The 57,243-nt window shown below is 60.9% G+C and carries 52 protein-coding genes, 1 tRNA gene and 2 pseudogenes (2 of these 55 running past the window's edge); 33 read left to right on the forward strand and 22 right to left on the reverse strand.

The features are described from left to right. The 12 genes from J5M72_RS00255 to J5M72_RS00310 form a co-directional block, all read left to right on the forward strand. Positions 1-537: the 3' portion of an EAL domain-containing protein gene (locus J5M72_RS00255; RefSeq protein WP_207863708.1), read on the forward strand. Its footprint begins 3,210 nt before the window's first position; 537 of the gene's 3,747 nt are visible here — the last part of the coding sequence; its start codon lies off the left edge, out of view; it ends in the stop codon at positions 535-537. A 15-nt stretch (positions 538-552) separates the two neighbouring features. Further along, positions 553-629: transfer RNA gene (locus J5M72_RS00260), tRNA-Ile, on the forward strand. A gap of 56 nt (positions 630-685) precedes the next feature. Beyond that, positions 686-1,147: an Lrp/AsnC family transcriptional regulator gene (locus J5M72_RS00265; RefSeq protein ID WP_169432172.1), complete on the forward strand. Its 462-nt coding sequence runs from the start codon at positions 686-688 to the stop codon at positions 1,145-1,147. A 146-nt stretch (positions 1,148-1,293) separates the two neighbouring features. Next, entirely contained in the window at positions 1,294-2,976 is a 1,683-nt protein-coding gene (locus tag J5M72_RS00270; protein ID WP_207863709.1) for an NAD(P)/FAD-dependent oxidoreductase, read from the forward strand. A 12-nt stretch (positions 2,977-2,988) separates the two neighbouring features. Next, positions 2,989-3,783, forward strand: coding sequence for a carbon-nitrogen hydrolase family protein (locus tag J5M72_RS00275; protein WP_085746600.1), 795 nt, complete (start codon positions 2,989-2,991; stop codon positions 3,781-3,783). Positions 3,784-3,821: 38 nt separating this feature from the next. After that, entirely contained in the window at positions 3,822-6,248 is a 2,427-nt protein-coding gene (gene pqqF, locus J5M72_RS00280; RefSeq protein ID WP_207863710.1) for a pyrroloquinoline quinone biosynthesis protein PqqF, read from the forward strand. Between the two features lie 159 nt (positions 6,249-6,407). Beyond that, positions 6,408-6,482, forward strand: coding sequence for a pyrroloquinoline quinone precursor peptide PqqA (pqqA, locus tag J5M72_RS00285; RefSeq protein ID WP_003444522.1), 75 nt, complete (start codon positions 6,408-6,410; stop codon positions 6,480-6,482). Between the two features lie 84 nt (positions 6,483-6,566). Next, positions 6,567-7,478 (forward strand): pyrroloquinoline quinone biosynthesis protein PqqB, encoded by a 912-nt coding sequence (pqqB, locus tag J5M72_RS00290; RefSeq protein WP_207863711.1) that lies wholly within the window; start codon positions 6,567-6,569, stop codon positions 7,476-7,478. Between the two features lie 21 nt (positions 7,479-7,499). Further along, a complete protein-coding gene (gene pqqC, locus J5M72_RS00295; protein ID WP_166223334.1) occupies positions 7,500-8,252 on the forward strand; it encodes a pyrroloquinoline-quinone synthase PqqC in 753 nt (250 codons plus the stop codon). After that, entirely contained in the window at positions 8,249-8,524 is a 276-nt protein-coding gene (gene pqqD, locus J5M72_RS00300; RefSeq protein ID WP_007959876.1) for a pyrroloquinoline quinone biosynthesis peptide chaperone PqqD, read from the forward strand. Before pqqC ends, pqqD begins: the two co-directional genes overlap by 4 nt. Beyond that, on the forward strand, positions 8,496-9,668 hold the full coding sequence (gene pqqE / locus J5M72_RS00305) for a pyrroloquinoline quinone biosynthesis protein PqqE (RefSeq protein ID WP_207863712.1): 1,173 nt from the start codon (positions 8,496-8,498) through the stop codon (positions 9,666-9,668). The genes pqqD and pqqE overlap by 29 nt, the downstream gene beginning before the upstream one ends. After that, positions 9,634-11,442 (forward strand): S9 family peptidase, encoded by a 1,809-nt coding sequence (locus J5M72_RS00310; protein ID WP_207863713.1) that lies wholly within the window; start codon positions 9,634-9,636, stop codon positions 11,440-11,442. The genes pqqE and J5M72_RS00310 overlap by 35 nt, the downstream gene beginning before the upstream one ends. Positions 11,443-11,445: 3 nt before the next feature. Here J5M72_RS00310 and J5M72_RS00315 read toward each other — a convergent pair whose 3' ends face one another. From J5M72_RS00315 to J5M72_RS00330, 4 genes are all read right to left on the reverse strand, one after another. Then, positions 11,446-11,604, reverse strand: a complete 159-nt coding sequence (locus tag J5M72_RS00315; RefSeq protein ID WP_065259115.1) for a YqaE/Pmp3 family membrane protein — start codon at positions 11,602-11,604, stop codon at positions 11,446-11,448. A gap of 107 nt (positions 11,605-11,711) precedes the next feature. Beyond that, positions 11,712-12,032 (reverse strand): DNA-binding transcriptional regulator, encoded by a 321-nt coding sequence (locus J5M72_RS00320; RefSeq protein WP_169432178.1) that lies wholly within the window; start codon positions 12,030-12,032, stop codon positions 11,712-11,714. Continuing rightward, entirely contained in the window at positions 12,025-12,381 is a 357-nt protein-coding gene (locus tag J5M72_RS00325) for a type II toxin-antitoxin system RelE/ParE family toxin (RefSeq protein WP_169432712.1), read from the reverse strand. Before J5M72_RS00325 ends, J5M72_RS00320 begins: the two co-directional genes overlap by 8 nt. 251 nt (positions 12,382-12,632) lie before the next feature. Then, positions 12,633-13,916, reverse strand: coding sequence for an aminotransferase class III-fold pyridoxal phosphate-dependent enzyme (locus J5M72_RS00330; protein ID WP_207863714.1), 1,284 nt, complete (start codon positions 13,914-13,916; stop codon positions 12,633-12,635). 169 nt (positions 13,917-14,085) lie between these two features. On the opposite strand from J5M72_RS00330, the gene J5M72_RS00335 reads away from it, so the two are divergent. After that, positions 14,086-15,015, forward strand: a complete 930-nt coding sequence (locus J5M72_RS00335) for a LysR family transcriptional regulator (RefSeq protein WP_169432180.1) — start codon at positions 14,086-14,088, stop codon at positions 15,013-15,015. A gap of 228 nt (positions 15,016-15,243) precedes the next feature. On the opposite strand, the gene J5M72_RS00340 is transcribed toward J5M72_RS00335, so the two are convergent. The 11 genes from J5M72_RS00340 to bioB form a co-directional block, all read right to left on the reverse strand. After that, entirely contained in the window at positions 15,244-17,022 is a 1,779-nt protein-coding gene (locus tag J5M72_RS00340) for an acyl-CoA dehydrogenase C-terminal domain-containing protein (RefSeq protein ID WP_207863715.1), read from the reverse strand. A gap of 184 nt (positions 17,023-17,206) precedes the next feature. After that, entirely contained in the window at positions 17,207-19,003 is a 1,797-nt protein-coding gene (locus J5M72_RS00345) for an acyl-CoA dehydrogenase C-terminal domain-containing protein (RefSeq protein WP_207863716.1), read from the reverse strand. A 90-nt stretch (positions 19,004-19,093) separates the two neighbouring features. Further along, positions 19,094-20,383, reverse strand: a complete 1,290-nt coding sequence (locus tag J5M72_RS00350; RefSeq protein WP_169432183.1) for a GGDEF domain-containing protein — start codon at positions 20,381-20,383, stop codon at positions 19,094-19,096. Positions 20,384-20,590: 207 nt separating this feature from the next. Then, complete coding sequence (locus J5M72_RS00355) at positions 20,591-22,705, reverse strand: cytochrome c peroxidase (RefSeq protein ID WP_207863717.1); 2,115 nt, start codon at positions 22,703-22,705, stop codon at positions 20,591-20,593. Positions 22,706-22,965: 260 nt separating this feature from the next. Next, a complete protein-coding gene (locus J5M72_RS00360; RefSeq protein WP_169432185.1) occupies positions 22,966-24,771 on the reverse strand; it encodes a phenylacyl-CoA dehydrogenase in 1,806 nt (601 codons plus the stop codon). 274 nt (positions 24,772-25,045) lie between these two features. Further along, positions 25,046-25,342: a pyrroloquinoline quinone biosynthesis protein PqqE gene (locus J5M72_RS00365; protein WP_169432186.1), complete on the reverse strand. Its 297-nt coding sequence runs from the start codon at positions 25,340-25,342 to the stop codon at positions 25,046-25,048. 106 nt (positions 25,343-25,448) lie between these two features. After that, positions 25,449-26,129: a dethiobiotin synthase gene (gene bioD / locus J5M72_RS00370; RefSeq protein WP_169432187.1), complete on the reverse strand. Its 681-nt coding sequence runs from the start codon at positions 26,127-26,129 to the stop codon at positions 25,449-25,451. Continuing rightward, a complete protein-coding gene (gene bioC / locus J5M72_RS00375; protein ID WP_207863718.1) occupies positions 26,126-26,938 on the reverse strand; it encodes a malonyl-ACP O-methyltransferase BioC in 813 nt (270 codons plus the stop codon). Before bioC ends, bioD begins: the two co-directional genes overlap by 4 nt. Next, positions 26,931-27,662, reverse strand: coding sequence for an alpha/beta fold hydrolase (locus J5M72_RS00380; RefSeq protein ID WP_207863719.1), 732 nt, complete (start codon positions 27,660-27,662; stop codon positions 26,931-26,933). The genes bioC and J5M72_RS00380 overlap by 8 nt, the downstream gene beginning before the upstream one ends. Next, positions 27,655-28,833 carry an 8-amino-7-oxononanoate synthase gene (gene bioF / locus J5M72_RS00385; protein ID WP_207863720.1) on the reverse strand — a complete coding sequence of 393 codons (1,179 nt, stop codon included), beginning with the start codon at positions 28,831-28,833 and terminating at the stop codon, positions 27,655-27,657. The genes J5M72_RS00380 and bioF overlap by 8 nt, the downstream gene beginning before the upstream one ends. Before the next feature lie 171 nt (positions 28,834-29,004). Next, positions 29,005-30,060: a biotin synthase BioB gene (gene bioB, locus J5M72_RS00390; RefSeq protein ID WP_011336244.1), complete on the reverse strand. Its 1,056-nt coding sequence runs from the start codon at positions 30,058-30,060 to the stop codon at positions 29,005-29,007. 91 nt (positions 30,061-30,151) lie between these two features. Between bioB and J5M72_RS00395 the strand changes: the two genes are divergently transcribed. The 5 genes from J5M72_RS00395 (at position 30,152) to rarD (ending at position 35,733) form a co-directional block, all read left to right on the forward strand. Beyond that, positions 30,152-30,892 (forward strand): ComF family protein, encoded by a 741-nt coding sequence (locus J5M72_RS00395; RefSeq protein WP_207863721.1) that lies wholly within the window; start codon positions 30,152-30,154, stop codon positions 30,890-30,892. Between the two features lie 58 nt (positions 30,893-30,950). Then, complete coding sequence (locus J5M72_RS00400) at positions 30,951-31,715, forward strand: TOBE domain-containing protein (RefSeq protein WP_207863722.1); 765 nt, start codon at positions 30,951-30,953, stop codon at positions 31,713-31,715. Between the two features lie 72 nt (positions 31,716-31,787). Next, complete coding sequence (locus J5M72_RS00405; RefSeq protein WP_207863723.1) at positions 31,788-33,689, forward strand: PhoX family phosphatase; 1,902 nt, start codon at positions 31,788-31,790, stop codon at positions 33,687-33,689. Between the two features lie 115 nt (positions 33,690-33,804). Next, positions 33,805-34,779 (forward strand): serine/threonine protein kinase, encoded by a 975-nt coding sequence (locus J5M72_RS00410; RefSeq protein WP_207863724.1) that lies wholly within the window; start codon positions 33,805-33,807, stop codon positions 34,777-34,779. Between the two features lie 66 nt (positions 34,780-34,845). Then, a complete protein-coding gene (gene rarD / locus J5M72_RS00415) occupies positions 34,846-35,733 on the forward strand; it encodes an EamA family transporter RarD (RefSeq protein WP_207863725.1) in 888 nt (295 codons plus the stop codon). Between the two features lie 223 nt (positions 35,734-35,956). Here the strand turns inward: rarD and J5M72_RS00420 are convergent, their stop codons facing one another. Then, positions 35,957-36,475, reverse strand: coding sequence for a glycine cleavage system protein R (locus tag J5M72_RS00420; protein WP_011336250.1), 519 nt, complete (start codon positions 36,473-36,475; stop codon positions 35,957-35,959). A 454-nt stretch (positions 36,476-36,929) separates the two neighbouring features. Here J5M72_RS00420 and J5M72_RS00425 point away from each other — a divergent pair, with 454 nt between their 5' ends. Then, entirely contained in the window at positions 36,930-39,107 is a 2,178-nt protein-coding gene (locus tag J5M72_RS00425) for a malate synthase G (RefSeq protein ID WP_207863726.1), read from the forward strand. Positions 39,108-39,177: 70 nt separating this feature from the next. On the opposite strand, the gene J5M72_RS00430 is transcribed toward J5M72_RS00425, so the two are convergent. Beyond that, positions 39,178-39,624 (reverse strand): response regulator, encoded by a 447-nt coding sequence (locus J5M72_RS00430; RefSeq protein WP_169432198.1) that lies wholly within the window; start codon positions 39,622-39,624, stop codon positions 39,178-39,180. Positions 39,625-39,877: 253 nt separating this feature from the next. Between J5M72_RS00430 and J5M72_RS00435 the strand changes: the two genes are divergently transcribed. From J5M72_RS00435 to J5M72_RS00470, 8 genes are all read left to right on the forward strand, one after another. Continuing rightward, the gene (locus J5M72_RS00435; protein ID WP_207863727.1) at positions 39,878-41,818 is read left to right on the forward strand and encodes a putative nucleotidyltransferase substrate binding domain-containing protein; all 1,941 of its coding nucleotides are present in this window, start codon (positions 39,878-39,880) and stop codon (positions 41,816-41,818) included. Continuing rightward, positions 41,815-42,522, forward strand: coding sequence for a 3'-5' exonuclease (locus J5M72_RS00440; protein WP_207863728.1), 708 nt, complete (start codon positions 41,815-41,817; stop codon positions 42,520-42,522). Before J5M72_RS00435 ends, J5M72_RS00440 begins: the two co-directional genes overlap by 4 nt. Positions 42,523-42,633: 111 nt before the next feature. Continuing rightward, positions 42,634-43,152, forward strand: coding sequence for an RNA polymerase sigma factor (locus J5M72_RS00445; protein WP_169432201.1), 519 nt, complete (start codon positions 42,634-42,636; stop codon positions 43,150-43,152). Beyond that, on the forward strand, positions 43,149-44,120 hold the full coding sequence (locus J5M72_RS00450) for a FecR family protein (RefSeq protein WP_207863729.1): 972 nt from the start codon (positions 43,149-43,151) through the stop codon (positions 44,118-44,120). Before J5M72_RS00445 ends, J5M72_RS00450 begins: the two co-directional genes overlap by 4 nt. A gap of 122 nt (positions 44,121-44,242) precedes the next feature. Next, on the forward strand, positions 44,243-46,669 hold the full coding sequence (locus J5M72_RS00455) for a TonB-dependent siderophore receptor (RefSeq protein WP_207863730.1): 2,427 nt from the start codon (positions 44,243-44,245) through the stop codon (positions 46,667-46,669). Positions 46,670-46,743: 74 nt separating this feature from the next. Next, positions 46,744-47,874 (forward strand): PepSY domain-containing protein, encoded by a 1,131-nt coding sequence (locus J5M72_RS00460; protein WP_207863731.1) that lies wholly within the window; start codon positions 46,744-46,746, stop codon positions 47,872-47,874. Further along, positions 47,871-48,050 carry a hypothetical protein gene (locus J5M72_RS00465; protein WP_169432205.1) on the forward strand — a complete coding sequence of 60 codons (180 nt, stop codon included), beginning with the start codon at positions 47,871-47,873 and terminating at the stop codon, positions 48,048-48,050. The genes J5M72_RS00460 and J5M72_RS00465 overlap by 4 nt, the downstream gene beginning before the upstream one ends. A gap of 161 nt (positions 48,051-48,211) precedes the next feature. Continuing rightward, the gene (locus tag J5M72_RS00470) at positions 48,212-48,841 is read left to right on the forward strand and encodes a glutathione S-transferase (RefSeq protein ID WP_207863732.1); all 630 of its coding nucleotides are present in this window, start codon (positions 48,212-48,214) and stop codon (positions 48,839-48,841) included. Between the two features lie 87 nt (positions 48,842-48,928). On the opposite strand, the gene creD is transcribed toward J5M72_RS00470, so the two are convergent. Further along, positions 48,929-50,299, reverse strand: coding sequence for a cell envelope integrity protein CreD (gene creD, locus J5M72_RS00475; protein WP_207863733.1), 1,371 nt, complete (start codon positions 50,297-50,299; stop codon positions 48,929-48,931). A gap of 167 nt (positions 50,300-50,466) precedes the next feature. Between creD and J5M72_RS00480 the strand changes: the two genes are divergently transcribed. Then, the gene (locus J5M72_RS00480) at positions 50,467-51,477 is read left to right on the forward strand and encodes an acyltransferase (RefSeq protein WP_207863734.1); all 1,011 of its coding nucleotides are present in this window, start codon (positions 50,467-50,469) and stop codon (positions 51,475-51,477) included. 11 nt (positions 51,478-51,488) lie between these two features. Here J5M72_RS00480 and creC read toward each other — a convergent pair whose 3' ends face one another. The 3 genes from creC to J5M72_RS00495 all read right to left on the reverse strand — a co-directional run bounded on the left by creC (position 51,489) and on the right by J5M72_RS00495 (position 54,164). Continuing rightward, positions 51,489-52,907, reverse strand: coding sequence for a two-component system sensor histidine kinase CreC (creC, locus tag J5M72_RS00485; RefSeq protein WP_207863735.1), 1,419 nt, complete (start codon positions 52,905-52,907; stop codon positions 51,489-51,491). After that, positions 52,907-53,587, reverse strand: a complete 681-nt coding sequence (creB, locus tag J5M72_RS00490; RefSeq protein WP_207863736.1) for a two-component system response regulator CreB — start codon at positions 53,585-53,587, stop codon at positions 52,907-52,909. The genes creC and creB overlap by 1 nt, the downstream gene beginning before the upstream one ends. A 73-nt stretch (positions 53,588-53,660) precedes the next feature. Further along, positions 53,661-54,164 (reverse strand): ATP-dependent zinc protease, encoded by a 504-nt coding sequence (locus J5M72_RS00495; RefSeq protein ID WP_169432211.1) that lies wholly within the window; start codon positions 54,162-54,164, stop codon positions 53,661-53,663. Positions 54,165-54,338: 174 nt separating this feature from the next. Here J5M72_RS00495 and J5M72_RS00500 point away from each other — a divergent pair, with 174 nt between their 5' ends. Further along, positions 54,339-55,226: an acyltransferase gene (locus tag J5M72_RS00500; protein ID WP_169432212.1), complete on the forward strand. Its 888-nt coding sequence runs from the start codon at positions 54,339-54,341 to the stop codon at positions 55,224-55,226. Between the two features lies 1 nt (position 55,227). Here the strand turns inward: J5M72_RS00500 and J5M72_RS00505 are convergent, their stop codons facing one another. After that, positions 55,228-55,785, reverse strand: a complete 558-nt coding sequence (locus tag J5M72_RS00505; RefSeq protein WP_207863737.1) for a DUF2780 domain-containing protein — start codon at positions 55,783-55,785, stop codon at positions 55,228-55,230. A gap of 220 nt (positions 55,786-56,005) precedes the next feature. Between J5M72_RS00505 and J5M72_RS00510 the strand changes: the two genes are divergently transcribed. From J5M72_RS00510 to J5M72_RS00520, 4 genes and pseudogenes are all read left to right on the forward strand, one after another. After that, positions 56,006-56,260, forward strand: a complete 255-nt coding sequence (locus J5M72_RS00510) for a hypothetical protein (protein ID WP_243433153.1) — start codon at positions 56,006-56,008, stop codon at positions 56,258-56,260. A 42-nt stretch (positions 56,261-56,302) separates the two neighbouring features. Then, on the forward strand, positions 56,303-56,515 hold the full coding sequence (locus J5M72_RS00515; protein WP_207863738.1) for a cold-shock protein: 213 nt from the start codon (positions 56,303-56,305) through the stop codon (positions 56,513-56,515). Positions 56,516-56,678: 163 nt separating this feature from the next. Next, a pseudogene (locus J5M72_RS28850) lies at positions 56,679-56,819 on the forward strand (sigma factor-like helix-turn-helix DNA-binding protein); the annotation flags it as partial. Positions 56,820-56,843: 24 nt separating this feature from the next. After that, positions 56,844-57,243 (forward strand): annotated as a pseudogene (locus J5M72_RS00520) (anti-sigma factor); its annotated part runs 200 nt beyond the window's last position; the annotation flags it as partial.

The raw sequence follows: 57,243 nt of genomic DNA on the forward strand, positions 1-57,243 counted from the left end.
TTGTCGGTCAACCTCGCCGGCGCGCAACTGCGCCAGCCGAACCTGTTGGGGCGCATCGAACAGCTGCTCAAGGACAACCGCCTGAGGCCGGATTTACTGCAACTGGAAATTACCGAAAACTTCATCATGAGCCAGGCCGAAGAGGCGCTGGCAGTGTTGCACCAACTCAAACACCTCGGCGTGCAACTGGCCATCGACGATTTCGGCACCGGTTATTCCTCGCTGAGTTACCTCAAGCGCCTGCCGCTGGATATCCTCAAGATCGACCAGTCTTTCGTCCGCGGCCTGCCCGACGATCCGCACGACGCGGCAATTGTCCGCGCCATCATCGCCCTGGGCCGCAGCATGCAATTCACCGTGATCGCCGAAGGCGTGGAAACCCAGGCCCAACAACAATTCCTCACCGCCGAGGGCTGCGAACAGATCCAGGGCTACATCGTCAGCCTGCCGCTGCCACCCGAAGAGTTCGCCGCGACGTTTCTTCGTATAGCCGTATCAGATTTTTCGGATAGCACAGCCGAGAAACCGTCGCTATAATCCGCGGCCTACTGAGGGCCTATAGCTCAGTTGGTTAGAGCAGAGGACTCATAATCCTTTGGTCCACGGTTCAAGTCCGTGTGGGCCCACCAAACATCAAAAAGCCGCACATATGTGCGGCTTTTTCGTATCTGCGTGGAGAAGTCCCTTGTCCGACATCCGCCCACCCGTGCTAGATGAAATCGACCGCCAGTTGATTGCCGCCCTGCAGATCAATGCCCGCGAAAGCGTGGCGATGCTGGCCAGGCAACTGGGGATCGCCCGCACGACCGTGACTTCGCGACTGGCACGACTAGAAAAGGCCAAAGTCATCACTGGCTACGGCGTGCGTCTGGGCCAGCGTGTCGTGGATGGCGGGTTGCAGGCCTATGTCGGGATCAAGGTGCAGCCGCGCTCCGGCAAAGAGGTGCTGCGACGGTTGAGTGCGATGGCCCAGGTGCAACAGCTGTGTGCGGTGAGTGGCGAATTTGATTACGTGGCGTGGCTGCGTACCGACTCGCCAGAACAGCTGGATCAACTGCTGGATCAGATCGGCAGCGTAGACGGCGTGGACAAGACCACGACCTCGATCATCCTCAGCAGCAAAATCGATCGCGGGCATCCAGTCTGACCACCATTGTCGTCATATTGCAGCAGCAACACTCAAATCGACGACACTTTGCGTCTTATTAACGTGTTCTACGCTCCCTAGAATGGCTGGCATCTTTTCCTATACTCAGACGCGCATCCGGCGTCGGGTCGCCAGCAAGGTCAGCCATGAACAAGAACAATCGCCATCCTGCAGACGGTAAGAAACCGATCACCATTTTCGGCCCGGACTTTCCGTTCGCCTTCGACGACTGGATCGAACACCCGGCCGGTCTGGGTAGCATTCCCGAGCACAACCACGGTGCCGAAGTGGCAATCGTCGGTGCCGGCATCGCAGGTCTGGTGGCGGCTTACGAACTGATGAAACTCGGTTTGAAACCGGTCGTTTATGAGGCCTCGAAGCTCGGCGGCCGTCTGCGCTCCCAGGCATTCAACGGCACTGACGGCATCGTCGCCGAGCTCGGCGGCATGCGCTTCCCGGTATCCTCCACCGCGTTCTATCACTACGTCGACAAACTCGGTCTGGAAACCAAGCCCTTCCCCAACCCGCTGACCCCGGCCTCCGGCAGTACCGTGATCGACCTGGAAGGCAAAACCCATTACGCACAGAGCCTGAAGGATCTTCCTGCACTGTTCCAGGAAGTGGCTGACGCCTGGGCCGACGCTCTGGAGGCCGGCTCGCAGTTTGCCGATATCCAGCAGGCGATCCGCGACCGCGACGTGCCACGCCTCAAAGAGCTGTGGAACACTCTGGTACCGCTGTGGGACGACCGCACGTTCTACGACTTCGTCGCCACCTCGAAAGCCTTCGCCAAACTGTCGTTCCATCACCGCGAAGTGTTCGGTCAGGTCGGTTTCGGCACCGGTGGCTGGGACTCGGACTTCCCCAACTCGATGCTGGAAATCTTCCGCGTGGTGATGACCAACTGCGACGATCACCAACACCTGGTGGTCGGCGGTGTGGAACAAGTGCCACAAGGCATCTGGCGTCATGCGCCGGAACGCTGCGTACACTGGCCGCAAGGCACCAGCCTCAAGTCGCTGCACCACGGCGCGCCACGTTCCGGGGTGAAGAAAATTGCCCACGCGCCTGACGGGCGTTTCGCGGTCACCGACAACAACGGCGACACCCGCGAATACGCCGCCGTACTCACCACCTGTCAGAGCTGGCTGCTGACCACCCAGATCGAGTGCGACGAAACCCTGTTCTCGCAAAAAATGTGGATGGCCCTCGACCGCACGCGCTACATGCAATCGTCGAAGACCTTCGTGATGGTTGACCGTCCGTTCTGGAAGGACAAGGACCCGGAAACCGGCCGCGACCTGATGAGCATGACCCTCACCGATCGCCTGACCCGTGGCACCTATCTGTTCGACAACGGTGACGACAAGCCAGGCGTGATCTGCCTGTCGTACTCGTGGATGAGCGATGCGCTGAAAATGCTCCCGCATCCGGTGGAAAAACGCGTGAAACTGGCGCTCGATGCGTTGAAGAAGATCTACCCGAAAGTCGACATCGCCGCGCGGATCATCGGCGATCCGATCACCGTATCCTGGGAAGCCGACCCGCATTTCCTCGGTGCATTCAAAGGCGCCCTGCCTGGCCACTATCGCTACAACCAGCGCATGTACGCGCATTTCATGCAGGAAGATATGCCACCGGAGCAGCGTGGGATTTTCATCGCCGGCGACGACGTATCGTGGACGCCTGCCTGGGTTGAAGGCGCGGTACAAACGTCGCTCAATGCGGTGTGGGGAATCATGAAGCACTTCGGCGGGTCCACACATAAAGAGAACCCCGGCCCGGGTGATGTGTTCAACGACATCGGCCCGATCGCCCTGCCCGAGTAAGAGGAATCCCCGATGCGTGTAGCCCTTTACCAATGTCCACCTTTGCCCCTGGAACCGGCCGCCAACCTCCAGCGCCTGCATCAACTGGCGATGGAGGCCAAAGGCGCCGATCTGCTGGTGGTGCCGGAGATGTTCCTGACCGGCTACAACATCGGCAAGGAGGCGGTCGCGACATTGGCCGAGGTCTATAACGGTGAGTGGGCGCAGCAGGTTGGACGGATCGCCAAGGCTGCCGGCCTGGCGATTCTCTATGGATACCCGGAGCGCACCGCCGAAGGACAGATTTACAACGCCGTGCAACTGATCGATTCGAACGGCGAGCGCCTGTGCAATTACCGTAAAACGCACCTGTTCGGCGATCTGGACCGCTCGATGTTCAGCCCCGGCGATGGCGAGTTTCCCATCGTCGAGCTCAACGGCTGGAAGCTCGGTTTCCTGATCTGCTACGACCTGGAGTTCCCGGAAAACGCCCGGCGCCTGGCCCTTGAAGGCGCCGAGCTGATTCTGGTGCCGACGGCGAACATGATTCCCTTCGATTTCATTGCCGATGTTTCCGTGCGCTCCCGCGCCTTTGAAAACCAGTGCTACGTGGCTTACGCCAACTACTGCGGCCACGAAGGCGATATCCATTACTGCGGTCAAAGCAGCATTGCCGCACCGGATGGCAGCCGCATCGCCCAGGCCGGGCTGGACGAAGCCTTGATCGTTGGTGAGCTGGATCGCCAGTTGATGGTCGATTCGCGTAACGCCAACCGCTACTTCAACGACCGCCGCCCCGAACTTTACGACGCGCTCAACAAGCGCTAATCCGCTAGCATTGGCACTTCACTGTTCTGGAAGTGCTCATGCCTGCGCCGACTCACCCCCGCCCTCACACCGAAACCCTGGCCAACGGCTTGCGCGTGACCCTGCGTCACATGCCCGGCCTCAAGCGCAGCGCCGCTGCGTTGCGGGTGGCTATCGGTAGTCATGACGTGCCGTTGGCGTGGCCGGGGCTGGCGCATTTCCTTGAGCATTTGCTGTTCCTCGGCACCGAGCGTTTTCCTGTGCAGCAAGGGCTGATGGCCTATGTGCAAGGTCACGGCGGCCAAGTGAATGCGAGCACCCGTGAGCGCACCACCGATTTCTTCTTTGAGTTGCCGCCAGCGTCCTTCAGTGGCGGGCTGGAGCGTCTGTCAGACATGCTCGCCCGGCCGCGTATGAACCCGGACGATCAGTTGCGGGAACGGGAAGTGTTGCAGGCGGAGTTTGTCGCGTGGTCCCAGGATGCTGCGGCTCAGCAGAAAGAGGCACTGTTCGAGGGATTGTCGGCAGCGCATCCTTTGCGCGGCTTTCATGCCGGAAACCGCGACACGCTGCCGGTAGAAGAGGCGGAGTTTCAGCAGGCACTGAAAGATTTCCATCGGCAGTTTTACCGCACCGGGCAGATGACCCTGAGTCTGGTCGGGCCGCAGAGCATTGAAGAGCTGCGAGTGCTGGCCGAACAGTTTGCCGCCGCGCTGACGGCTGGGGATAAAACTGCACAGGCTGCCCCCGTTCGCTTGATGGGTAACGCGCAGGAAAGTTATCAACAGGCCGGCGATTGTCGCGGCAATCTGCTGTTTGCGTTGGAGGAGTTACCGGAGTCGTCGGCCGAAGCGCTGGCGTTTCTCTGCCACTGGTTGAACAGCACCAAACCCGGTGGGTTGCTCGCGCATTTGCAGCAGCTGGGTCTCGCTGACAGCCTGCAAGCCTGCGTGCAGTACCAGTTCGCAGGGCAAGCCTTGCTGCATCTTCAGTTCACTGCACCCAGCGGGTCACTCGATGCCATTCGCGAGCAATGGCTGGATTGGCTGAGTTTCTTCGCCGAACAGCAGGACTGGCCGGCATTGCGTGAGGAATATTCGGCGCAGCTTCAGCGTCAGCAGCAGGTCAGTGGCGCGCTGCAACTGGCACGACTCGACAGCGAACAACTCGAGAGCGGCCTGCCCGATTCAGCCGTGATGGCACTCAAAGTGATTCTCGGCAAAATCGGCATTGTGGATAACTTCAGCAGTCACTGGCATCTGCCCGCTGCCAATCCGTTCCTGCGCGCAGCAGAACCGCTGGCCAACGCCGGCCTGATTCGCGGCCAGACCAGCGCCCACCGAGGCCTGCGCACGTTTGCTCAGGATCGCTCGCGCAGCCGCCGCGAACGCTCGCCGATGCAATTCAGCCAGGCGCTGCCGGATAACGGCGACGAAGGTGCGGTGTATGTGCGCTGGCAGACGGAAGCAGCGGCCACGGCCGAGCTGCAAGCGAAACTGCAACGCAGTCTGCGGGAGGTGTCTGACGACGCGCGTCAGGCCGGAGTCGAATTGTCGTTCAGCACCACGGGGAATCAGTGGATATTGAAGGTGACCGGTCTGCAGGACGTACTACCCGGCGTCCTGGAGCATGCGCTGAAACATCTGACGCAAGTTGACGCTGATTCCGCGACAAACGAGCCGGACGTGCCGTCGATGCCGATCCGCCAATTGCTCAAGGCATGGCCCGAGCACTGTCTTCCAGCGGTTGTGCAATCCGACGACGCCAATCAGCTGTGGACAACTTCCCGTTGGGATGGCCTGGCCCTGTGTCTCGATGCCCAGACCCAATCGGCCATGGGTCTGGCCCTGAGTCGCATTCCAGGCAAGCCAGACAACGAAATACCAACCCTGTCGGCAGTCCACGCCCACTGCCGATGGAGTCAGATCGACACCGCCTCCAGCGAACACGCATTGCTGCTGTTCTGCCCGACCGCCAGCCCGAACATAGCCGACGAAGCCGCATGGCGTTTTCTCGCGCACCTGTGCCACACGCCGTTCTATCAGCGGCTACGGGGCGAGTTGCAGCTGGGATATGCGGTGTTCAGCGCCTTCAGACAGGCGCACGGCCAGAGTGGATGGCAGTTCGGCGTGCAATCGCCGACAGTCACTCCTGAGCAACTGCTGGGCCACGTTCAAGCGTTTATCGAAGGCATTCCCGCGCTGATCGAGAAAATCGATGACGCGCTGTTCATCGAGCAGCGCCAGATCCTCGCCGCGCATCTGGATGCCGATGTCCTGCCCGCCAAAGACGCTGCCGAACTTCTGTGGCAGGCAAAACTGGCTGGCCACTCGTCGGATTACCTGGATCAACTGAGCAAGGCCATCGCTCAACTGGATCGCCCGGCATTGCAAGCCGCCGCACAGCGCCTGATCCGCGCCGAAGGCGGCTGGCACGGCATGGCCAACAGCCCTGCGCCAGGCGCGCCATGGCAAGCGACAAAATGATCATTACCGGGGCTGCAAGGAGCTTTCTCAAAGATTCACGGGCAAACCCCCTGAAATTTTGAGTAACATAGCCACCTAACTATTTGGAACATCCCTGCGCTGCCGTGGACTATACCTATGGATAGCGCTATCTCACCCACCTGAAAAAGGAGTCACCCGATGGCCTGGACCAAACCTGCTTACACCGACCTGCGCATCGGCTTCGAAGTCACCATGTACTTCGCCAGCCGCTGAGTCCTGCCTCAAGCAGAACACTGCAGTGCAACGCCTCGGCTCGCCGGGGCGTTTTATTTTCAGCGTTGAAATGATGGAGCGTTCATGTTCGTCCAGATTCTGGGTTCGGCCGCCGGTGGCGGTTTTCCGCAGTGGAACTGCAACTGCGTCAATTGCGCCGGTTTTCGCGACGGCAGCCTGAATGCCCAGGCCCGTACCCAATCGTCCATCGCGATTTCCGATGACGGCGTGAACTGGGTGCTGTGCAATGCCTCGCCGGACATCCGCGCGCAGCTTCAGAGCTTCGCCCCGATGCAACCGGGCCGTGCCCTGCGTGACACCGGCATCAGCGCGATCATCCTGATGGACAGCCAGATCGACCACACCACCGGCCTGCTCAGCCTGCGCGAAGGCTGCCCGCATCAGGTCTGGTGCACGGACATGGTCCACGAGGACCTGAGCACCGGTTTCCCGCTGTTCACCATGCTCAAGCACTGGAACGGCGGGCTGGACTGGAACCGCATCGAACTCGACCAGAGCTTCACCGTCGCCGCCTGCCCGAATTTGCGCTTCACCCCGTTGCCGCTGCGCAGCGCGGCACCGCCCTACTCGCCGCACCGCTTCGATCCGCACCCGGGCGACAACATCGGCCTGATCGTCGAAGACCTCAGCACCGGCGGCAAGCTGTTCTATGCGCCAGGTCTGGGCAAGGTCGATGCGCCGTTGCTGGAAATCATGGCCGACAGCGACTGCGTGCTGGTGGACGGAACGATGTGGGACGACGATGAAATGCAGCGCCGTGGCGTTGGCACCCGCACCGGCCGCGAAATGGGTCACCTCGCCCAGAACGGTCCCGGCGGCATGCTCGAAGTGCTGGAACAGCTTCCCGAGCAGCGCAAGGTGCTTATCCACATCAACAACACCAACCCGATTCTCGACGAAGACTCCCCGGAGCGCGCGGAACTGGTGCGACGCAATGTTGAAGTGGCGTATGACGGCATGAGCATTGTCCTGTAACGAATGGCCCGGAGAACCGCAATGACCGACACCCCGCTGTCCCCCGCCGAATTCGAAGCGGCCCTGCGCGCCAAGGGCGCCTACTACCACATCTACCACCCGTATCACGTGGCGATGTATGAAGGCCGGGCCACCCGCGAGCAGATTCAGGGCTGGGTCGCCAACCGCTTCTACTATCAGGTGAACATCCCCCTGAAAGACGCGGCAATCCTCGCCAACTGCCCGGATCGCGAGATCCGCCGCGAGTGGATCCAGCGCCTGCTCGACCACGATGGCGCTCCCGGCGAAGACGGCGGCATCGAAGCCTGGCTGCGCCTCGGCCAGGCCGTCGGTCTCGACCCGGATCAATTGCGTTCCCAGGAACTGGTGCTGCCCGGCGTGCGTTTCGCCGTCGATGCCTACGTCAACTTCGCCCGCCGCGCCAGTTGGCAGGAAGCTGCCAGCAGCTCGCTGACCGAGCTTTTCGCGCCGCAGATCCACCAGTCGCGCCTCGACAGCTGGCCGCAGCATTACCCGTGGATCGACCCGGCGGGTTACGAATATTTCCGCACCCGTCTCGGTCAGGCCCGCCGCGATGTCGAGCATGGCCTGGCGATCACGCTGGAGCACTACAAGACCCGCGAAGGTCAGGAGCGCATGCTGGAAATTCTCCAGTTCAAACTGGACATCCTTTGGAGCATGCTCGATGCCATGAGCATGGCCTACGAACTGAACCGCCCGCCGTATCACAGCGTCACCGATCAACGGGTCTGGCATAAAGGAATCGCCTTATGAGTTTCGACCGCAGCAAGACCCCGACCTGGCGTCCCGGCTACCGTTTCCAGTACGAACCGGCGCAGAAAGGCCACGTGCTGCTGTACCCGGAAGGCATGATCAAGCTCAACGAAAGTGCCGCACTGATCGGCGGCCTGATCGACGGTGAGCGGGATGTCGCGGCGATCATCGCCGAACTCGACAGACAGTTCCCCGGCGTACCCGAGCTCGGTGACGACATCGAGCAATTCATGGAGGTTGCCCGTGCGCAGCACTGGATCGAACTTGCCTGAGACATCGGCGCAAGTCCCGGCCAAACCGGAAGTCGGCCTGCCGCTGTGGCTGCTCGCCGAACTGACCTACCGCTGTCCGCTGCAATGCCCGTACTGCTCCAATCCACTGGATTTCGCCGAGCAGGGCAAAGAGCTGAGCACCGAACAGTGGATCAAGGTATTTCGCGAAGCGCGGGAGATGGGTGCGGCGCAACTGGGTTTTTCCGGGGGCGAACCGCTGGTGCGCCAGGACCTCGCCGAGCTGATTCGTGAAGCGCGTCAGTTGGGTTTTTACACCAACCTGATTACCTCAGGCATCGGCCTGACCGAACAGAAGATCAGCGACTTCAAGAAGGCCGGGCTCGATCACATCCAGATCAGCTTCCAGGCCAGCGACGAGCAAGTGAACAACCTGCTCGCGGGCTCGAAAAAAGCCTTCGCGCAGAAACTGGAAATGGCCCGCGCCGTGAAGGCCCACGGCTACCCGATGGTGCTGAACTTCGTCACCCATCGGCACAACATCGACAAGATCGACCGCATCATCGAGCTGTGCATCGCTCTGGAAGCGGATTTCGTCGAGCTCGCCACCTGCCAGTTCTACGGTTGGGCACAGCTCAATCGTGTCGGCCTGTTGCCGACCAAAGAGCAACTGGTCCGCGCCGAACGCATCACCAACGAATACCGCGCCAGACTGGAAGCCGAAGGGCATCCGTGCAAGCTGATTTTCGTCACCCCGGACTATTACGAAGAACGTCCGAAAGCCTGCATGAATGGCTGGGGCAGTCTGTTTCTGACGGTCACGCCGGACGGTACCGCCCTGCCCTGTCATGGCGCCCGACAGCTGCCGGTACAATTTCCCAATGTGCGCGACCACAGCATGCAGCACATCTGGTACGACTCGTTCGGCTTCAACCGCTTTCGCGGCTATGACTGGATGCCCGAGCCGTGCCGCTCCTGTGACGAGAAAGAACAGGACTTCGGCGGCTGCCGCTGCCAGGCGTTCATGCTTACGGGCGATGCCAGCAACGCCGACCCGGTGTGCAGCAAGTCCGAACATCACGGCGTGATCCTCAAGGCCCGCGAAGAAGCCGAGCAGGCCACCCAGACCATCGAACAACTGGCCTTTCGCAATGAACGAAACTCGCGCCTCATCGCCAAAGGCTGAGCCTTTCAGCGCCACCGCCGCGGTTGCCGCCGGCGTGGATTTCGCCGAATTGCAGCTCGGCGCCCAGGGTTTGTTCTGGAATGAATATCGCCCGACAGACGCTGCCTGCCGGATCTGGCACTGGCACGATGGCGTAGCGAAATGTCTGACGCCTGCGGGCTTCAGCGTGCGCAGCCGGGTGTACGAATATGGTGGGGGGGCGTTTTGTCTGACGCCTGACGGGATTGTTTTCGTCAACGAGGCAGATCAACAGCTGTACCGGCAGACACTGGATGGCGTGCCCGAAGCTCTGACGACGGGTGAGTGCCGATATGGCGATCTGCATTTTGCCAATGGGCAGGTCCTGGCCGTAGAAGAGAACGGTGATCGCCATCGGTTGGTGGCCATTGATCTGGTTAACGGCACCGAGAGTTTGCTGGCAGAAGGTGCGGATTTCTATGCGGCACCGATCATCAGCCCGGACTGCCAGCGCCTGGCGTGGATCGAATGGAGCCGCCCGCATCAGCCGTGGACCGCCACCCGTTTGATGATCGCCAAGCGAACCGATAACGGTTTTTCCGCCCCTCGTTGCGTGGCCGGAGAAACGCTGGAAGAGTCGATCCAGCAACCCCGTTTCGATGCCAGCGGACGACTGGGCTGCCTGACCGATCGTGGCGGATATTGGCAACCGTGGGTCGAGACTGCGGACGGTTTGCAAATGTTGCCCTGTGCCGCAGCCGATCACGCGCCTGCGCCATGGCAACTCGGCGGTTGCACTTGGCTGCCCACCGACGAAGGATTCCTGGCCAGTTGGAGTGAAGGCGGTTTCGGGCGTCTGGCGCTTAACGGCGAAGACTTCACCGGCGACTACAGCCGCTTCCGTCATCTGGCGGTCGATGATCAATTCATTTACTGCATCGCCGCTTCACCAATCAGCCCTTCAGCCGTGATCGCCATTGATCGCGAGTCGCGTGAAGTGAAAATCCTCGCCGGCGGCGTTGCACCGCTTCCCGCCGAGCGCATCAGCCAACCGCAAACCCTGTGTTATCCCAGCGGTTCGGGCCAGGCTCACGGCTTCTTTTATCCGGCCACCCATGGCGATGAAAAACCGCCCCTGGTGGTGTTCATCCACGGCGGTCCGACGTCGGCCTGCTATCCGCTGCTGGATCCGCGCATCCAGTACTGGACGCAACGCGGCTTCGCCGTGGCCGACCTCAACTACCGAGGCAGCAGCGGCTATGGCCGGGAGTATCGAAAGGCGCTGCATCTGAGTTGGGGAGCAGTGGATGTCGAGGATGCCTGCGCAGTGGTGGCCTATCTGGCCGAACGCGGCATGATCGACGGCGAGCGTGCATTCATCCGTGGCGGCAGCGCCGGTGGCTACACCACGCTTTGTGCATTGGCGTTCCACCAGGTGTTCCGCGCCGGCGCCAGCCTGTACGGCGTCAGCGACCCGGTAGCTCTGGGCCGTGCAACACACAAGTTCGAAGGCGATTACCTGGACTGGCTGATCGGCGATCCCGAGCGAGATGTGGAACGCTACGCCACCCGCACGCCGTTGCTGCACGCCGGCAACATTCGCGTGCCGGTGATTTTCTTTCAGGGTGAACTGGACGCCGTGGTCGTGCCGCAACAGACCCGCGACATGGTCGCAGCCCTGGAGCAAAACGGCATTGAGGTCGAAGCGCACTACTACGCCGACGAACGCCACGGCTTCCGCCGGGCCGCGAACCAGGCCCACGCGCTGGAGCAGGAATGGCGCTTCTACCGGCGAGTGATGGGCCTGGCCGATTGAAACTCAGCGTTTGGCGATGATGTACACCGCGTGCACGATCCCCGGGATGTAACCGCACAGCGTCAGCAGAATGTTCAGCCAGAACGCGCCGCCGAACCCGACCTGAAGAAACACACCCAGTGGCGGCAAGATAATGGCGATGATGATGCGGATAAAGTCCATGGGGCAGCTCCTGATTGGGGGTTGGCTCGACTGAGCCATACAAGCTAATCGACCTGCGCCGTTTGTCAGGGTTCAGTGCTGTCGCCAGACAGAGTGCGCAAGACCACTCAAGCCAGTATTTGCAGACCGTGTTTCTGCACAATGCTGAGCAGCTTCAAAGCCATTCCGCTTGGATGCTTATCCCCTGACTCCCATTGTTTAACAGTCGAAGCACTGGTGTTCAAATAACGCGCGAACACTGGCTGGCTGACGTTGTTAAGCTCACGCAATGCCTTGATCTGCTCCGCCGGGATCGCATCCGGGACCGCAGCAAGGCACGACTCATCAAACTCACGCATCGTTGCCTTGCTGATCGCACCGACTGCATGCAGGGCGCTGGCCGACCCGTGCACTGATTCAAATACGTCACTCTTGAATTTTTTACTCATGAGTTATCTCCACAAACGCCTTCATGACCAACAAGCCTTGAATCTGCTCTTCGGTAAGTTGTGCATAGGCTTTCGCCAGTTTGCGCAGCTCCTTCAACTCTGCAGAATTGATATTGCTCCGATCCTTTTTGGCGAACAGCACCTGATAAATCCAGTAACGCCCGCCCTTGGCCAGAACAATTGAACGGTGGCGGTTTTCGTTCAGGCGCTTCTTCCAGACTCCGCCTCCCAGATTGTCCGCTTGCCCATCGAGCATCTCGGCAAAAGCCTCGCGAAGCTCGTCGTCGGTGATCCATGCTTTGTTGGCCTGTATCGCAAAACCTTTTGTCTTGAACAACCTGAACGACATCGGTATCCCTTCCAAAAAACATACCACTCAGTGGTATAGATTACAAAGCCTGCCTTGCGACAAGGGTGTTCCGCCAGCTTCGGCAATCCTTGCCGAAGCCCATTAAATAAACACTGCAGCGGCGGTCCCTCAAGCAATAAACCGCGATGGAAAAACCCGGCCACAAAAAAACGCCCCACGCCAAAAGAATCAGGCGTGGGGCGTGCGTTATACCGCGAGACGGTTCTTGAATTCGGGTGGGAAACTTCAGCTCAGACGGCAATCCCTTTGCGGCATTGCAGTTGCGCGGTGCGTACGCGGGAGAAAGCTCGGGCCAGACGCAGGAGCATTTCGTCGATGTTGGCCTTGCTGACGGTCAGTGCCGGGGTGAAGCGCAGACAGTTGGCTTGTGGAGCGTTGAGCAGCAAGCCTTCATGGAGCGCGGCTTTGACGACAGCCTCGGCGGAGTCTTCCGACAGCGTCAGCCCCCAGAACAGACCCTGCCCGCGCAACTCGCCATGTTCATAACGACGGGCCAGACGAGCGAGCCCTTCGCGCAAATGCTGGCCGTTGTCCCGGATCTGTTCGAGGAATGCGCGATCCTGCACGCTGTCGAGCACCACCAGCCCTGCGGCGGTCATCAGCGCGTTGCCGTGATGAGTGCCGCCCAATTCGCCGGGTTCGAAACAGCACGCCTTGCCTCGCGCCAGCAATGCAGCCAGTGGAACGCCACCGCCGAGGCCCTTGCCGAGCACGACGATATCGGCGCGCACGCCGTAGGACTGTTCGGCGAGCAAGGTGCCGCAGCGGCCGATGCCGGTCTGCACTTCGTCAAGGATCAGCAGAATCCCCAGTTCACGGCACAGGCGTTCGACACCCTTGAGGTAATGCTCGGTCGCAGGAACCACACCGGCATCGCTCTGGATTGGCTCAAGCATGATCGCCACGGTCTGCGCATCGACTGCGGCATGCAGCGCTGGCAGATCATTGAACGGCACCAGATCGAAACCTGGCAGCAGCGGCGCGAAACGATTGTGCAGATTGCAACTGTCCGACGCCGAAATCGTCGCCAGACTACGTCCGTGACAGCCTTGTCTGGCGACAATGATCCGCGAGGCGCCACCACGATGCAGTTGACCCCATTTGCGCGCCAGTTTGATCGCGGCTTCACAAGCTTCGCTGCCACTGTTGAGCAAATACGCCTGATCGCTGGAAGTGCTGGCACACAAACGCTCGGTGAGGCTGAGCATGCCGCGGTTGTGCAGATTGAATCCGGGGTTGATCAGGGCCTGCGCCTGGCTGGCAATGGCTTTGACCAGCGCCGACGGGCTGTGGCCGAGGCTGTTGGCGCCACCGGCCTGGGAAAAATCCAGGTAGGCGCGGTCATTGCTGTCCCACAGCCAGGAGCCCTGGCCGCGAACGAAAACCTGCTGCGGGCGTTCGACGCCAGGCATCAGGCGCCCGGCATTCAGGCCATCAGCGGCGTCCGATTCATGGGTTTCAAAAGCCAGGTCATCAAGACTCGGCGTCTGGCGCCGCAAACTGAACAGATTCATTGAAAAAGACCTCGATCGAGGTTTTTTGAACTGCCTATGCAAACACTTTCAAAACAAACGCTGGTCATTGCGCTTTCCGGCCCTGTAAGCCTTGTGAATGCGGTTAGACTAGGCCTGTTCTCGGCGTCGAGCCATTTCGATTTACCAGCATTTTCGATAAGTGTTACTTATGGATTTCAAACAACTGCGTTATTTCGTCGCGGTCTACGAAGAAGGTCACGTCGGACGGGCCGCGGAGCGGCTTTCGATCTCCCAACCCGCGCTGTCCCAGCAGATCCGCCACCTGGAACAGAACCTCGATGTCACGCTATTCGAACGCAGCAGCAAACGCCTGCTGCCGACCCTGGCCGCTCATACGCTGTACAACCACGCGCTGCCACTGCTTGATGGCATGCAGCGGGCGCGTGAAGCGCTGGGCAACTTCAAGGGGCAGGCGCTGCGTACGCTGGCGATCGGCGTGCTGCAAACCGTGCACACCAGTCTGGTGCCGCAAATGCTTGAACGGGTACGCAAGGCTCAGCCGCATCTGGTGGTGCAGATTTATGAATTGACGGGGCTGGAGATCGAGCGGCGACTGCTCAACGGTTCGCTGGACATTGGCATCAGCTATCTCCCACCGCGCCAGCCGGGGCTGCACGGCGTGATGCTGTACGAAGATGAACTGACGCTGGTCATCCCGGCGGATCATCCGCTGCGGGAATTCAAGAAAGTCTCGATGAGCCAAGCCGCCGAACTGCCCATGTTGCTGCTGGGCGAGGAATTCCAGATCCGCCAGATCTGGCAGGCGCAACTGGCCAGTCTTGGACGTCGCCCGCAAGTGCAGGCAGAACTGAACAACATGGTGGGGATTCTCGACAGCCTGCCGCACACCCGTCTGGCGACAGTGCTGCCCGGTCGTTCGCAGAAGGAGTACGACGATCAGGATCTGCTGTGGAAACCGTTGAGTGAGCCACGTGTACCGTTGACGGTCGGGCTGGTGTGTCGTGATGTGCAGCGCCAGCAGGCGCCATTGGCCTTGCTGCGAACGTTGCTGGAAGAGGTGATGCAGCGCGAAGACAAACCGCTGAAGGGGGCGCCGCCACTGGACGCGCTGAGCTGAAAACTTTTCTGCGGGCATAAGAAAACCCCGCCGAAGCGGGGCTTTGCAGACTGTTTCCCTGACATCCATTTCACTCCGCCACCCTGGCAGAATCCTTACGTGTCCGTGTTGTTACTTTGCGCTTCCTGCGCTACGTCCATGGAAAGTAGATTAGCTCTGGATCCAATCTACGCCTATGGGAGAAAAGCAGCACGTCATGTAAGAGATCGCTTACATGACGTTACATCATCAGAACTGCGCAGCGTCCAGCAGGAACAGCGACTCGCTGCCGGCCTTGACCGACGCGCTCAACGAGTGAATCCGCGGCAGCAGACGGGCGAAATAGAAGCGCGCCGTGCCGAGTTTGCTCGCGTAGAAATCGTCCTGCGCTTCTTTGCCCAGCGCTGCCTTGGCCATCAGTGCCCACATGTACGCGTAGGCGGTGTAACCGAAGGCTTGCAGGTACTCGACCGACGCTGCGCCGATTTCGTTCGGGTTGGTTTTCGCCCGGTCCAGCAGCCATGAAGTCAGCTCGTCGAGGGTGTCGACGGCGTCATTCAGCGGCTTGGTGAACTCGCCCAGATCGGCACTGGCGGTTGCGATGAAATGGCGGATCTCGTCGGCGAACAGTTTGTAGAACGCGCCGCCGCTGCCGACGATCTTGCGGCCCACCAGGTCCAGCGCCTGAATACCGTTGGTGCCTTCGTAGATCTGGGTGATGCGCACGTCACGCACCAGTTGCTCCTGACCCCACTCGCGGATGTAGCCGTGGCCGCCGAAAATCTGCTGGCCGTGAACAGTGGTTTCCAGACCCAGATCGGTCAGGAACGCCTTGGCCACTGGCGTCAGCAAGGCCACCAGATCTTCTGCACGCTTGCGGGTGGCAGCGTCTTCGCTGAACTTGGCGGTGTCGAGTTGCATTGCCACGTAGGTGGAGAACGCACGACCGCCTTCGTTCGAGGCTTTCATGGTCAGCAGCATGCGACGCACGTCCGGGTGGACGATGATCGGGTCAGCGACCTTGTCCTTGTTCTGCGCGCCGGTCGGCGAACGGCTTTGCAGGCGATCACGGGCGTATTCGATGGCGTTCTGGTACGAGCGCTCGCCGGTGGCCAGGCCCTGGATACCGACGCCCAGCCGCTCGTAGTTCATCATGGTGAACATGGCGGCCAGGCCTTTGTTCGGCTCGCCGACCAGGTAACCCACGGCTTCATCGAAGTTCATCACGCAGGTAGCGGACGCCTGGATGCCCATCTTGTGTTCGATCGAACCGCAGTTGGCCGGGTTGCGTGCGCCCAGGCTGCCATCGGCATTGACCATGAACTTCGGCACCAGAAACAGCGAAATGCCTTTCGGCCCCGCCGGTGCGTCCGGCAGTTTGGCCAGCACCAGGTGGATGATGTTTTCGGTCAGGTCGTGCTCACCGCCGGTGATGAAGATCTTGGTGCCGCTGACCTTGTAGGAGCCGTCGGCCTGAGGTTCGGCCTTGGTGCGGATAATGCCCAGGTCTGTGCCGGCGTGCGGCTCGGTCAGGCACATGGAACCGGCCCAGACGCCGGCGTACATGTTCGGCAGGTAAGCGGCTTTCAGCTCTTCGCTGGCGTGGGCGTTGATCGACAGGCACGCGCCGGCAGTCAGCATCGGGTACAGACCGAAGGACAGGCTGGCGGAGTTGACCATCTCTTCAACCTGAGCCGACACGGCTTTGGGCATACCCATGCCGCCGTAGGCCGGATCACCGCCAACACCGACCCAGCCACCTTCGGCATAAGTCTGATAGGCCTGTGGGAAACCGGCCGGCGTGGTGACGGCACCGTCGGCCCAGTGGCAGCCTTCTTCGTCGGCGGCACGGCTCAGGGGCGCGATGCTTTTGCTGGTGACCTTGCCGGCCTCTTCGAGAATGGCTTCAACGGTTTCCGCGTCGACGGTCTCGGCCAGGGCCGGCAGCTCGGCCCAGAGTTTGGCGACTTCGAACACTTCATTGAGGACGAAGCGCATATCGCGCAGCGGCGCTTTGTAGTCAGCCATGGCAAACCTCGCAAAGATCTAAACAGGTGATTCGTGGAAGGGTGATGTCATTGAGCTGGAGTGTACCCCAACAACTTTTGCGACACATAGGGTCAGGCGGTGACTGTTTTGTTATTTTTAGTCACCAGCAGTCAACTATAAAGAAGCCCGCAATCAGCGGGCTCTTTTGTTTAACAGTGACGTGTTACAGCGAGAACAACTGGGCCGGCAGTTTCATCAGGCAATCGCTGCCCGCCTCGATCGCCGAACGATGGGCTGCGGTACGCGGCAACAGACGCTTGAAGTAAAACTCGCACGTCGCCAGTTTGCCCTGGCAGAAATCGCCGTCACCCTCGCCCGACTCCAGCTGTGCCTGGGCGACCAGCGCCATGCGAAGCCACAAATAGCCAAGAACGATGTATCCGCTGTACATCAGGTAATCCACCGATGCGGCGCCGACTTCATCCGGATTCTTCATCGCGGCCATGCCGACCTGCATGGTCAACTCACCCCACTGCTGATTGAGGCTGTCGAGCTGCGCCACAAATCCGCCCAGTTGCGCATGCCCGGCGTTGGCGGCGCAGAACTTGTGGACGATTTTGGTGAAGTTGCGCAGCAGCTTGCCTTGGCTGCCAAGGACTTTGCGCCCCAGCAGATCCAGCGCCTGAATGCCGTTGGTGCCTTCGTAGATCGGTGCAATGCGGCAGTCGCGAACCAGTTGCTCCATGCCCCACTCACGGATAAAACCGTGGCCGCCAAACACCTGCATGCCGTGGTTGGTCACCTCCAGGCCGGTGTCGGTCATGAACGCCTTGCAGATCGGGGTCAGGAATGCCAGCAGGTCTTCGGCCTCCTGACGCGCGCCGGCATCCGGGCTCAGGTGCGCGACATCGAGCATCTGCGCAGTGAAATAGGTCAGTGCGCGGTTGCCTTCATTGAAGGCTTTCATGGTCAGCAGCATGCGCCGCACGTCCGGATGGACGATGATCGGATCGGCCGGTTTGTCCGGGGCTTTGGCGCCGGTCAGGGCGCGCATTTGCAAGCGGTCGTTGGCGTATTTGATCGCGCCCTGGAAACTCGCTTCGCCCAGACAAAGACCCTGCATCCCGGTGCCAAGCCGCGCATGGTTCATCATGGTAAACATGCAGTTCAGGCCTTTGTTCGGCTCGCCGATCAGGAAACCTTTGGCGTCATCGAAGTTCAGCACGCAAGTGGCCGAGGCTTTTATGCCCATCTTGTGTTCGATCGAACCGCAGGAAACGCCATTGCGCTCCCCCGCCTCGCCGGCTGCATCCGGCAGGAATTTCGGCACGATGAACAGCGAAATCCCCTTGGTCCCCGCCGGTGCGTCCGGCAGTTTGGCCAATACCAGATGAATGATGTTGTCGCTCATGTCGTGCTCGCCGGCGGAGATGAAAATCTTGCTGCCGGTGACCGCGTAACTACCGTCGGCCTGAGGCACGGCGCGGGTCTTGATGATGCCCAGGTCGGTGCCGCAATGGGCTTCGGTCAGGCACATGGTGCCGGTCCATTGGCCCGCAGTGAGTTTGCGCAGATAGGTGTTTTTCTGTTCCTCGGTGCCGTGGGCGTGGATCGCCGACATGGCGCCGTGGGTCAAGCCCGGGTACATGCCCCAGGAAGTGTTGCTGGAGGCGACCATCTCGCTGATCACCAGCCCCAGCGAACTCGGCAGGCCCTGGCCGCCGTAGGCCGGGTCGGCCGCCAGACCATGCCAGCCGCCTTCCACGTATTGTGCGAAGGCTTGCTTGAAGCCTGCAGGCGTTGTCACCACGCCATTGTCGAAATGGCAGCCCTCTTCGTCACCGCTGCGATTGAGCGGCGCCAGAACGTTCTCACAGAACTTCGCGCCCTCCTCGAGGATCGCGTTGATCATGTCCGGGCTGGCATCGTGAGCGCCCAGGGCCGCGTACTGGGTGTGGAAGTCGAAGACGTGGTCGATCAGAAAGCGCATGTCGCGCAGGGGAGCTTTGTACTCGGGCATGGTGGCTTCTCCGTCAGCAGATCGTTTCAACCTACTGCCGACCACCCTGCCCCACAATCACTGTCCAGACGCTGAATGCGCCGTCATCACTCAACCCGCAGCGTTGTCCATGCGCACCGCGCCACGGCGGTTCTGACCGAACGCCATCACACAGTTGCGGCCCGCGCCCTTGGCGGCGTAGAGCGCCTGGTCGGCGGATTTGAGCACTTCTTCCGGGGTACGCTGCTCGACTCGTTCGGCGACGCCGATACTGACCGTGACCGATACGCTGGACGCACCGGAGCCGCCCCGCCGCTGGCGCCCCTGTTGATCGTCCTGAGGGCGGTTTTCCTGATTGCGCAGCTGAATGTTGTAGGACGCAATCGACTCGCGGATGACTTCCAGGTGCGGCATGCACTCTTCAAGGGTCTTGCCTGCAAACACCAGGGCGAATTCCTCGCCACCGTAGCGATAAGCCCTGCCGCCACCGCTGATTTTGGACAGCTTGCTGGCGACCAGTCGCAGAACCTGGTCACCCACGTCGTGACCGTGGGTGTCGTTGAATTTCTTGAAGTGATCGACGTCGCTCATCGCCAGCACATAGTTGCGACCCAGACGCTGCATGCGTTCGTTGAGTGCGCGACGGCCCGGCAGACCGGTGAGTTCGTCACGGAAGGCCATTTGATAAGCCTCGTGCGCCACCGCCGCTGCAATCATCAACATGACCTGGCTGCACATGATGTTCAGGGTGAACGGCAGGATGAAGGTTTTCGGCAGCATCCAGAACACCCCGAGCAATCCCACCAGTTGCGCCGCGTGCAGCGGACGCGGGTGGCGCCAGTACTGCCAGGCCAGCAACAGGAACGCCGAGAGGAACACCGGATAAGACATCTGGATCAGGCTCATCCAAGCGCCGTGCAGGGCCGGCCAACGGATCTCCGAAAGCCACATCAGCAGAGCCTGGGGATAGCTTTGTTCAAGTCCCAGCGCCACGCTGCCGAAAGCCAGCAACACGGCGAAACGCGCCACCATGTCCTGAAACAGATGCGTGCGCTCCTGCCACGCGGCGAACAGACCGAACAACAAGGGCAGCAGCAGACACACCAGATGGAACACCACGGCCGCGTCCTCGCGCACCTTGCCGTTGTCGCGGTAATAGTCGGTCTGGGTGTCGAGCAGGAAGTAGGCGATGTACACCGTGACCATCAGAAACAGTTCGCGCTGGCGTCGGTAAACCGCGCAATACGACCCGCCCAGCAACAGCACCAGAGTTGGCAGCACGTTGAACAGCGAGGTGAAGAACACGTTGAGGTCTTTGACGTACGCAGCCGCCAACCCCGCAAGCAACAACAGCAGTGAAGGTATGAAATGACTGAAACGTACAGCGGAAGAACGCGGCAAGGGTAAAGCTCCGACCGTCTTGGCAAAGAGATGGCATTGTGCCTGCAATGTGGCCAGTTAGGCACACACAATGTGATCCAGATCACAGGTTGTCTCTTTAACGGCCGCCCCCCTCGGTTTCTGAGCCTTCAATCAAGGTTTTTTCCCTGACAAACACGAAACTTCCGTCATGGCCATCATGCTTGATGGCCAGACGGTCATTTCCCCTCAAAGATCGTTGTAGAACGGCAGCAATGGCCCCTCCGCCGTCGGCCGACCTTCAGCGCCGTAAGGCTTGAGATTGAGCAATGCATCCGTTGCCTGGCGGGTCGTGACTTTCGGACTGGCCGGGCGCTGGGTCACGGCGTTTTCATCCCCGATGTGACCTTGCGGGATGACCAGCGACGGGTGATCGAATGGCGCCCGCTCCCAGGCGACGCGTGGATCGGTCAGGCCGACTTCCATGAATTTCACCAGGGCGTCGATTTCATCAGGCGTCAGGTTCAGCGCCGTCATGTCCGGGTCGAGGTTGGAGGTGTTGTGCTGATTCACCGCCGGGTGCTCGAAGCCGCTGGTGTTGTTGGCATCCTCGCCGCGCCGGTCGCCGCCACGGTTGTAGAACTCCATGACCTGCTTGAGCGTGGCGCGGCTGCCGTTGTGGAAGTACGGGCCGGTCAGAGCGATATTGCGCAGGGTCGGGGTCTTGAACGCGCCGTCGACCGAGTCGCGGAAACCGACATTGGGCTTGAGCGTGGCGTCGCACGGAATCGCTGCACTCAGCGGTGCTTCGAAGGTACAGACGTCGACATCCAGCGGATCGACCGATTTGCCGCCCTGCAGTACGGAGTTGTACTGACGGGTGAACGACCACGGATTGCCCCAGGCATCCGCACCGCCGAGGGCTAGATCTTCCGAGGTCGGGCGGACACCGGTGTTGTAGAAGCCGTTGTCGTAGAGGGTCGTCAGGTTATCGGCCATCACCATCCGTTCGATGCGTTCGCGCGGATGCATCAGCAAGCGACTGGCCGCGTTGGTCAGCTCCGGCCCGCCGTGGCAATTGACGCATTTGCCCTTGCCGAGGAACAGGTTCATGCCCTCGACCTGCTGCGCGTTCATCGCGGTGTGGTCGCCTTGCAGGTAGGCATCGATCGGCGCCTGATCGGAAACCAGCGTGGCTTCATACATCTGGATCGCCAGGCCGAAGAACAGCGGAAAGTTGGCTTCCATCTGAGTGTATGGCGCACCGCCCACCAACACGTTTTGCGTGGCATTCCACAGCCGGGGCTGGAAGGCATTCTTGATCAGTTCGCGATAGGTCGGACGCCGCGCACCAGACACAGGGCCCAGCACCGAATCAGTGGACGAGATCCGTTGCTGCTTGAGCATCAGCGTGTCGAGCATCCGCCGGCCGATGTCGGCAAAGGTGCGACCGCCGCAGGACATTTCTACCGGACTTCCGGGCGGGCCGACGGCTTGCGAGGCGGCTGACGCATCGTTGAGCGCCAGCCTGACTTTGGTGGCGACCGTGCTGCGTTCGCTGGTCACGTAGATCCCGGCATCGGGGTCGCGATTGCCGAACGGCGAGAAGCCGTTGAACACGCTGTTGGCCCGACCGTCCCAGAAGTTGCGCACGTTGAACGCGGCGTTGATCACCGACGGCGCATTGCGCCCGGTGCTGCGACGCACGTTGATGCCGCCGACCTGGAAAATACCGTCCGGCTGCTGGGTGCATTTGTCGAAACGCGCCTGATTGGGTTTGACGAAGTTGGCATCGAACACACCTTGTGAGCCGACCACGTCGTCCGTCGAGTACACGATGGGCGAGTTGCGCTCCAGCGGGTTGCTCAGTACGTGGGTCGGGAAGTCGGTTTTCTTCAGCGTGTAGTTCGGGCCGCCCTTGCCGCCGGACAACGTCGCGTAGGTGGCCACGTCGCCCGGAATATCGGAGGCCATGAACGGCTTGTTGAAAATCGACGCAACGTTGGCGTTGGTGTTGGCCTGGCCGGGGTTGATCTGGTTGGTGATGCGGTGATCGACGCCTGCATGGTAGTGGCAGGATGCGCAGGCCGTCGCGCCGTCGCTGCCGATCTCCATGTCCCAGAACAACGCCTTGCCCAGCAGGATCGCAGCAGAGCGGTTGAGCACGTAGTCGGTCATCAGGTCGACCTTGCGTCCGCCTTCGGTCCCGGAGGGATCGGGAGGCACCATCCCGCGCAACGATTGCAGCGACGGGACCTCCGGCACCGGGGGATCGACTTCGGCGGGAGCGGCGGCCCAGGCGCTGTGGACTGACAGCGCGATGGATAACCAGAAGGTCAAACGAGCGAGTCGACTGATGTTCATAGGCTTCACCCTGACTGTTGTTGTTAAGTGCCGGGCGTCATGCTTCTTTGAGCAGGCAGTTCTGGTTAGCACCGGTAATTCGGGCAGTGCAATTAATTGGCCACTCTTCTGGAAACATCTTGAATCAATAAGCGCCGGGGTTTGGCTGAGCGACTACATCATCAATGCTGGGGAATCAGCCCCGGGATTGGGGAAATCCGGGCACAAAAAAACCGCTGCCCCCGAAGGAGCAGCGGTTTTTCGAAAGACCGCGTTAAGGCTTAGTAGCCCAGTGCGAAGTCTTCTTCTTTCATGTCCATCAGGTTGTTTGCACCCGACAGCATGGTTGCCACGTGCGTACGGGTACGCGGCAGGATGCGCTGGAAGTAGAAGCGCGCGGTTTGCAGCTTGGCGGTGTAGAAAGCCTCGTCGGTGGTGCCGGCAGCCAGTTTTTCAGCCGCCAGACGCGCCATGTCGGCCCAGAAGTAAGCCAGGCAGGCGTAACCGGAGTACATCAGGTAATCCACGGAGGCCGCGCCGACTTCTTCGCGATCTTTCATGGCGGCCATACCGACCTTCATGGTCAGCTCGCCCCACTCTTTGTTCAGTGCAGCCAACGGTGCGACGAATTCCTTGACGGCTTCGTTGCCTTCGTTGTTCTGGCAGAACTTGTGGACGATCTTGGTGAAGCCTTTCAGAGCCTCACCTTGAGTCATCAGCACTTTACGGCCCAGCAGGTCGAGTGCCTGGATGCCGGTGGTGCCTTCGTACAGCATCGAAATGCGGCTGTCGCGAACGTTCTGCTCCATGCCCCACTCGGCGATGAAGCCGTGGCCACCGTAGATCTGTACGCCGTGGTTGGCGGATTCGAAACCGACTTCGGTCATGAACGCTTTGGCGATCGGAGTCATGAAGGCCAGCAGTGCGTCGGCTTTCTTCTTCTCTTCTTCGTCCACGCCGTATTTGACGATGTCGACCTGTTTGGCGGTGAAATACACCATCGCACGGTTGCCTTCGGCGAATGCCTTCATGGTCAACAGCATGCGGCGTACGTCTGGGTGCACGATGATCGGGTCAGCGGCCTTTTCCGGCGCTTTCGGGCCAGTCAGGGAGCGCATTTGCAGGCGATCACGAGCGTATTTCAGACCGCCCTGGAAGCCGATTTCGGCGTGGGCCAGACCTTGCAGCGCGGTGCCCAGACGTGCGGTGTTCATGAAGGTGAACATGCAGTTCAGGCCTTTGTTCGCCGGGCCGATCAGGAAACCGGTCGCGCCGTCGAAGTTCATCACGCAAGTGGCGTTGCCGTGGATACCCATCTTGTGTTCCAGCGAGCCGCAGCTCACAGCGTTGCGAGTACCCACAGTGCCATCGGCATTCGGCAGGAACTTCGGAACGATGAACAGGGAAATGCCCTTGGTGCCAGCCGGTGCATCCGGCAGGCGGGCCAGTACGATGTGGACGATGTTGTCGGCCATGTCGTGTTCACCGGCCGAGATGAAAATCTTGGTGCCGGAAACTTTGTAGGAGCCGTCGGCCTGAGGTTCGGCCTTGGTGCGCAGCATGCCCAGGTCGGTGCCGCAGTGCGGTTCGGTCAGGCACATGGTGCCGGTCCATTCGCCGGAGACCAGTTTGGTCAGATAGGCTTCCTGCTGCTCCGGGGTGCCGTGCTCGGAAATGGTGTTCATCGCGCCGTGCGACAGGCCCGGGTACATGCCCCACGACCAGTTGGCTTCGCCGACCATTTCGCTGACAGCCAGACCCAGCGACTCTGGCAGACCTTGACCACCGTGCTCGACGTCATGGGCCAGGCTCGGCCAGCCGCCTTCGACGAATTGCTTGTAAGCCTCTTTGAAGCCAGTCGGGGTTTTCACACCGGACTCGCTCCAGGTGCAACCTTCGATGTCGCCCACGCGGTTCAGCGGCGCCAGTACCTGCTCACAAAACTTGGCGCCTTCTTCGAGAATGGCGTCAACCATGTCCGGCGTTGCGTCCGCGCAAGCTGGAAGGCTCTGATAGTGCGCTTCGTAGCCGAGCAGTTCGTCACGAACGAAGCGAATATCACGCAAGGGGGCCTTGTAGTCAGGCATAGCGATAAACCTCTGCTGATGTAACCGGGAATGAACGACCGCATTGATTTGTTGTGACGGTCAAACAGTTGTTTGAAACATACGTTTACGCCGAAACCTTGTCAAGCGTCGATCTTTTGCCGTTCGTCATCACATTTTTCAAACGCCGGACACAGCACCTCGACATGCATCCGAAAGGGCCATGCACACAAAAAAAGATTAGTTGAGGGAGAAGGACTTACAACGAAAAACGCCGCGAACAGTCGCGGCGTCTGGCAAAGCGGGTATCAGAAAATCAGGCGAACGTATCGATGATCGTGCCGAGCATTTCATCGGATGCCTTGGCGACTTTCGTGCCCAGTTCCACTTGAAACTTGCCCTGGGCCATCTCGGCCATGGCGCTGCCCGGATCCAGTTGCTGGCTGCGATCCACGCCGCGCAGGCGATCGATCTGGGCTTCGGAGGACTGACTGGTGACCGAACGCTCGATGGTGTTGTTGGCGATCTGGCTGGCAGCCTGATCGACGCGGTTCTGCCCGGTCTGAATCGTGCTCAAACCTGCATAAAAAGCCGTGTTTCCGGAGATTTCCATGGGAGCTCTCGTCCTTGGGAAGGATCAATGGCTGCCATTGAACCAGAGACGTCAGAAAAACACCCGTCAAAAACACTAATGGCACTGTGCCTTGTCATAGCCAAAATCAGTCGAGCAAGTCCAGTTGCAAATGCTCGGCGACCGCCTCGGCGCTGATCGCCTTGAGCTTGGGCACTCGCCCCAGGCATGGCGCTGGAATCCGCTCGGCCAGCGTCGCCAGGTTTTCCTCCAGCCGCGACGTCTTCGGATCAATGATGTTCGCCACCCATCCCGCCAGTTGCAGCCCGTCCCGGGCAATCGCCTCGGCAGTCAACAGCGCATGACTGATGCAACCCAGACGCACGCCGACCACCAGAATGACCGGCAGCTTCAGCGCAATCGCCAGATCCGACAGATTGTCCTGATCCGCCAACGGCACCCGCCAGCCACCCGCACCTTCGATCAGCGTGAAGTCGGCGTTCATGGCCAGAATCTCGCGCATCGGCACCAGCAGCGATTGCACCGTCAGCGCCACACCTGCCTCTCGTGCCGCCAGATGCGGCGCGATCGCCGGCTCGAACGCCACCGGATTGACCTGTTGATACGTCAGCGGCAACGAACACTCGGCCTGCAACGCCAAGGCATCGGAGTTGCGCAGGCCTCTGGGTGTCACGACACAACCGGACGCCACCGGCTTGCCCGCCGCCGTACTCAGCCCCGCCGACCGCGCCGCATGCAGCAACCCGGCGGCGACAGTGGTCTTGCCAACGTCAGTGTCGGTTCCAGTGATGAAATAGGCTGCGCTCATAAGGGTTTCTCCAACACGGCGTAAACCACCTGATAAGTCGCCGGCAAGCCTTGTTGCTGACGGAACTGCTCGTACGCCTCGACCAGCCCGAGAATCCGCGCCCGCCCGGTGAGTCCGCCCGGCCGACCGGGATTCAGATTGTGTGCGCCCAGTGCCTTGAGTTCGTGCGTCAAGCTGCGCACATCCGGGTAATGCAGCACATGCGGCCGTTTCTCAAGACTGACCGTGCGCAAACCACTGGCCGCGCACAATTGTTCATACCGGGCGAATTCGCGGAAGCGGTTGACGTGTACCAGACCATCGACCTGGCGCCAACTGTCGCGCAATTCGTACAACGTCCCTACACAAAGACTAGCAAACGCAAAAATCCCCCCTGGTTTCAGCACCCGAAACGCTTCGCCGAGCACCGATTCGAAGTCTGCGCACCACTGCACGGCGAGGCTGGAGAAAATCAGGTCGCAGGTCGAATTCTGCAACGGCAGACGCTCGGCATCGCCCGCAATAAAGTGTGTGGCACCACCCAATGGCCGGGCGTGATTGAGCATGCCTTCGGCGATATCCAGCGCCAGCCCTTCGTTCCCGGCAAAATGTTCGGCCAGCGCCCGGGTGAAATAGCCGGTGCCACAGCCGAGATCCAGCCAGCGCGACGGCAGAAAATCCACCGGCAGACGATTCAGCAACTGCGTGCCGACATCACGCTGCAACTCGGCGACGCTGTCGTAGCTGGCCGCTGCACGTGAGAAGGAAGCCGCTACCTGGCGTTTGTCAGGCAAGCCGCCGGGCAGCGCAGCAAGAGACAAATCAGTCATCACCACACTCACTTAAAAACGCCTGGATAGCACCGGCCACACCGTGGGGATCTTCCAGAAGAAACCCATGGCTGGCCTTCTCGATCAGCCCGACCTCGACATCCGCCAGCAGCGCGAACAACTCGCCCGCGGCTTCCGCCGGCACCAGCCCATCCAGCCCGCCAAACAGATGCAATTGCGGGCCTCGAAACACTTGCAAGGCATTACGCGTATCGATCTGCGCCAACAACGCCAGACCAGCCATTAACGCCGCCGGCGAAGTGTTCGGCGCGCCGCCGAGCAACAGTCGCGACAAGCCGCGCGGGTCTTGCGCACCTTGAGCACATAACAGAGAGAAACGTTTGAGGGTCTGTCGCGGGTCGGCATTGCAACCAGCCAGAAACGCATCGAAGGTCTCGCCGGGCATCGCGCTCGGCCATTGTTCATGGGCGACAAACGAAGGATTGCTCGCCAGGGTCAGCAAGCCGCAGCAATGTTCGCCACGTCGCGCCGCCAGCTCCGAAGCGAGCATCCCGCCCAGCGACCAGCCACCCAGCCAGGCATCTTCGGGAATGCGCTCATCGAGTTCGTCGAGCCAGTCCGCAGGATCGCTGGATTCCAGCTCCGGCAACGGCTCGATGTCGACCGTCAGGTGTTCATCCAGCCCACGCAACGCAGCGGCCAGAGGCTCCAGCGGCGAAACGCCGAGGCCCCAACCCGGGAGCAGAATCAGACGATCACGCATGGCTTGGCTCCGACTTGAGTTGGGCAAAGCAATCGGCCAGTCCTTCTAACAATAGTTGCACCTGCGCCTCACTGTGGGCGGCGGTCAGGGTGACGCGCAGCCGCGCGCTGCCGGCAGGCACGGTCGGCGGGCGGATCGCAGTGACCATCAGCCCACGCTCGCGCAGCATCTGCGATAGACGCACGGCGCGACCGGCATCGCCGATCAGGATCGGCTGGATCGGCGTGAAGCTGTCCATCAGCTCCAGGCCGATCTGTTCGGCGCCATGACGGAACTGGCGGATCAGCGTCTGCAAATGCTCGCGGCGCCAGTGTTCGCTGCGCAGCAGTTCCAGACTTTTCAAGGTTGCGCAGGCCAGCGCCGGCGGCTGGCTGGTGGTGTAGATATACGGGCGGGCGAACTGGATCAGGCTTTCGATCAGCTCTTCGCTGCCGGCGACAAACGCGCCCGCCGTGCCGAACGCTTTACCGAGCGTGCCGACCAGCACCGGCACGTCATCCTGGCTCAGTCCGAAATGCTCGACGATCCCGCCACCGTTCGCTCCCAGCGGACCGAATCCGTGGGCGTCATCGACCATCAACCAAGCGCCTTTGGCCTTGGCCTCTCGGGCCAGCGCCGGCAGGTCGGCAAGATCGCCGTCCATGCTGAACACGCCGTCAGTGACCACCAAAGTATTGCCGGTGGCTTTCTCCAGACGCTTGGCGAGGCTGTCGGCGTCGTTGTGCAAATAACGATTGAAGCGCGCGCCGGACAACAATCCGGCATCCAGCAACGAGGCATGATTGAGCCGGTCTTCCAGCACCGTATCGCCCTGCCCGACCAGCGCCGTAACCGCGCCGAGGTTGGCCATGTAGCCGGTGGTGAACAACAGCGCACGGGGCCTTCCCGTGAGGTCGGCCAAGGCTTCTTCCAATTCGTGATGCGGGCCGCTGTGGCCGATCACCAGATGCGAGGCACCGCCGCCCACGCCCCACTTCGAGGCACCGGCGCGCCAGGCTTCGATCACTTGCGGATGATTGGCCAGGCCCAGGTAATCGTTGTTGCAGAACGCCAGCAACGGCTGACCGTCGACCACCACTTGCGGCCCTTGCGGGCTTTCAAGCAGCGGGCGCTGGCGATAGAGATTTTCGGCACGACGGGCAGCAAGGCGTGCGGCGAGATCGAAAGACATGCAAGCCTCGAACAGTCAAATCACATGAATCAGGATGGACACCGATCCTGTGGGAGCTGGCTTGCCAGCGATGGCGGCGCCACATTCAACATCAGTGTCGACTGTCAGTCCGCTATCGCTGGCAAGCCAGCTCCCACAGGGGAGTGTTCCTTCAGCAAATCGGGGCGAGTTTCAGACCGCCGCGTTATAGAACTGCTCGCTGCTCTTCTGCTCCACCAGCGCCTGCTCGATGGCGGCCTGATGCACTTCGTCGGCATGCTCTTCACGGGCTTCCGGCTGAATACCCAGACGTGCGAACAACTGCATGTCCTTGTCGGCCTGCGGGTTGGCGGTGGTCAGCAGTTTGTCGCCGTAGAAAATCGAGTTGGCGCCGGCGAAGAACGCCAGGGCCTGCATCTGCTCGTTCATCGCTTCGCGGCCGGCGGACAGGCGCACGTGGGATTGCGGCATGAGGATGCGCGCCACGGCGAGCATGCGGATGAAGTCGAACGGATCGACATCGTCAGCGTTTTCCAGCGGCGTGCCGGCGACTTTCACCAGCATGTTGATCGGCACCGATTCCGGGTGCTCCGGCAGGTTGGCCAGCTGGATCAGCAGGTTCGCGCGGTCATCGAGGGACTCGCCCATACCGAGGATGCCGCCGGAGCAGATCTTCATCCCCGCATCGCGCACATAGGCCAGAGTCTGCAGACGCTCGGCATAGGTGCGGGTAGTGATGATGCTGCCGTAGAACTCCGGCGAGGTATCGAGGTTGTGGTTGTAATAGTCGAGGCCGGCCTTGGCCAGCGCTTCGGTCTGGTCCTGATCGAGACGACCGAGGGTCATGCAGGTTTCCAGGCCCATGGCCTTCACGCCTTCGACCATTTTCAACACGTAAGGCATGTCCTTGGCCGACGGGTGCTTCCACGCCGCGCCCATGCAGAAACGGGTCGAACCGATGGCCTTGGCGCGGGCAGCCTCTTCGAGGACCTTCTGCACTTCCATCAACTTTTCTTTTTCCAGGCCCGTGTTGTAGTGACCGGACTGCGGACAGTATTTGCAATCTTCCGGACAGGCGCCGGTCTTGATCGACAGCAGGGTGGAAACCTGGACGCGGTTGGCGTCGAAATGCGCGCGGTGCACCGTCTGCGCCTGAAACAGCAAGTCGTTGAAAGGCTGAACGAAGAGTGCTTTGACTTCGGCCAAAGTCCAGTCGTGACGCAGGGTGGCAGTGGTGCTGGCGCTCATGGGCGATTCCTTGGTTATGCTTGGCTTGCGCCTGGGGAAACGGAATACCCACAGGCACGACACGGATGTTCGGCATATTTAAGGAAGAGCCATGCACTGTCAACCACATCAAGATAGACCGGTTTACATCTGGTTAAATAATGACCAAACCTGTTTGATTTGCGATGAGCCGGCGGAAACCGAAACGCCCCTCTGCGTAGCCTGCGAAACCGACCTGCCCTGGCTTGGCGATCAATGCATGACTTGTGCATTGCCGCTGCCCGCAGCAGGCCTGACATGCGGCGAGTGCCTGAAGGATCCACCCGCCTTCGAACAGGTGGTGGTGCCCTGGTCCTACGGCTTCCCGGTGGACAGTCTGATCACCCGTTTCAAACACAACGCCAAATGGCCGTTTGGCCGCCTGTTGGGCGAGGTTCTCGGGCAGTTCCTGCAACATCGCTTCGACGAGGGCCTGCCACGTCCGGACGCCCTGCTGCCGGTGCCATTGGCGAACAAGCGCCTGCGTCAGCGCGGATTCAATCAGGCGGCAATGCTGGCGCAATGGCTCGGCAAGCAACTGGATCTGCCCTGTGAAGAAAATGTCCTGCGCCGTACCCAGGACACCAGCGCCCAGCAGGCACTCGACGCCAGGGCGCGTAAACGCAATTTGCGCAATGCCTTCAAGCGGGTGCCGGAGGCCGATGTACGAGGCCGGCATCTGGCCTTGGTGGATGATGTGCTGACCACCGGCGCCACAGCTCAAGCGCTGGCCCGGTTGCTGCTGGACGCGGGCGCCACGCGGGTCGACGTCTACTGCCTGGCCCGCACACCGAAACCTGGCGACGCGGCTTGACTCACACGCGCCAAGCGGCCAACTTCCTCCTCCATCACCCCAGAACAAAGCACTCGACATGTCCCTGCCCAGCCTGTTGTCCCAGCACATCGTCCGCCGCCCGCAGCGTATCGCCCTGCTGCAACACATTGCCGAACAGGGCTCGATTACCCGCGCCGCAAAAAGCGCGGGCCTGAGCTACAAAGCGGCATGGGACGCCATCGATGAACTGAACAATCTGGCGCAGAAACCCTTGGTCGAGCGGGCTGTCGGCGGCAAGGGCGGCGGCGGCGCGAAACTGTCCAGCGAAGGTGAACGGGTGCTGCGTCTTTATCAGAAGCTCCAAGCCTTGCAGGCGCAGGTGCTGGAAGCCGCCGAGGACGCCAGTGATCTGGATCTGCTCGGCCGTCTGATGCTTCGCACCAGCGCCCGCAATCAATTGCACGGCACAGTCGTCAGCATCGAGCATCAGGGCCGCAATGACCTGATCCGCCTCGAACTGGCCGAAGGCTTGTGCATCGACGCGCAGATCACCCACGACAGCACCGTGCATCTGGAGCTGCAACCGAACACCGAAGTGGTAGCACTGATCAAGGCCGGCTGGCTTGAATTACTGGGCAACGGGCAAGCCGCAACATCTGGTCACAATCTTCTCGAAGGCACCCTCGAAGCCATTCTCGATGCCGAGGACGGCCCCAGCGAAGTGCGCATCGCCCTGCCCAACGGCCAGACACTCTGCGCCCTGGCTGAGCCGCTGCACCTGCGCACCCACAAACTGACCGTCGAACAACCGGTACGGGTGCAGTTCTCGCCGTCCAATGTGATCATCGGCACACCACTCTAGCCCGGGTTCCTGCAACAAAAGCGTCATCGCCTCTCATTAAGGTGGCTGCCAAAACCAAGCAGGGAGCCTGATGTGAGCCTATTAGAAGAAAACCAATCCACTGATCTGGAAAAAATGGTCGGCCTGAGCCGTCGTGGTTTCATCGGTGCCGGCGCACTGTGCGGCGCGGCGATGTTCCTCGGTGGCAGCCTGTTGAGTCGCAGCGCCCTGGCCACCGGTGTCAGCGCCGGCAACAGCCGCCTGCTGGGCTTCGACAGCATTGCGGCCGCCACCACCGACGTCATCAGCCTGCCCAAGGGTTACAAGTCGTCGGTGCTGATCAGCTGGGGCCAGCCCCTGCACAAGAACGGCCCGGCCTTCGACCCGAGCGGCAACGGCACTGCAGCCGCACAGGAAGTGCAGTTCGGTGACAACAACGACGGCATGAGCCTGTTCGCCTTTCCGGACGACAGAAACCGCGCCCTGATGGCGATCAACAACGAATACACCAACTACCGCTACCTCTACCCTCACGGCGGCCTGCCGCAATCGGCGGAAGACGTGCGCAAGGCCCTGGCCTGCGAAGGTGTCTCGGTGATCGAAGTGGCGCGCAAGAACGGTCAATGGCAGTTCGTTCAGGGTTCGCGCTACAACCGCCGCATCCACGGCAACTCACCGCTGCGCATCAGCGGCCCGGCGGCCGGTCATGAATTGATGAAAACCAGCGCCGACAAGCACGGCAAGAAAGTCCTCGGCACCTTCCAGAACTGCGCCAACGGCAAGACCCCGTGGGGCACTTATCTGACGTGTGAAGAGAACTTCACCGACTGCTTCGGCAGCAGCAATGCCCAGCAACAGTTCGATCCGGCGCAGAAACGCTACGGCGTGACGGCCGCCAGCCGCGAGATCAACTGGCATCCGTTCGATCCGCGCTTCGACATGGTCAAAAACCCGAACGAGCTCAACCGTCACGGCTGGGTGGTGGAAATCGACCCGTTCGACCCGCAATCGACGCCGGTCAAGCGCACTGCCCTCGGTCGCTTCAAACACGAAAACGCTGCCCTGGCCGAGACCGACGACGGTCGCGCCGTGGTGTACATGGGCGACGACGAACGCGGCGAGTTCATCTACAAGTTCATCAGCCGCGACCGCATCAACCACCGCAACGCGAAAGCCAACCGCGACATCCTCGATCACGGCACCCTGTACGTGGCGAAGTTCGATGCGGGCGACGGCAACTCCGACCACCCGAAAGGCCAGGGCCAGTGGATCGAACTGACCCACGGCAAGAACGGCATCGACGCCAGCAGCGGTTTTGCCGATCAGGCCGAAGTGCTGATTCACGCGCGTCTGGCAGCCAGTGTGGTCGGCGCCACGCGCATGGACCGTCCGGAGTGGATCGTGGTCAGCCCGAAAGACGGCCAGGTTTATTGCACCCTGACCAACAACGCCAAGCGCGGCGAAGACGGGCAACCGGTGGGCGGGCCGAACCCGCGCGAGAAGAACGTCTACGGTCAGATCCTGCGCTGGCGCACCGACCGCGACGATCATGGTTCGAAGACCTTCGCCTGGGATCTGTTCGTGGTGGCCGGCAACCCGAGCGTGCACGCCGGCACGCCGAAGGGCGGCTCGTCGAACATCACGCCGCAAAACATGTTCAACAGCCCTGACGGCCTCGGTTTCGACAAGGCCGGCCGACTGTGGATTCTCACCGACGGTGATTCGAGCAACGCCGGGGACTTTGCCGGAATGGGCAACAACCAGATGCTCTGCGCCGATCCTGCGACCGGTGAGATTCGCCGGTTCATGGTCGGACCGATCGGTTGTGAAGTCACCGGGATCAGTTTCTCGCCGGATCAGAAAACCCTGTTTGTCGGGATTCAGCATCCGGGCGAGAACGGCGGCTCGACCTTCCCCGAGCACCTGCCGAACGGCAAGCCACGCTCTTCGGTGATGGCGATTACCCGTGAGGATGGCGGGATCGTCGGCGCCTGATGCTGCGACGCTCTGATCGTTCCCGTGCCCTGCACGGGAACGATCCCCTCAAGACAGCCCGTCTGCGCTACCATGCTGGGCCGGACGCGGCAGCCTGCTGCGCGCAGGAGTCAGCATGGCCCACCCGTTTGAAACCCTCACCCCAGACCTCGTGCTCGATGCCGTCGAAAGCATCGGTTTCCTGAGCGATGCGCGCATCCTGGCGCTCAACAGTTACGAAAACCGCGTCTATCAGGTCGGCATCGAAGACTCGGAACCGCTGATCGCCAAGTTCTATCGCCCGCAGCGCTGGACCAACGAGGCCATTCTCGAAGAACACCAGTTCACCTTCGAACTGGCCGACGTCGAGATCCCGGTGGTGGCGCCACTTGTCCACAACGGCGAAACCCTGCATGAACACGCTGGCTTCCGTTTCACCTTGTTTCCCCGTCGCGGTGGCCGCGCGCCGGAGCCGGGCAATCTCGATCAGCTGTATCGCCTCGGCCAGTTGCTCGGGCGCATGCACGCGGTCGGCGGAACGAAGCCGTTCGAACACCGAGAAGCGCTGACCGTGCAGAACTTTGGCCATGCGTCGCTGACCACTTTGCTGGAAGGCAACTTCATTCCGAAAAGTCTGTTGCCGGCCTACGAGTCTGTCGCCCGCGATCTGCTCAAGCGTGTGGAAGACGTCTACGCCGCCACGCCGCACCAGAACATCCGCATACACGGCGACTGCCACCCCGGCAACATGATGTGCCGCGACGAGATGTTCCACATCGTCGACCTCGACGACTGCCGCATGGGGCCGGCGGTGCAGGACATCTGGATGATGCTCGCCGGCGATCGCCAGGAGTGTCTCGGACAGCTGTCGGAGTTGATGGACGGCTACAACGAGTTCCACGATTTCGACCCCCGCGAACTGGCGCTGATCGAACCACTGCGCGCCTTGCGCCTGATGCATTACAGCGCGTGGCTGGCCCGACGCTGGGACGATCCGGCGTTCCCTCACAGTTTTCCGTGGTTCGGCACGGAGCGGTATTGGGGCGATCAGGTGCTGGCGTTGCGTGAGCAACTGTCGGCGCTGAACGAAGAGCCGTTGAAGCTTTTCTGACACGACACGTCTATACAACTGCCCGTACAATTGCTGCTTTGTTAGCTGCCTAAGCAAGGATTCTGCATGCAAGCCGCCAACCCGCGTCGCGGGTACATTCTGGGCCTCAGCGCCTACATCATCTGGGGACTGTTCCCGCTCTACTTCAAAGCCATCGCCGAAGTGCCGGCGGTGGAAATCATCATCCACCGGGTGCTGTGGTCAGCGCTGTTCGGCGCGCTGCTGTTGATGGTCTGGAAACACCCGGGCTGGTGGCAGGAGCTGCGCGATAACCCTAAACGCCTGGCGATTCTCGCGCTCAGCGGCACGCTGATCGCGGCCAACTGGCTGACCTACGTCTGGTCGGTGAACAACGGGCGGATGCTGGAGGCGAGCCTCGGTTACTACATCAACCCATTGGTTAACGTGCTGCTGGGCATGTTGATCCTCGGCGAACGCTTGCGCCGCATGCAGTGGCTGGCGGTCGGTCTGGCGGCGATTGGCGTGGCGCAGCAGGTATGGCAGGTCGGCAGCCTGCCGTGGGTATCGCTAGTGCTGGCGCTGACCTTCGGTTTCTACGGACTGATCCGCAAGCAGGCGCCGGTCAAGGCGCTGCCCGGGCTGGTGGTGGAAACCTGGATGCTGGTGCCGATCGCCCTCGCATGGCTGCTGTTCAATCCGACCGCGACCAGTGCTCAGGCCGAGTTCTGGACGACCTCCGAAGCCTGGTGGCTGGTGGCGGCCGGTCCGGTGACGCTGGTGCCGCTGGTCTGCTTCAACGCGGCGGCGCGGCACCTGCCCTACACCACCCTCGGCTTCCTGCAGTACCTGGCACCGACTCTGGTGCTGCTGCAAGCCGTGCTGCTGTTCGGTGAGCACTTGTCGTCCAGCACGCTGATCGCCTTCATGTTTATCTGGGCCGGTCTGGCGGTGTATAGCGTCGATGCGTGGATAAGTCTGCGCCGGCGCAGCTGATCAAAAACCGTACAAAACTCCGCAGGCCACGGTTCTCGTGGCCTGCATCGTTCCTTCCCAAGGTTATCCACAGCGTGATCCCCGCTGTTTGTGCGCAAGTCACTGAATGCTGGTGTTTTTTTGATCAATTCACGCAAAGCCAAGGCGGACGTGGCCTGGCGGTCAGTCTCTACAGGTTATCCACAGGCAGGTGCACGTTTAAACTGGATAACCCGATCCGTCTTCACAGGTCGGTGCGCAGCACCAATTCCACCATCAAGTCATCGGCCAGGGTTTCCAGGCGCGATTGCAGCACGTCCAGTGAAAGAGTCAGGGGCACCGCCAGAATCGCTTCGGCGTGAAACAGCGGCTCGCTGCTCATCGGCGCCGGACGCACTTCGGTCACCAGCCGCTCGAGGTTCACACCCTGCTCGCTCAGCAACCGGGTGATATCGCGCACGATGCCCGGACGATCATTGCCCACCAGTTCCATGGCAATCGGTTTCCAGGTGCAGGCCTGCTCGATACCGCTTTCGGCTACCAGCACACGAATGCCCTGCGCCGACAACGCTTGTAAGGCATCGACTAATTCGTCGTAAGCCTCTGCCGGCACGCCAACCCGCAGAATCCCGGCGAACTGCCCGGCCATGCGTGACATGCGGCTTTCCAGCCAGTTGCCGCCGTGCTCGGCGATGCATTGGGCGATGCGCTCGACCTGCCCGGGCTTGTCCGGCGCGAAGACGGTGAGTACGAGGTGATCCATGGCGCAGCCCTCTTGTCATGACTTTTGTTATAGAAAAGCAAGTATAGGCAAGCGTTCGACAGACGCCTCAGACGCTCGAAATCACCAATCGTGTACAACTTTTTATATTTAACTGGAACAATCCATTGGTTTTTTGAGAACATCCCGTTCCGCGCCGTGACCGCAATGCGTCATGGGGTCGCAGAACGACGTAATTAGTCTGATTTTCACAACCGCAACTCATCATGTAGTATGCCGCAGCGCGCACTACATAACGCTGGATCGATGTCTGCCCAAGGCACGTTCGCAACCCTGAAAGCCCCGTCAGCAAGGCCCCCAAGCCGTTGATTGGTCCCAACCCAGCCGCCAGCGATGGCATGTACTGGTCAAGGGGTTTGTGGTTTAAATGGCCAGAGGCTTCATTGTTAAATTGAAGAGCTGAAAAGCGAAATAGCTGAGCAGAGTGAGGCAAGCAATGACTGAACACGTTCAAGTCGGTGGCCTGCAGGTCGCCAAAGTCCTGTTCGACTTCGTGAACAACGAAGCCATTCCCGGTACCGGCCTCACCGCCGACAAATTCTGGGAAGGTGCCGACAAGGTCATTCACGACCTGGCGCCGAAGAACAAAGCCCTACTCGCCAAACGCGATGACTTCCAGGCTCGTATCGACGGCTGGCACCAGAGCCGTGCCGGTCAGCCGCACGACGCCGTGGCTTATAAAGCCTTCCTGCAAGAGATCGGTTATCTGCTGCCAGAAGCGGCTGATTTCCAGGCAACGACGCAAAACGTCGACGACGAAATCGCCCGTACCGCCGGCCCGCAACTCGTGGTTCCGGTGATGAACGCCCGCTTCGCCCTCAACGCCTCGAACGCCCGCTGGGGTTCGCTGTACGACGCCCTGTATGGCACCGACGCCATCAGCGAAGCCGGCGGCGCGGAAAAAGGCAAAGGCTACAACAAGGTGCGTGGCGATAAAGTCATCGCCTTCGCCCGTGCGTTCCTCGACGAAGCCGCGCCACTGGCCGCAGGCTCCCACGTCGATTCCACCGGCTACAAGATCGCTGACGGCAAACTGCTGGTCACCCTCAAGGGCGGCAGCACCAGCGGCCTGCGCAACGATGCACAACTGATCGGCTTCCAGGGCGACGCCAATGCGCCGATCGCGATCCTGCTGAAAAACAACGGCCTGCATTTCGAAATCCAGATCGACGCCAGCACCCCGGTCGGCCAGACCGATGCCGCCGGCGTCAAAGACATCCTGATGGAAGCGGCGCTGACCACCATCATGGACTGCGAAGACTCCGTGGCTGCCGTCGATGCCGACGACAAGGTGGTGATCTACCGCAACTGGCTCGGCCTGATGAAGGGCGACCTCGCGGAATCCGTGTCCAAGGGCGGCCAGACCTTCACCCGTACCATGAACCCGGATCGCACCTACACCAAGGTCGACGGCAGCGAACTGACCCTGCACGGCCGCTCGCTGTTGTTCGTGCGTAACGTTGGTCACCTGATGACCATCGATGCGATTCTCGACAAAGACGGCAACGAAGTGCCGGAAGGCATCCTCGACGGTCTGGTCACGTGCCTGGCGGCGATGCACAACCTCAACGGCAACACCTCGCGCAAGAACACTCGCACCGGTTCGGTCTACATCGTCAAACCGAAGATGCACGGCCCGGAAGAAGCGGCGTTCACCAACGAGCTGTTCGGTCGCATCGAAGACGTGCTGGGCCTTGCGCGCAACACCCTGAAAGTCGGGATCATGGACGAGGAGCGCCGCACCACGGTCAACCTCAAGGCCTGCATCAAGGCCGCCAGCGAGCGCGTGGTGTTCATCAACACCGGTTTCCTCGACCGCACCGGCGATGAAATTCACACCTCCATGGAAGCCGGCCCGATGGTGCGCAAGGCCGACATGAAGGCCGAGAAGTGGATCGGCGCCTATGAAAACTGGAACGTCGATATCGGTCTGAGCACCGGCCTGCAAGGTCGTGCGCAAATCGGTAAAGGCATGTGGGCGATGCCCGACCTGATGGCGGCGATGCTCGAACAGAAAATCGCTCACCCGCTGGCCGGTGCCAACACCGCCTGGGTACCGTCGCCGACCGCCGCTGCGCTGCACGCGCTGCACTACCACAAGGTCGACGTGTTCGCCCGTCAGGCCGAGCTGGCCAAACGTGCCCGCGCTTCGGTCGATGACATCCTGACCATCCCGCTGGCGGTCAACCCGAACTGGACCCCGGAGCAGATCAAGAACGAACTGGACAACAACGCCCAGGGCATTCTCGGTTACGTGGTGCGCTGGATCGACCAGGGCGTGGGCTGTTCGAAAGTGCCGGATATCAACGATGTCGGCCTGATGGAAGACCGTGCGACGCTGCGTATCTCCAGCCAGCACATCACCAACTGGCTGCGCCACGGTGTGGTGACCGAAGCGCAAGTGATGGAAAGCCTCAAGCGCATGGCGCCGGTAGTGGACCGTCAGAATGCCAACGACCCGCTGTACCGTCCGCTGGCCCCGAACTTCGACAGCAACATCGCCTTCCAGGCGGCGGTCGAACTGGTGATCGAGGGCACCAAACAGCCGAACGGCTACACCGAGCCGGTCCTGCACCGTCGTCGCCGCGAGTTCAAGGCTGCCAACGGCCTGTAACTTGCGCGGATGCCGGACATGAAAAAGCCCTGATCTTTTGATCAGGGCTTTTTTGTTTGCGCCGGATTGGCTAGGGCTCGATGCCCAGCTCATGCCTGACCAGTCCAAGCAATTTGGCGGTATCGATCGGTTTGAGCAGAAAATCCACCACACTCAAATGCATCGCCGCAATCGCGTCCTTCACGTCGGCATCGCCCGACACAATGATGATCGGCAACGCCGCCCGCACTGACTCGCGCACCTGGCGGATCAACTCCAGACCATCGACGTTGCCCATGCGCAGGTCTGTGATCACCAGTCCGATCGAAGGTTTTTCCGCGAGCATTTTCAGGGCGGTTTCGCCGCTGGCCGCGGTCAGGCAGCGAATGCCATCCAATCCGAGAATCTCCGACAACAGCTCCCGGGCGTCCTTGTCGTCGTCGACGATCAATACACGTTGCGGTGGCAAATCGGGTTCGAGCATTACAGCGCTGAGCGCTTCCCGCTCGGCGTCGCTCAAAATATCGTGGTCGGACATGGCGTTCTCTACGTTTTCAATTCAGTCCCCTGGCACAGTGGTCAGACATCGCTGGGCAGAGCTTCAATGTGCACTTCGTCGGATTTTTTTCCAAGGGGCGAACCGAAGAATTTCCGACTGATTTTGTAGGGCATATCCGAAAACTCCCCAACGGCATGCCCAACCTAGACTTACGTCCAATGGGCACCCCGCGCGATGGGGTCGACCATGGCTGCAACGATCCGACAACAACAATTCGAAAAAGACTGCGGTAATGGTTATGAGTAAAGCGGACGCCTTCACCCAGGCAGGGAAAACCGCGGTGTTGCAGAACATTCAGGGCACTTTGCAATTCCTTCAGCGCTTCCCCCCTTTCAATCAAATGGAACACGCCCACCTGGCCTACCTGGTGGAGCAATGCCAGCTGCGCTTCTACGGTCAGGGCGAGAGCATCATCAAACCCGCCGACGGGCCGGTCGAACACTTCTACATCGTCAAGCAGGGCCGGGTGGTCGGTGAACGCCCACATACGGCCAAGGGCGGCACCGAAACCACGTTTGAAATCACCACTGGCGAGTGTTTTCCCCTCGCCGCGCTGCTCGGCGAACGGGCGACCCGCACCGAGCACCTGGCCGGCGAAGACACCTTCTGCCTGCAACTGAACAAACTGGCGTTCATCAAGCTGTTCGCCCTCTCCAATACCTTCCGCGACTTCGCCCTTCGCGGGGTCAGCAGCCTGCTGGATCAGGTCAACCAGCAAGTTCAGCAGAAAGCCGTGGAAACCCTCGGCACCCAATACTCGCTGAACACCCGCCTGGGCGAATTGGCGATGCGCCATCCAGTGACCTGCAGCCCTTCCACCCCACTGCGCGAAGCGGTGAAGCTGATGCACGAACAACAGGTCGGCAGCATCGTCGCGGTGGATGAACACAAGGCGCCGCTGGGGATTTTCACCCTGCGCGATCTGCGGCATGTCGTGGCTGAAGGGGTTGGCGATTTCAGCGAGCCGATCGAACTCCACATGACGCACTCGCCGTTCTATCTGTCGCCGGATCACAGCGCTTTCGACGCGGCGATTGCCATGACCGAAAGGCACATCGCCCACGTGTGTCTGGTCAAGGATCAGCGCCTGTGCGGCGTGGTTTCCGAACGGGATCTGTTTTCGCTGCAGCGGGTCGATCTGGTGCACCTGGCCCGGACCATCCGCAGCGCCCAGCGAGTCGAGCAACTGGTGACCCTGCGCGGCGAGATCGGCCAACTGGTGGAGCGCATGCTCGCTCACGGCGCGTCCTCGACCCAGATCACTCACATCATCACCCTGCTCAACGATCACACCGTGTGCCGGGTGATCGAACTGACCCTCGCCGAGAAAGGCGACCCCGGCGTGCCATTCAGCTGGTTGTGTTTCGGCAGCGAAGGCCGGCGCGAGCAGACCCTGCACACCGATCAGGACAACGGCATTCTGTTCGAAGCCCGGGATGCGGCCCACGCGGCGGAGATTCGCGGCAAACTGCTGCCGATTGCCCAGCAGATCAACAACAGCCTGGCGCAATGCGGCTTCACCCTGTGCAAGGGCAACATCATGGCCGGCAATCCTCAGCTATGTCTGTCCCGTGCCGAATGGGCCCGACGGTTTGCCGCGTTCATTCGCGAGGCGACGCCGGAGAACTTGTTGGGTTCCAGCATCTATTTCGACCTGCGGGTAGTCTGGGGTGATGAACAGGGTTGCGAGCAATTGCGGCGGGGGATTCTCGATCAGGTCGGCGACAATCGCCTGTTCCAGCGGATGATGGCCGAGAACGCCTTGCGCAACCGTCCGCCGGTTGGGCGCTTCCGTGAGTTCGTGCTGACGAAAAAGAACGGCGAGAAAGCCACGCTGGACCTGAAAATCCAGGGCCTGACCCCGTTTGTCGACGGTGCGCGCCTGCTCGCGCTGGCCAACGGCATCGACGCCAACAACACCCTCGAACGCTTCCGCCAGCTTGTGGATAAAGAAGTCATCGACCGACTGGATGGCGCCGCGTACGAAGAGGCGTATCACTTCATCCAGCAGACGCGCATGCAGCAGCATCAACTGCAGACCCGGGAAAACCTGCCGTATTCGAACCGGGTCGATCCCGACAGCCTCAATCATCTGGACCGGCGCATCCTGCGCGAATCCCTGCGCCAGGCCCAGCGCCTGCAAAGCAGCCTGACCTTGCGGTATCAGCTATGAGCCTGTTTTCGTGGCTGCGCCCGGCCAGCCCCGTTCTGCCGGACGATCTGCGACAACGCCTGTCGAAACTGCCGGCGATCCGCGGACTGAGCGAGTGCAGTCTGCGCGAACAGCGCTGGGTGGTGCTGGATCTGGAAACCACCGGGCTCAATCTGAACAAGGATCGGGTGCTGTCGATCGGCGCGGTGGTGATCGAGGACGGTGCGATCGATTTCAGCCAGCAATTCGAACGCACCCTGCAATGTCGCGAACTGAAACTCGGCCCCAGTGTGTTGATCCATGGACTGGGGCCGAACGCGATTGCCGCCGGCAGCGAACCGGCCGAGGCTCTGGTCGATTTGCTGGAGTTTATCGGGGACAGTCCGGTGCTGGCGTTTCATGCGCCGTTCGATCAACACATGCTGGGCCGCGCCATGAAAGAACACCTGGGGTACAAATTGCAGCAGGTGTTTCTGGATGTCGCCGACATTGCACCACTGGTTTGCCCACAAGCGCACATCCGCGAGGCAGGACTGGACGAATGGATCGACTGGTTCAGGCTTGAAGTGTTCGAACGCCACCACGCCAGCGCCGATGCGCTGGCCACGGCGGAACTGGCGTTGATTCTGTTCAGTCGCGCGCGTCAGCAACAGATCCACAGTCCACTGAATCTGCAACAACGCCTGAGCCAATGGAAGCGCCGTCAGCAGACACATTCGTTCTGAGTCCCGGGTTGTCGCCCGACAACCCGACCGGTGGCCAATTGCTAACCATTCCCACCTCTGCCACAATCGCGAACAATTCTCGTTGGTTAACATTTCCCAGTCGGTGTTTTCGTGTCGTCAGCCCAAAGCCCTCACAGTGAGCTCGTCGGTGCGTTGTATCGCGACCACCGCGGCTGGCTGCTGGCCTGGCTGCGGCGCAACGTGGCCTGCCCGCAACGCGCCGAGGACCTGAGTCAGGACACCTTCGTCCGCCTGCTCGGCCGCGACGAACTGCTGACGCCCCGCGAACCCCGAGCCTTTCTGGTAGCCATCGCCAAGGGCTTGTTGTTCGACTACTTCCGCCGGGCAGCGCTGGAACAGGCGTATCTGACCGAACTGATGCTGATTCCCGAAGGCGAGCAGCCGTCGGTGGAAGAGCAACAACTGATCCTCGAAGACCTCAAGGCCATCGACCGCCTCCTCGGCCAATTGTCGACCAAGGCCCGCGCCGCTTTCCTTTATAACCGTCTCGACGGCCTGACCCATGCCGAGATCGCCGACAAACTCGGCGTGTCGGTCCCCCGCGTGCGTCAGTACCTGGCCCAGGGCATCCGTCAGTGCTACATCGCCCTGTACGGTGAGCCGACGTGAACCCGGCCAGTTCCAGACCGGTGCCGGCCCATGTGCTGGATGCAGCGATCGCCTGGCAATTGACCCTCGACTCCAGCAGTCCGCTTGAGCGCGAAGAGTTCGCCAAATGGCACGCTGCCAATGAAGAGCATGCCCGCGCCTGGCGCCAGCTGGGCATGCTCGACCAGCGTTTCAGCGTGGCCAACGGCCCGGCACGCAGCGCATTGCTGCAATCGCGCGAAGGCATCCGCCGTCGGGTACGCAAGCTTGGCAACGGTCTGGCCAGCGTTGTGGCGGTGGTCGGTCTGACATTGTTTGCCGCCGACCATTACCTGCCGCTGGATTACTGGCTCGCCGATCAGCGCACCGCCACCGGTGAACAACGTACCGTGCGGCTGGCGGACGGCACCGTGGTCAATCTCAACACTCACAGCGCCATGGATGTGCGGTTCGATGAAAAGCAGCGGCTGATCGTGCTGCAGGAAGGTGAAATCCTCATCGAAACCGGTCATGGCGATGCGCGGCCGTTCATCGTCGAAACCGCCGAGGGCAGCATGCGCGCCCTCGGCACGCGTTTCCTGGTCAAGCGAGAAGACGCCGGCACGCGCCTGAGTGTGCTGCAATCAGCGGTGGCGGCGCATCCGCAATCCGATCCGCAGGAACAGATCCTGCGCGAAGGCCAGCAAGTGCTGATCCGCAATAACGGCTTGGATTCGGTGGTGGCGCTCAACCCCGGCGTCGATGCCTGGACCCGCGGCATGCTGGTGGTGGACAACGCCCGCCTGGAAGACCTGGTGCATGAACTCGGTCGTTATCGTCGTGGCCATCTGGGCATCTCACCGGAGGTGGCCGATCTGCACATCACCGGCAGTTTCCCGCTGCACGATACCGACAAGGCGCTGAACGCCCTGCTGCCGACGCTGCCAGTGCAGATCGAGCAGCACACGCCATGGTGGGTCACCGTGGCCAAGGCTGATCCGAAGCCTTGATCCTCTGTCATGGCGCGGGCCGTTTCGCGTTAATCGACATTATTTTCATCCAGCCCTATCACTTTTCGAATCTCGTACGGCACACAGGCAATTGAGAAATATTTCCATTCAGGAGCCGCCGTATGTCCCGTTCGCTAGACACCTTGTTGCGCCCCAGTTTGCTGGCGGTCGCCATTGTCCTCTGCACCCCGCTGGCCAGCAGCCAACTGATCGCCGCTGAACAGGCGTCGAGCGTACGCGCCTACAACCTGCCGGCCGCGCCCCTGTCGACCACCCTTAACCAGATCGCCAGCCAGGGCGGCCTCACGCTGTCGCTGAACCCGTCGCTGGCGGCGGGCAAGACCTCGGCGCCGGTCAACGGCCAATATGACGCAGCCGGCGCCCTGCGCGCGGCCCTGCGTGGCACGGGTCTGCAACTGCAACAGAGCGGCACCGGGACCTACACTCTGGTCGCCGTGCCGGATGGCGTGCTGGCGTTGCCGGAAACTTCCGTGATCAGTGTGGAAAACACCGAAACGGCCTGGGGCCCGGTCGAAGGCTACACCGCCACTCGCACTGCCGCCGGCACCAAGACCGACACCGCGCTGGTCGAAGCGCCGCGTTCGATTTCCGTCGCCACCCGCCAGCAGATGGACGATCGCAGCGTGCACAGTCTCGATGACGCCGTGCGCTACATGCCGGGCATCACCGCCAGCAGCTACGGCAGCGACACCCGCGCCGACTGGCTGCGCGTGCGCGGCTTCGAACCGACTCAGTTCCTCGACGGCCTGCCGCTGCCAAAAGGCGTGTACGCCAACCCGAAACAGGAAACCTGGAACCTCGACCGCCTCGCCCTGCTGCGCGGCCCGGCTTCGTCCGTGTACGGCCAGACCCCGCCGGGCGGCCTGCTGGACATGGTCAGCCGTCGCCCGAGCGATGTGCAGAGCAGCGAAATCCAGCTGCAATACGGCAGCGACAACCACCGTCAGATCAACTTCGCCAGCACCGGCAAGATCGACGAAGCGGGTCAGTTCCTGTATGGCCTCAGCGGCGTGGTGCGTGACAGCGACACGCAGATCGACCACATCGAAAACAAGCGCTACAACATCGCGCCGAGCCTGACCTGGAACATCGACGACGACACCAAATTCACCCTGCTGACGCAGTTCACCCGCGACGATACCGGCATCACCAGCCAGTTCCTGCCGGTGCAGGGCACCAAGATCGACATGCCGTTCGGCAAGGTTTCCCATCACAAGAACCTCGGCGATCCGGACTGGGAATACTACGACCGCACCTACTACGCGCTGGGCTATGCCTTCGAACATCGCCTGAACGATGTGTGGCAGTTCAAGCAGAACCTGCGTTACACCAAGTCGGATCTGTCGTTCCAGGGCATTACCGTCGGCTCCTACCCGTTCACTCAAGTGGACAATGACGGCAACGTTGGCCGCTCGACCACCATCGTCGACGAAGACATCAGCCAGTTCGCCGTGGACAACAACTTCCAGGCCGACTTCGCCACCGGTGACATCCGCCACACCCTGCTGCTGGGTCTGGATCACCAGCGCAGCAATACCAACTACACCTCGATCTTCGGCAGTGCGCCGGACATCAACGTGAACAACCCGATCCATGGTCAGCCGATCGTGCGTCCGGCGCGCTCCACCGCGTTCTATGACTACAACCAGAAGACCTACCAGACCGGCCTCTACATCCAGGACCAGATGGCCCTGGACCAATGGCGCCTGACCCTCGGTGGCCGTGAAGACTGGGTGCACACCGGTACCCAGTTCATCAACAAGGCCGATGCGACCAACACCGAGCGCGACAAGGCCTTCAGCGGTAACGCGGCGATCAGCTACGTGTTCGACTCCGGTTTCGTGCCGTACCTGTCGTACGCCGAATCCTTCCAGCCCACCAGTGGCGCCGACGCCTCCTCCACTGAATCGCTCAAGCCCACCGAAGGCAAGCAATGGGAACTGGGCATCAAGTACCAACCACCCGGCAGCAAGACCCTGCTGTCCGCAGCCGTGTATGACCTGACCCAGAAAAACGTCTCGGTCAGCTCGTTCGTCAACGGCGTATCGATCACCAGCCAGACCGGTGAAGTCAAAGTCAAAGGCCTGGAGCTGGAAGCCACCTCCGATGTCACCGACAACCTGAAAGTCATCGCCGCCTACACCCTGGCCAAATCCGAAGTGCAGAACGGCGTCGACAAGGGCAATCGTCTGCAACTGATGCCGAACCAGCAGGCCTCGCTATGGGCCGACTACACCTGGCACAGCGGCGTGCTCGACGGCTTCGGCATCGGCGCCGGTGCGCGCTACACCGGCAACACCTACGGCGACAAGGCCAACACCTGGCTGGGCAAGGCGGACGCCTACACCGTGTTCGATGCCAGCGTGCATTACGACCTCGGTCGCCTGGACAACAGCCTCAAAGGCGCGTCGCTGGCAGTCAACGCCACCAACCTGCTGGACAAGGACTACATCTCCACCTGTGACAGCTTCTACTGCTACTACGGCGACCAGCGCAGCGTCATCGCCAGCGCCACCTACAAGTGGTAAGCGTCTGAGCTGAAACCGGCCCGGCAACCAGGCCGTCCCTCGTGGACGGCTTTGGTGCTCTTTAAGGTCATCAAATGAAAAGTAAAACAATTCGCCGCTGGTCGTTCGTCCACACCTGGACCAGCCTGATCTGCACCGTGTTTTTGCTGCTGCTGGCCCTGACCGGCCTGCCGCTGATCTTTCATCACGAGATCGAGCATCTGCTCGGTGACGCACCCCAAGTGCGCGAGATGCCGGCCGATACGCCGCACCTGAATCTGGCGCAACTGGTGCAAGCCGCCGAAGCCCATCGCCCCGGCGAAGTCGTGCAGTATTTCGGTTTCGAAGACGACGAGCCGAACACCGTGCTGACGATCATGGCGAAGACTGCCGGCACCGAGCCGAATTCCTCGCACACCTTCATGCTTGATGCGCGGACCGGAGAAGCCCTGGAAACACCGTCGGCCAATGGCGGCCTGATGCTGTTCATCCTGCGCCTGCACGTCGACATGTTTGCCGGTCTGCCGGGCAAGTTGCTGCTGGCGTTCATGGGTGTGTTGTTCGTGGTCGCCATCGTGTCCGGGACGGTGTTGTACCTGCCGTTCATGCGTCGCCTGGATTTCGGCAGCGTGCGCCGGGACAAATCCACCCGACTGCGCTGGCTCGACCTGCATAACCTGATCGGCATCGTGACCCTGACCTGGGCACTGGTGGTCGGCGTCACCGGGGTGATCAGCGCCTGTGCCGATCTGATCATCGCGGCCTGGCGCAACGATTCGCTCAACACCATGATCGCGCCCTACCGCGATGCGCCACCGCTGACTCACCTCGCCCCGGCCACCCGCCTGCTGGATATAGCCGGCGAAGTCGCACCGGGGATGAAACCGGACTTCATCGCCTTCCCCGGCACCCGCTTCTCCAGCGAGCACCATTACTCGGTGTTCATGAAGGGCGGCACCCATCTGACCTCGCATCTGCTGACGCCGGTGCTGATCGACGCCAGCAACCTGCAGGTCACGGCAGTCGCCGAACGGCCGTGGTACATGGACGCCATGGGCATGTCGCAGCCGCTGCACTTTGGTGACTACGGCGGCATGCCGATGAAAATCCTCTGGGCCACGCTGGACGTGCTGACCATCATCGTCCTCGCCAGCGGCGTGTATCTGTGGGTGGTGCGACGCAGGGCCGCAAGACCGGTGCTGGAACCGGCGCAGGCCTCTGCATGAAGCCGCGTCAGTCGAATTTCTGGAAGGTCTTCAGCACACCGCTGGTGATCGCGCTGCTGAGTGCAGCGGGCCTGTTCGCGGCGCTGCTGGGGGACGGGATCTGGGATGGTTTGAGCTGGATTGGTCTCGGAGTGCCGGCAATTCTGGGATTGAAGGGATTACTGCAGCGAAGCTGAAAAACCTGTGGGAGCGAGCCTGCTCGCGATAACGGATTTTCAGTCACCTGGATTGTGAATGAACAGACGCTATCGCGAGCAGGCTCGCTCCCACAAAGAGCTTGAGCCAAGGCGCTGACAGGCTATGCTGCCCGTCATTGCCCCTGACCGAGACCCTGCCGATGTCCGCTCCCAGCATGACCCTGTTCCACAACACCCTGTCCCCGTTCGTGCGCAAAGTCATGGTGCTGCTGCACGAGACCGGCCAGCAGGATCGCGTCGCGCTGCAGGACTGCGTGCTCAGCCCTGTCAGCCCGGACGCCGCGCTCAACGAAGACAACCCGCTGGGCAAGATCCCGGCCCTGCGCCTGGCCGACGGCAATGTCATCCATGACAGCCGGGTGATCCTCGACTACCTCGACCACCAGCACGTCGGCAATCCGCTGATTCCTCGCGACGGCTCGGCCCGCTGGCGGCGCCTGACGCTGGCCTCGATGGCCGACGGGATCATGGACGCCTCGGTCATGGTGCGTTACGAGCAAGTGCTGCGCGCCCCGGAAAAACACTGGGACGAATGGCTCGAAGCCCAGCGCGAAAAGATCCGCCGCGCCCTCGCCCTGCTGGAGCGCGACGCGATTGCCGAACTGACCTGCCACTTCGACGTCGCTTCGATCAGCGTGGCCTGTGCGCTGGGTTATCTGGATCTGCGCTTCCCGGATCTGGGCTGGCGTGAAGCCAACCCGCAGCTGGCCAATTGGTTCTTTGAAGTGAGCCAGCGGCCGTCGATGATAGCGACGATGCCGAAAGTTTGATGCGCGGGGCGGGAGGCAACGACGCAAAGATCAGCGTCATCAACACCTCGGCCTCCCGCTGCTCCTCACGCAGCCCCACGAACCGGCTCATTGCACCGCTCCGATATCGAATTCCAGCGGTTTGGCCGGTTTCTGCCCGATCCCGTACCAGTCCAGATTGCGGGTCAGCACCATAAACACGCCGAGCAGACCGAACAGCAGCAGCGAGCCCATCAACAGCGCGTAATCCTCGGCGCTCAACAAGCCATAGAGCAAGCCGTACAACGCCGCCAGCCCCGCCGAAAAACTCAAGCCGTGGCGCACGCTGCGCAGCACGTGGCAGACATAAAACCCGATCAACACCACACAACCGCTGGCCGACAACAGATACGCGAGAGCAAAACCGATGTGCTCGGACAACGACAAAAGCAGCAGGTAAAAGAACGCCAGCGCCACACCCACCAGCGCGTATTGCACCGGGTGCACCGCCAGGCTTTTCAGCACTTCGAACAGGAAGAAACCGGCGAATGTCAGGACGATGAACAGCAGCGCATATTTGATCGCCCGGTCGCTCTTCAGGTATTGATCCACCGGATCGATGAAACTCACGCCGAAACTGCGCCCGTTGAACGCCTCGCAATCATTGCCCGATACGCAACGGTTCATGGCTTCTTGCAAATTGGTGGAGAAAAACGAGGTCTGCCAATCGGCGGTGAAACCCTGATCGGTGATCTCGCGCTTGGCCGGCAGGAAGTTGCCGATGAAGCTTGGGTGCGGCCAGTTGGCAGCGAGGTTCACGCGGCTGGTCTTGCCCACCGGCAGCACCTGCAGCGAACCGGTACCTTGCAGGCGCAGATCGAAGCCGAAGGCCAGTTCCGTGACCTGAGTGGTATCGAGTGCAGGCAACGTCGCCCGAACACCTTCGCCGAGCCAGCCCACTTGCGTGCCGGGCACAAAGTCCAGGCGCTGCGAACCCAGTTCCAGTTTCAGGGCATTTTCAATGCCTCGAATATCACTGATGCCGATTGCCAGAAACGGCGCATCGAATTTGTAATCGACGAAGTCTTCCTTGATCCCCAACTGCGCCGGTAGCGAAAAATGCCCGCTGATGCGGTTGTCGGCATGGAACAGCCGCGCCTCGTAGATCCCACGGGCACGCAGTTCGGTCTGCACCTGGCCGTCGAGCTCGAAGCGCTCCGGCAGGAAGTACAGGCGGCCACGTTCTTCGCTGATTTCCTGATAACGCTCGTCACTCTTCTCTTTGGTCTTCCAGGTGCGTACCACTTTGCGGTACGGCACCACCATCACCGGCCCGCTGATCTGCTGGCTGTAGCTGGAACTGCGGGCGATGTCTTCAAGCACACCGTCACGCCGTTGCTGGCGATCATCGATGATGCCGTCGATCATCAGCAACGGGACCAGCAGTACCAGGATCAACAGGGCAATGGCCCCGAGCTTGAAAGTCAGATTTCGGTACATCAGAACGCTCCCTTGTTTGGAATGGAGCAAGTCTGCAAATGCTGTGTGGGTTTGTGATGGAGGTTCTGTGGGCTTTGTGTGGAAAACCCTGTAAAACGCTTTTCCCATTATCGAGTGCAGGATCGCTACACGTTATTCGGGACAGGATTTGGACAAGGATTATTCCGTTGAGAAACAATTCATTCGACTTGATCAGGCATTTTGCGGCACTGATGGTGCTGGTCAGTCACCACTTCGCACTTTGGGGTCAGGAAGAACCGGGCATCGCCGGCTACAACTCATTGGGTGGAATGGCCGTCATTGCCTTCTTCGCGATCTCCGGTCTGTTGATTACCCACAGTTTTCTCAATGCCAGAAATTTCGCCGACTACCTGGCCAAACGTGTCGCGCGAATTTTCCCGGCGCTGATTGCCTGCGCCTTCGTCATGACGTTTGTGGCAGGAGGGATATTTGCGCAGGGGTACATCACAGGCCCTTCGGCACTGATCGACTTCCTGCGCATCTCGTTGTTCGGCCGCGCGGCAATCGATGAAATCACCGAAGGCTTTATCTTCAGCGAGTCTTTCAACGGCAGCCTGTGGACGCTGAAGATCGAATTCGCCTTTTACATACTGGTGGCGGGCGCGCTGAGTCTGTTTCGCCGGGCCATGATGCCCGCCGCTTTGCTGATGATGTTTTGCATTGCAACCTATGTACTGGGAAACAGCACGCCGAGCGCCCTGACACAGAAGCTGGCCGTGTATGGCTGCGCCGGTATTGCGTTTTTCACTGGATCGCTAGGGGCGTTCTGCACCCGTGTCTTTTGCTCGACACGCCGCAGACTGACCATACTGGCGGCCTGCGCCGGCCTGATGGTTGCCGTCGCTGGAACCCCGCTGACCGGTGTGGTCTCCACACTGTGCATGGCTCTTGCGACACTGAGCCTGGGCCTTTCATATGTCGATCACACCATCCGGGGGCGCTTCGACATCTCTTACGGCCTCTATCTTTACGCGTTCCCTGTTCAACAACTGGTGATCAACAAGACTTCGCTGGCGTTCATCCCGTCGATGCTGGTGTCAGCGCTCATCGTGATGGTTCTGGCCAGCGTGTCCTGGCGGTGGATCGAGAAACCGGCCCTGCAATGGGCACGCCGCAGAAACGGAGCCAGGGTCGCAGAAGTGCCAAAAGCATCCTGATTGTTTGACGGTCAAGGCAGACGCAGACACACCCGCACGCCATCCGCCACGTTGGCGATGTGCATCGAGCCGCCATGCAACTTGACCACTTCTTCGACGAAGTTCAGCCCAAGCCCTGTACTTTTACGCCCGCTGTCCGGGCGTGGCAGCGAGTAGAAACGCTCGGTCAGACGCGGCAGAGCGTAGTCGGGAATCGGCGCGGTTTCGTTGAACAGGCAACACACGACCTGCTCACCGGCCCGCTCGGCGCTGAAGCGCAGCAAACCTTGTTCAGGGGTGAAGTCGAGCGCGTTTTCCAGCAGATTGCCCAGGGCCTGTCGTAGCAGGAAAGGCTCGCCGATCACCGATAGATCCGCTTCGACGACTTGCTCGACCCGCAACCGACGGCTTTCGATCCGGGCCATCTGCGCTTGCAGTGTTTGCGCCATCAATGTCGCCAGCGGCACCGCGACGCGCTCTTCAAGACCTTGCCGCTGCTCGACCTGCGCCAGGTTCAGCAGGCGTTCGATCAACTGCTGCATCCGTGCGCTTTCACTATCGATATTGCCGACGAAACGCTGGCGTTGCGCCAACGGCATTTCGCCCTGCAACAGTTCGGCGGCACCACGAATCGCCGCCAGCGGGCTTTTCAATTCGTGGGTCAGCGTGTGGACGTAGCGTTCGACATAGGCCTTGCCTTCAAGCTGGGTGCGCATTTGCTCCACGGCACTCGCCAATTGTTCCAGCTCGCCGCCGCGATAATGCGGCACTTGCACCCGACGCCCTTCGCTGACTGCCTGGGCATAACCGGTCAAGCGGTGCAGCGCCCGGCTCAACCACCACGACAGAAGCGCACCCAACAGCAGGCCCAGGACGATCAGCCCGGCGCCGTAAGCCAGCAGGCGGCGCTCGGTACGGTCGACGTAGGGCTGCAACGAACTGTTGGGCTTGGCCACGGTGACCACGCCGATGATCTTGCCCTCATCGCGAATCGGCGCACCGACGTGCATGACCGAAGAGTTCGGATCATTCGGATCGCTGCGGCTGGAGCGCGCGCCGTATTCACCGCGCAGGGTCAGGTAGACGTCGTTCCAGCGCGAGTAGTCCTGACCGACCGCCAGACCGCTGGAATCCAGCACCACAATGCCCTTGGCGTCGGTGACGTAGATGCGGTGGTTGACCTGGTTTTTCGGCAGCCCCCAGATCGTCGCTTTCGGCTGGCGTTCGCCATAAGCCCGGAGCAGCTCGGGCCAGCGATTCTGGCTGAGGGTGCCGGCCTTGAAGTCGTCCTTGAGGATTTCCGCCATCAGGTTGGCGGTATCGACCAGGGTCTCCTCGGTGGACTGGCGCACGCCGGGACGGATTTCCTCCATTACGGTGTTGAGCACGAAATAACCGGTCAGGCCGATGAACAGCACGTAGACCAGAAAGATCCGCAGCCCCAGCGGCATCAGCTGTGTCCCGGGCTGTAGCTGTAGCCGAGGCCGCGATGGGTCTGGATCGGCTCGGCTTCGGCGCGCACCAGACGTAATTTGGCGCGCACGCTTTTGATGTGGCTGTCGATGCTGCGCTCGTAACCAGCATCCGCCGCCACGCCCAGCGCATCGAGCAGTTGCTCGCGGCTGAACACCCGCTCGGGTTGTTCGAGCAGGCATTGCAGCAGACGGAATTCGTGGCGGGTCAGGCTCAAGGGCTGGCCGCGATAGCTGATCTGCACGCGCTCGGGATCAATGCGAAACATCCCCGACCAGGCGTCGACCGGCGCACGGGGCGCCATGCGCTTGAGAATCGCCCGGACCCGCGCGGCCACTTCCCGTGGACTGAACGGCTTGACCACGTAATCGTCGGCGCCGATTTCCAGTCCTACCACGCGATCGATCTCGGCACCCCGGGCGCTGAGGAACAGCACCGGCACTTCGCTGAAACGACGCAACTGCTTGCAGGTTTCGAAACCGCTGATGTCCGGCAGGCCGATGTCGAGGATGATCAGATCCGCCGGCGTCTGGCGCTGATGCTCAAGCGCCGCCGCACCGAGACTCAGCCAGGTCGTGGTGAAGCCCTCGCCCTGCAAGGCAAAAATCAGCGTATCGGCAATCGCCGCTTCGTCTTCGACAATCAGGATATGAGGCATGGCGTCCGAGCCTGTGGATTAAGTGCGCGAACGGTGCCCCAAGCCCGGCGTTACGTCAATGAGACCACTTGTTTCAACAGTCGGGCTTGTCCGCCGTGAAGCGCCGAGCCGGGTTCACCGCCGCGCCGAACTCGCGCAGGGCCTTGGCACCGATCAGCAACGGGTAGTTGAAGTTGCTGCGGTCGGTCAGGTTGACCTCCACGGTACGCTTGACGTCGCCCAGGCACAGCTCCAGATCGACCACCGGGCGCTTGGCCACTTCGGTGCTTTCGCCCTCGTCTTCTTCATCCGAGCGACTCTTGATCTTGCTGATCCGCGCAACCTTGTGCTCGTACACCTTGTTGCTGGCGTCCTTGGTGGCCAGGCGGAAACGCACCCAGTCTTCGCCGTCGCGCTTGAACGTCTCGATGTCCTTGGCCGACAGCGAGGCGGTCAGCGCGCCGGTGTCCATTTTCGCCTTGAGCACTTGCCCGCCGATTTCCGGCAGCGCGATGTATTCGTAGCGCCCGTACAGGGTCGGCTCGGCGGCCAGCACCGGCAGGGCAACGAGGGAAAGCAATGCAAGGAGGGATTTCACGTAATGGGCTTCCTTCGGAAATGGGGGCGTCTGACGCAAGATTTTAGACCGCTGTTCGCTTGATCGTTCCCGCAAGGCTAACGCGCCAAAGGTGAAACATTCGTCACCGCCGATTTGGCCTGTCAGCCGAAGCCACTTATCATGGCGCGCCCATCCGCTTTCATAGAGTTGCTTATGCGCCGCCTGCTCACCGGCTGTCTCGTCACCCTGCTGCTGTTGTCCAACACCCTCGTGCTCTTCGGCCCGCTGATGGTGTTCGCCCTGCTCAAGCTGATCCTGCCGGGACGCTTTCGCGATTACGCCTCGTGGGCGGTGATGTGGATCGCCGAAACCTGGGCGGAAATCGACAAACTGATCTTCCGCCTGTGCATCCCGACGCAATGGGACATCCGGGGCGGCGATGATCTGCGTGGCGACACGTCGTATCTGGTGATCAGCAACCATCAGTCGTGGGTCGATATCCCGGCGCTGATCCAGACCCTCAACCGGCGCACGCCGTTTTTCAAGTTCTTCCTCAAGAAGGAACTGATCTGGGTACCGTTCCTGGGCCTGGCCTGGTGGGCGCTGGATTACCCGTTCATGAAGCGCTACACCAAGGCGTTCCTGGCGAAGCACCCGGAGCTGGCGGGCAAGGATCTGGAAATCACCAAGGCTGCCTGCGAGTTGTTCAAGCGTCAGCCGGTGACGGTGGTCAACTATCTGGAAGGCACTCGCTATACCGCGGCCAAAAGCACGCAGCAACAGTCACCGTTCAGCCACCTGCTCAAGCCCAAGGCGGGTGGCGTGGCGTTTGTACTGGCGGCGATGGGCGAACAACTGGACGCGATTCTCGATGTGACCGTGGTTTATCCACAGCCGAAGATTCCGGGGTTCTGGGACTTGATCAGCGGCAACGTGCCACGCGTGATCATCGACATCCAGACCCGCGAGCTGGATCCGGCCCTGTGGCAGGGCGATTACGAAAACGATCCGGTGTTTCGCGAAAAGGTCCAGAACTGGGTCAACCAGCTCTGGACCCTCAAGGATCAGCGCATCGCCGAACTCAAGGGCGAGCGCCGCTGAGTCAACCGTTGGTGCCGGTGCCCCAGATGCTGCCCAGGCTTTGCAGCAGCGAACCGCCGACACCCTGCTGACCGAGGTATTGCAGCAGGATCGGGGCAAACTGGCCGACCATCCCGCTGTCCATGCCCAACGCACCGAAGGCGTTGTTCAGGTCATTGGTGTCCTTGACGTTGCCCAGCGCATTTTCCAGTCCGGCGGACTTGCCCGACGAGCCGAGCAAGCCGCTCAACGCCGCCAGATTGCCTGCGCCGCCCGACAGCTTGTCGATGCCCGGCACTTCCTTGGCCAGTTCGGAATAGTCCGTGTTGCTCAGCTGGTTCTTCGCCAGTCCCAACATCGCACTGGTGCCGCCGACCGCTTGCTGCGGCGTGACGTTCAGCGCGCTCAAGGCACTCAACAGACCGGCGGTTTCCGACGTCGGCGCCGCAGCGGCGGCCTTGTCCCCGCCCTGCATGCCCGCTACCGCACCGGCCACGTCATTCAAACTGAAACCGGCAAACACCGGCCCTGCCGCCAGGGTCAGGAGCGATGCCAGGGCAAAACCGCGTGAAATGTTCATTCAGACATCCTCATGGGAAAGCTGTCACCGGACAACGGCGACGAAACTGCCGGTTTGACCGAGGATATGGCGACACGTTCCGGTCATTCCAATTCGAAATCCGAGTTATTCCAAAAGGCTCCAAAAAACTGTCAAACCTGACAGTTACCAGTTGAATACAAATGAATCACATTGAATTCGAGACAAGGTTGCCGCGGATCATTTCGAGAGAGGTGCTGCGATGGAGAAGCGATTGTCAGGCCGCGACGACTCGATCATCCCGCCGGTGAAGGAACCGTCGAAGGACGCTGCAAAGGTTGAGATTGATCACCCCCCATCAATCATCTTTTGCATTGATCCTGACGACCCAATCATTGGAAAAATCAGGGCCGGACGAAGGGTCAGTTATGAAGTGATGAAAAGTGATACAGGGCAGCATTACGCAATCAACGTTCGACTGGTTCGCGACAAAAGTACAGGTAAATCCTGGTCGTGAAAGTCAACCCTTGGTTTCGAACAGCAAACAGGAAGCATGGACATGTCAAACAGACAAAGCGGTACCGTAAAGTGGTTTAGCGACGACAAAGGCTTCGGCTTTATTACCCCTCAGGGCGGCGGCGATGATCTTTTCGTCCACTACAAAGCCATTCAATCGGATGGATTTAAAAGCTTGAAAGAAGGGCAGGCTGTGACCTTCGTCGCTGCAAAAGGACAGAAGGGAATGCAAGCGGAACAAGTTCAGGTCGTATAGAAACCCGTTCCAAAAAACGGCGCCTCAATGGCGCCGTTCTCATACTGCGTAAAACCTACGCCGCATTAAACAACTTGTGCGGATCAAACACAAACCGCGTGAAATCTTCCTTCAAATATCCTCTTGTGGCGTGAAAACCCTCGTCGACGAAAGGGAAAATGGCCAGCGCCAGTCGATTACCGTGGCGTACTTTCAGGGTTTGTCCTGCTCGGAGCTGGCCGAGAATCTGGCGGCGCCACTGGGCTCGCTCAAGTCGTGGGTTCGCCGAGGCATGGAACGCCTGCGCCGGTGCCTTGAATCATGACATCGGCTTGATGCCGGCGCCGGCCGTCTGCGCTTCGAGCAGTTGCTGCTGGAGGACGCGGTATTGCGCGCCGAGTTGGCGCACTGGCAGGAAAGCCTCGCCAGCCTCACCGAAACACTGCCGGAGGTTCCAGTGCCGGAGCGCGTGTGGCAAGGCATTACCGCACGGATCGAACCGCAGGTGCTGCATGTGCCCGAGAAGCGTCCGTTCTGGAACTGGCTGCGGGTAACGGCGGCACTGGCTTCAATCGTGGTGCTGGTGTTCCTCGGCTCGCTGTACACCCACGACGACGCCCGCTATCGCGCCACCCTGCTGAGCGCCGATGCTCAACCGGCGCTGAAAGTGGAAGCCCATGATGATTACCTGCAGGTCGAGCCGCTGACACTGGCGGCTGTCGATCCTCAGCGCAGCCTGGAACTGTGGG

This window comes from Pseudomonas sp. 58(2021) (genome assembly GCF_017491585.1).
GTDB lineage: Bacteria > Pseudomonadota > Gammaproteobacteria > Pseudomonadales > Pseudomonadaceae > Aquipseudomonas > Aquipseudomonas fluorescens_BT.

What these genes read in the sequence shown, in the direction of transcription:
- creB (WP_207863736.1), bottom strand. Translation starts at nt 53,587, where the DNA reads ATGCCTCATATCCTGATTGTCGAAGACGAAGCGGCGATTGCCGATACG.
- pqqB (WP_207863711.1), top strand. Translation starts at nt 6,567, where the DNA reads ATGTTCGTCCAGATTCTGGGTTCGGCCGCCGGTGGCGGTTTTCCGCAG.
- J5M72_RS00510 (WP_243433153.1), top strand. Translation starts at nt 56,006, where the DNA reads ATGGAGAAGCGATTGTCAGGCCGCGACGACTCGATCATCCCGCCGGTG.
- J5M72_RS00310 (WP_207863713.1), top strand. Translation starts at nt 9,634, where the DNA reads ATGAACGAAACTCGCGCCTCATCGCCAAAGGCTGAGCCTTTCAGCGCC.
- J5M72_RS00355 (WP_207863717.1), bottom strand. Translation starts at nt 22,705, where the DNA reads ATGAACATCAGTCGACTCGCTCGTTTGACCTTCTGGTTATCCATCGCG.
- J5M72_RS00500 (WP_169432212.1), top strand. Translation starts at nt 54,339, where the DNA reads ATGCGCCGCCTGCTCACCGGCTGTCTCGTCACCCTGCTGCTGTTGTCC.
- bioF (WP_207863720.1), bottom strand. Translation starts at nt 28,833, where the DNA reads ATGTCTTTCGATCTCGCCGCACGCCTTGCTGCCCGTCGTGCCGAAAAT.
- creD (WP_207863733.1), bottom strand. Translation starts at nt 50,299, where the DNA reads ATGTACCGAAATCTGACTTTCAAGCTCGGGGCCATTGCCCTGTTGATC.
- pqqF (WP_207863710.1), top strand. Translation starts at nt 3,822, where the DNA reads ATGCCTGCGCCGACTCACCCCCGCCCTCACACCGAAACCCTGGCCAAC.
- J5M72_RS00505 (WP_207863737.1), bottom strand. Translation starts at nt 55,785, where the DNA reads ATGAACATTTCACGCGGTTTTGCCCTGGCATCGCTCCTGACCCTGGCG.
- J5M72_RS00425 (WP_207863726.1), top strand. Translation starts at nt 36,930, where the DNA reads ATGACTGAACACGTTCAAGTCGGTGGCCTGCAGGTCGCCAAAGTCCTG.
- J5M72_RS00400 (WP_207863722.1), top strand. Translation starts at nt 30,951, where the DNA reads ATGTCCCTGCCCAGCCTGTTGTCCCAGCACATCGTCCGCCGCCCGCAG.
- J5M72_RS00470 (WP_207863732.1), top strand. Translation starts at nt 48,212, where the DNA reads ATGTCCGCTCCCAGCATGACCCTGTTCCACAACACCCTGTCCCCGTTC.
- J5M72_RS00410 (WP_207863724.1), top strand. Translation starts at nt 33,805, where the DNA reads ATGGCCCACCCGTTTGAAACCCTCACCCCAGACCTCGTGCTCGATGCC.
- bioC (WP_207863718.1), bottom strand. Translation starts at nt 26,938, where the DNA reads ATGACTGATTTGTCTCTTGCTGCGCTGCCCGGCGGCTTGCCTGACAAA.
- creC (WP_207863735.1), bottom strand. Translation starts at nt 52,907, where the DNA reads ATGCCGCTGGGGCTGCGGATCTTTCTGGTCTACGTGCTGTTCATCGGC.
- J5M72_RS00420 (WP_011336250.1), bottom strand. Translation starts at nt 36,475, where the DNA reads ATGGATCACCTCGTACTCACCGTCTTCGCGCCGGACAAGCCCGGGCAG.
- J5M72_RS00330 (WP_207863714.1), bottom strand. Translation starts at nt 13,916, where the DNA reads ATGAATCTGTTCAGTTTGCGGCGCCAGACGCCGAGTCTTGATGACCTG.
- J5M72_RS00380 (WP_207863719.1), bottom strand. Translation starts at nt 27,662, where the DNA reads ATGCGTGATCGTCTGATTCTGCTCCCGGGTTGGGGCCTCGGCGTTTCG.
- J5M72_RS00430 (WP_169432198.1), bottom strand. Translation starts at nt 39,624, where the DNA reads ATGTCCGACCACGATATTTTGAGCGACGCCGAGCGGGAAGCGCTCAGC.
- J5M72_RS00335 (WP_169432180.1), top strand. Translation starts at nt 14,086, where the DNA reads ATGGATTTCAAACAACTGCGTTATTTCGTCGCGGTCTACGAAGAAGGT.
- J5M72_RS00345 (WP_207863716.1), bottom strand. Translation starts at nt 19,003, where the DNA reads ATGCCCGAGTACAAAGCTCCCCTGCGCGACATGCGCTTTCTGATCGAC.
- pqqD (WP_007959876.1), top strand. Translation starts at nt 8,249, where the DNA reads ATGAGTTTCGACCGCAGCAAGACCCCGACCTGGCGTCCCGGCTACCGT.
- pqqC (WP_166223334.1), top strand. Translation starts at nt 7,500, where the DNA reads ATGACCGACACCCCGCTGTCCCCCGCCGAATTCGAAGCGGCCCTGCGC.
- J5M72_RS00395 (WP_207863721.1), top strand. Translation starts at nt 30,152, where the DNA reads ATGCACTGTCAACCACATCAAGATAGACCGGTTTACATCTGGTTAAAT.
- J5M72_RS00515 (WP_207863738.1), top strand. Translation starts at nt 56,303, where the DNA reads ATGTCAAACAGACAAAGCGGTACCGTAAAGTGGTTTAGCGACGACAAA.
- bioD (WP_169432187.1), bottom strand. Translation starts at nt 26,129, where the DNA reads ATGAGCGCAGCCTATTTCATCACTGGAACCGACACTGACGTTGGCAAG.
- J5M72_RS00360 (WP_169432185.1), bottom strand. Translation starts at nt 24,771, where the DNA reads ATGCCTGACTACAAGGCCCCCTTGCGTGATATTCGCTTCGTTCGTGAC.
- J5M72_RS00365 (WP_169432186.1), bottom strand. Translation starts at nt 25,342, where the DNA reads ATGGAAATCTCCGGAAACACGGCTTTTTATGCAGGTTTGAGCACGATT.
- J5M72_RS00340 (WP_207863715.1), bottom strand. Translation starts at nt 17,022, where the DNA reads ATGGCTGACTACAAAGCGCCGCTGCGCGATATGCGCTTCGTCCTCAAT.
- rarD (WP_207863725.1), top strand. Translation starts at nt 34,846, where the DNA reads ATGCAAGCCGCCAACCCGCGTCGCGGGTACATTCTGGGCCTCAGCGCC.
- J5M72_RS00320 (WP_169432178.1), bottom strand. Translation starts at nt 12,032, where the DNA reads ATGAGTAAAAAATTCAAGAGTGACGTATTTGAATCAGTGCACGGGTCG.
- J5M72_RS00460 (WP_207863731.1), top strand. Translation starts at nt 46,744, where the DNA reads ATGAAAAGTAAAACAATTCGCCGCTGGTCGTTCGTCCACACCTGGACC.
- J5M72_RS00275 (WP_085746600.1), top strand. Translation starts at nt 2,989, where the DNA reads ATGCGTGTAGCCCTTTACCAATGTCCACCTTTGCCCCTGGAACCGGCC.
- J5M72_RS00270 (WP_207863709.1), top strand. Translation starts at nt 1,294, where the DNA reads ATGAACAAGAACAATCGCCATCCTGCAGACGGTAAGAAACCGATCACC.
- J5M72_RS00440 (WP_207863728.1), top strand. Translation starts at nt 41,815, where the DNA reads ATGAGCCTGTTTTCGTGGCTGCGCCCGGCCAGCCCCGTTCTGCCGGAC.
- J5M72_RS00325 (WP_169432712.1), bottom strand. Translation starts at nt 12,381, where the DNA reads ATGTCGTTCAGGTTGTTCAAGACAAAAGGTTTTGCGATACAGGCCAAC.
- J5M72_RS00435 (WP_207863727.1), top strand. Translation starts at nt 39,878, where the DNA reads ATGGTTATGAGTAAAGCGGACGCCTTCACCCAGGCAGGGAAAACCGCG.
- J5M72_RS00465 (WP_169432205.1), top strand. Translation starts at nt 47,871, where the DNA reads ATGAAGCCGCGTCAGTCGAATTTCTGGAAGGTCTTCAGCACACCGCTG.
- J5M72_RS00455 (WP_207863730.1), top strand. Translation starts at nt 44,243, where the DNA reads ATGTCCCGTTCGCTAGACACCTTGTTGCGCCCCAGTTTGCTGGCGGTC.
- J5M72_RS00315 (WP_065259115.1), bottom strand. Translation starts at nt 11,604, where the DNA reads ATGGACTTTATCCGCATCATCATCGCCATTATCTTGCCGCCACTGGGT.
- bioB (WP_011336244.1), bottom strand. Translation starts at nt 30,060, where the DNA reads ATGAGCGCCAGCACCACTGCCACCCTGCGTCACGACTGGACTTTGGCC.